General features: G+C 38.3%; 61 protein-coding genes, 1 rRNA gene and 2 pseudogenes (1 of these 64 running past the window's edge). 17 read left to right on the forward strand and 47 right to left on the reverse strand.

Features of this window, described 5'->3' with window-relative positions; genetic code table 11:
• A 16S ribosomal RNA gene (locus J7I90_RS22360) occupies positions 1 to 304 on the reverse strand; the annotation flags it as partial.
• A gap of 652 nt (positions 305 to 956) precedes the next feature.
• Between J7I90_RS22360 and J7I90_RS22365 the strand changes: the two are divergent.
• Positions 957 to 1,055, forward strand: a pseudogene (locus tag J7I90_RS22365) (transposase); the annotation flags it as partial.
• Between the two features lie 233 nt (positions 1,056 to 1,288).
• Here J7I90_RS22365 and J7I90_RS22370 read toward each other — a convergent pair.
• The 4 genes from J7I90_RS22370 to J7I90_RS22385 form a co-directional block, all read right to left on the reverse strand.
• The gene (locus J7I90_RS22370; protein WP_214773816.1) at positions 1,289 to 1,651 is read right to left on the reverse strand and encodes a hypothetical protein; all 363 of its coding nucleotides are present in this window, start codon (positions 1,649 to 1,651) and stop codon (positions 1,289 to 1,291) included.
• 150 nt (positions 1,652 to 1,801) lie between these two features.
• Positions 1,802 to 2,212, reverse strand: a complete 411-nt coding sequence (locus tag J7I90_RS22375; protein WP_214773817.1) for a hypothetical protein — start codon at positions 2,210 to 2,212, stop codon at positions 1,802 to 1,804.
• 136 nt (positions 2,213 to 2,348) lie between these two features.
• The gene (locus J7I90_RS22380; protein WP_214773818.1) at positions 2,349 to 3,224 is read right to left on the reverse strand and encodes a zf-HC2 domain-containing protein; all 876 of its coding nucleotides are present in this window, start codon (positions 3,222 to 3,224) and stop codon (positions 2,349 to 2,351) included.
• On the reverse strand, positions 3,214 to 3,702 hold the full coding sequence (locus tag J7I90_RS22385) for an RNA polymerase sigma factor (protein WP_214773819.1): 489 nt from the start codon (positions 3,700 to 3,702) through the stop codon (positions 3,214 to 3,216). Before J7I90_RS22385 ends, J7I90_RS22380 begins: the two co-directional genes overlap by 11 nt.
• 395 nt (positions 3,703 to 4,097) lie before the next feature.
• On the opposite strand from J7I90_RS22385, the gene J7I90_RS22390 reads away from it, so the two are divergent.
• Positions 4,098 to 4,244, forward strand: coding sequence for a hypothetical protein (locus tag J7I90_RS22390; protein WP_214773820.1), 147 nt, complete (start codon positions 4,098 to 4,100; stop codon positions 4,242 to 4,244).
• Between the two features lie 248 nt (positions 4,245 to 4,492).
• Positions 4,493 to 4,900: an Hsp20/alpha crystallin family protein gene (locus tag J7I90_RS22395; RefSeq protein WP_034312897.1), complete on the forward strand. Its 408-nt coding sequence runs from the start codon at positions 4,493 to 4,495 to the stop codon at positions 4,898 to 4,900.
• A 67-nt stretch (positions 4,901 to 4,967) separates the two neighbouring features.
• On the opposite strand, the gene J7I90_RS22400 is transcribed toward J7I90_RS22395, so the two are convergent.
• The 8 genes from J7I90_RS22400 to J7I90_RS22435 form a co-directional block, all read right to left on the reverse strand.
• Positions 4,968 to 8,099 carry an SbcC/MukB-like Walker B domain-containing protein gene (locus J7I90_RS22400; protein WP_214773821.1) on the reverse strand — a complete coding sequence of 1,044 codons (3,132 nt, stop codon included), beginning with the start codon at positions 8,097 to 8,099 and terminating at the stop codon, positions 4,968 to 4,970.
• On the reverse strand, positions 8,096 to 9,241 hold the full coding sequence (locus J7I90_RS22405) for an exonuclease SbcCD subunit D (RefSeq protein ID WP_053534621.1): 1,146 nt from the start codon (positions 9,239 to 9,241) through the stop codon (positions 8,096 to 8,098). Before J7I90_RS22405 ends, J7I90_RS22400 begins: the two co-directional genes overlap by 4 nt.
• A 162-nt stretch (positions 9,242 to 9,403) precedes the next feature.
• Positions 9,404 to 9,832: a DUF2621 domain-containing protein gene (locus tag J7I90_RS22410; RefSeq protein WP_034312903.1), complete on the reverse strand. Its 429-nt coding sequence runs from the start codon at positions 9,830 to 9,832 to the stop codon at positions 9,404 to 9,406.
• An 80-nt stretch (positions 9,833 to 9,912) separates the two neighbouring features.
• Positions 9,913 to 10,218, reverse strand: coding sequence for a DUF3219 family protein (locus tag J7I90_RS22415; RefSeq protein ID WP_214773822.1), 306 nt, complete (start codon positions 10,216 to 10,218; stop codon positions 9,913 to 9,915).
• 128 nt (positions 10,219 to 10,346) lie between these two features.
• The gene (locus J7I90_RS22420) at positions 10,347 to 10,574 is read right to left on the reverse strand and encodes a sulfurtransferase TusA family protein (protein ID WP_034312908.1); all 228 of its coding nucleotides are present in this window, start codon (positions 10,572 to 10,574) and stop codon (positions 10,347 to 10,349) included.
• A gap of 41 nt (positions 10,575 to 10,615) precedes the next feature.
• Positions 10,616 to 11,671 carry a YeeE/YedE family protein gene (locus tag J7I90_RS22425; RefSeq protein ID WP_214773823.1) on the reverse strand — a complete coding sequence of 352 codons (1,056 nt, stop codon included), beginning with the start codon at positions 11,669 to 11,671 and terminating at the stop codon, positions 10,616 to 10,618.
• A 167-nt stretch (positions 11,672 to 11,838) separates the two neighbouring features.
• Positions 11,839 to 12,315 (reverse strand): CcdC family protein, encoded by a 477-nt coding sequence (locus J7I90_RS22430; RefSeq protein WP_214773824.1) that lies wholly within the window; start codon positions 12,313 to 12,315, stop codon positions 11,839 to 11,841.
• Between the two features lie 344 nt (positions 12,316 to 12,659).
• Positions 12,660 to 13,367, reverse strand: coding sequence for a cytochrome c biogenesis protein CcdA (locus J7I90_RS22435; protein ID WP_214773825.1), 708 nt, complete (start codon positions 13,365 to 13,367; stop codon positions 12,660 to 12,662).
• Positions 13,368 to 13,613: 246 nt separating this feature from the next.
• On the opposite strand from J7I90_RS22435, the gene J7I90_RS22440 reads away from it, so the two are divergent.
• The 4 genes from J7I90_RS22440 to J7I90_RS27545 all read left to right on the forward strand — a co-directional run bounded on the left by J7I90_RS22440 (position 13,614) and on the right by J7I90_RS27545 (position 17,023).
• Positions 13,614 to 13,787 (forward strand): aspartyl-phosphate phosphatase Spo0E family protein, encoded by a 174-nt coding sequence (locus tag J7I90_RS22440; RefSeq protein WP_084737866.1) that lies wholly within the window; start codon positions 13,614 to 13,616, stop codon positions 13,785 to 13,787.
• Between the two features lie 1,278 nt (positions 13,788 to 15,065).
• Positions 15,066 to 15,464 (forward strand): DoxX family protein, encoded by a 399-nt coding sequence (locus J7I90_RS22445; RefSeq protein WP_214773826.1) that lies wholly within the window; start codon positions 15,066 to 15,068, stop codon positions 15,462 to 15,464.
• A gap of 740 nt (positions 15,465 to 16,204) precedes the next feature.
• Complete coding sequence (locus J7I90_RS27540) at positions 16,205 to 16,654, forward strand: hypothetical protein (RefSeq protein WP_251025425.1); 450 nt, start codon at positions 16,205 to 16,207, stop codon at positions 16,652 to 16,654.
• A 135-nt stretch (positions 16,655 to 16,789) separates the two neighbouring features.
• A complete protein-coding gene (locus J7I90_RS27545) occupies positions 16,790 to 17,023 on the forward strand; it encodes a hypothetical protein (protein WP_251025426.1) in 234 nt (77 codons plus the stop codon).
• 548 nt (positions 17,024 to 17,571) lie between these two features.
• Here the strand turns inward: J7I90_RS27545 and J7I90_RS22455 are convergent.
• The 10 genes from J7I90_RS22455 to yneA form a co-directional block, all read right to left on the reverse strand.
• Positions 17,572 to 18,693: an NADH-dependent flavin oxidoreductase gene (locus J7I90_RS22455; RefSeq protein ID WP_214773827.1), complete on the reverse strand. Its 1,122-nt coding sequence runs from the start codon at positions 18,691 to 18,693 to the stop codon at positions 17,572 to 17,574.
• Positions 18,694 to 18,777: 84 nt separating this feature from the next.
• Complete coding sequence (gene trxA / locus J7I90_RS22460) at positions 18,778 to 19,092, reverse strand: thioredoxin (protein WP_214773828.1); 315 nt, start codon at positions 19,090 to 19,092, stop codon at positions 18,778 to 18,780.
• 44 nt (positions 19,093 to 19,136) lie between these two features.
• A complete protein-coding gene (locus tag J7I90_RS22465) occupies positions 19,137 to 19,526 on the reverse strand; it encodes an IDEAL domain-containing protein (RefSeq protein ID WP_214773829.1) in 390 nt (129 codons plus the stop codon).
• Positions 19,527 to 19,625: 99 nt separating this feature from the next.
• Positions 19,626 to 20,045, reverse strand: coding sequence for an RrF2 family transcriptional regulator (locus tag J7I90_RS22470; RefSeq protein WP_214773830.1), 420 nt, complete (start codon positions 20,043 to 20,045; stop codon positions 19,626 to 19,628).
• Positions 20,046 to 20,838: 793 nt separating this feature from the next.
• A complete protein-coding gene (locus tag J7I90_RS22475; RefSeq protein ID WP_034312934.1) occupies positions 20,839 to 21,054 on the reverse strand; it encodes a YneF family protein in 216 nt (71 codons plus the stop codon).
• 84 nt (positions 21,055 to 21,138) lie between these two features.
• Positions 21,139 to 21,579, reverse strand: a complete 441-nt coding sequence (gene sirA, locus J7I90_RS22480) for a sporulation inhibitor of replication protein SirA (RefSeq protein ID WP_214773831.1) — start codon at positions 21,577 to 21,579, stop codon at positions 21,139 to 21,141.
• 281 nt (positions 21,580 to 21,860) lie between these two features.
• Positions 21,861 to 23,864, reverse strand: a complete 2,004-nt coding sequence (gene tkt, locus J7I90_RS22485; RefSeq protein WP_214773832.1) for a transketolase — start codon at positions 23,862 to 23,864, stop codon at positions 21,861 to 21,863.
• Positions 23,865 to 24,092: 228 nt separating this feature from the next.
• Positions 24,093 to 24,326, reverse strand: a complete 234-nt coding sequence (locus J7I90_RS22490) for a DUF896 domain-containing protein (RefSeq protein ID WP_214773833.1) — start codon at positions 24,324 to 24,326, stop codon at positions 24,093 to 24,095.
• 65 nt (positions 24,327 to 24,391) lie between these two features.
• Positions 24,392 to 25,048 carry a YneB family resolvase-like protein gene (locus J7I90_RS22495; protein ID WP_214773834.1) on the reverse strand — a complete coding sequence of 219 codons (657 nt, stop codon included), beginning with the start codon at positions 25,046 to 25,048 and terminating at the stop codon, positions 24,392 to 24,394.
• A 19-nt stretch (positions 25,049 to 25,067) separates the two neighbouring features.
• Positions 25,068 to 25,379 (reverse strand): cell division suppressor protein YneA, encoded by a 312-nt coding sequence (gene yneA, locus J7I90_RS22500; protein WP_214773835.1) that lies wholly within the window; start codon positions 25,377 to 25,379, stop codon positions 25,068 to 25,070.
• A gap of 155 nt (positions 25,380 to 25,534) precedes the next feature.
• On the opposite strand from yneA, the gene lexA reads away from it, so the two are divergent.
• The gene (gene lexA / locus J7I90_RS22505; RefSeq protein ID WP_214773836.1) at positions 25,535 to 26,158 is read left to right on the forward strand and encodes a transcriptional repressor LexA; all 624 of its coding nucleotides are present in this window, start codon (positions 25,535 to 25,537) and stop codon (positions 26,156 to 26,158) included.
• Positions 26,159 to 26,712: 554 nt separating this feature from the next.
• Here lexA and J7I90_RS22510 read toward each other — a convergent pair.
• Together J7I90_RS22510 and J7I90_RS22515 are read right to left on the reverse strand one after the other, a co-directional pair.
• Positions 26,713 to 28,245 carry an esterase/lipase family protein gene (locus J7I90_RS22510; RefSeq protein ID WP_396020128.1) on the reverse strand — a complete coding sequence of 511 codons (1,533 nt, stop codon included), beginning with the start codon at positions 28,243 to 28,245 and terminating at the stop codon, positions 26,713 to 26,715.
• Between the two features lie 734 nt (positions 28,246 to 28,979).
• Complete coding sequence (locus J7I90_RS22515) at positions 28,980 to 29,204, reverse strand: helix-turn-helix transcriptional regulator (RefSeq protein WP_214773838.1); 225 nt, start codon at positions 29,202 to 29,204, stop codon at positions 28,980 to 28,982.
• Between the two features lie 134 nt (positions 29,205 to 29,338).
• Between J7I90_RS22515 and J7I90_RS22520 the strand changes: the two genes are divergently transcribed.
• Positions 29,339 to 29,977 carry a LexA family protein gene (locus J7I90_RS22520; protein ID WP_214773839.1) on the forward strand — a complete coding sequence of 213 codons (639 nt, stop codon included), beginning with the start codon at positions 29,339 to 29,341 and terminating at the stop codon, positions 29,975 to 29,977.
• Between the two features lie 1,077 nt (positions 29,978 to 31,054).
• On the opposite strand, the gene J7I90_RS22525 is transcribed toward J7I90_RS22520, so the two are convergent.
• Together J7I90_RS22525 and J7I90_RS22530 are read right to left on the reverse strand one after the other, a co-directional pair.
• Complete coding sequence (locus J7I90_RS22525; protein ID WP_214773840.1) at positions 31,055 to 31,744, reverse strand: N-acetylmuramoyl-L-alanine amidase family protein; 690 nt, start codon at positions 31,742 to 31,744, stop codon at positions 31,055 to 31,057.
• A 307-nt stretch (positions 31,745 to 32,051) separates the two neighbouring features.
• Complete coding sequence (locus J7I90_RS22530; protein WP_214773841.1) at positions 32,052 to 32,816, reverse strand: alpha/beta fold hydrolase; 765 nt, start codon at positions 32,814 to 32,816, stop codon at positions 32,052 to 32,054.
• A 164-nt stretch (positions 32,817 to 32,980) separates the two neighbouring features.
• Between J7I90_RS22530 and J7I90_RS22535 the strand changes: the two genes are divergently transcribed.
• The gene (locus J7I90_RS22535) at positions 32,981 to 33,898 is read left to right on the forward strand and encodes an aminoglycoside phosphotransferase family protein (protein WP_251025427.1); all 918 of its coding nucleotides are present in this window, start codon (positions 32,981 to 32,983) and stop codon (positions 33,896 to 33,898) included.
• Positions 33,899 to 34,110: 212 nt separating this feature from the next.
• On the forward strand, positions 34,111 to 34,344 hold the full coding sequence (locus tag J7I90_RS22540) for a CotD family spore coat protein (RefSeq protein ID WP_251025436.1): 234 nt from the start codon (positions 34,111 to 34,113) through the stop codon (positions 34,342 to 34,344).
• 65 nt (positions 34,345 to 34,409) lie between these two features.
• On the opposite strand, the gene J7I90_RS22545 is transcribed toward J7I90_RS22540, so the two are convergent.
• Positions 34,410 to 34,871 carry a GNAT family N-acetyltransferase gene (locus J7I90_RS22545; protein WP_214773843.1) on the reverse strand — a complete coding sequence of 154 codons (462 nt, stop codon included), beginning with the start codon at positions 34,869 to 34,871 and terminating at the stop codon, positions 34,410 to 34,412.
• A 335-nt stretch (positions 34,872 to 35,206) separates the two neighbouring features.
• Here J7I90_RS22545 and J7I90_RS27860 point away from each other — a divergent pair, with 335 nt between their 5' ends.
• Positions 35,207 to 35,335, forward strand: a complete 129-nt coding sequence (locus J7I90_RS27860) for a hypothetical protein (protein WP_285289458.1) — start codon at positions 35,207 to 35,209, stop codon at positions 35,333 to 35,335.
• A gap of 238 nt (positions 35,336 to 35,573) precedes the next feature.
• Here J7I90_RS27860 and J7I90_RS22550 read toward each other — a convergent pair whose 3' ends face one another.
• Positions 35,574 to 35,717 (reverse strand): DUF3956 family protein, encoded by a 144-nt coding sequence (locus J7I90_RS22550; protein ID WP_214773844.1) that lies wholly within the window; start codon positions 35,715 to 35,717, stop codon positions 35,574 to 35,576.
• A gap of 781 nt (positions 35,718 to 36,498) precedes the next feature.
• Positions 36,499 to 37,627, reverse strand: a pseudogene (dnaN, locus tag J7I90_RS22555) (DNA polymerase III subunit beta).
• Between the two features lie 266 nt (positions 37,628 to 37,893).
• Between dnaN and J7I90_RS22560 the strand changes: the two are divergent.
• Positions 37,894 to 38,223, forward strand: coding sequence for a DMT family transporter (locus tag J7I90_RS22560; RefSeq protein WP_057276132.1), 330 nt, complete (start codon positions 37,894 to 37,896; stop codon positions 38,221 to 38,223).
• Between the two features lie 25 nt (positions 38,224 to 38,248).
• Entirely contained in the window at positions 38,249 to 38,596 is a 348-nt protein-coding gene (locus tag J7I90_RS22565) for a DMT family transporter (protein ID WP_057276133.1), read from the forward strand.
• A 46-nt stretch (positions 38,597 to 38,642) separates the two neighbouring features.
• Here J7I90_RS22565 and treR read toward each other — a convergent pair whose 3' ends face one another.
• From treR to treP, 3 genes are all read right to left on the reverse strand, one after another.
• Positions 38,643 to 39,356, reverse strand: coding sequence for a trehalose operon repressor (gene treR / locus J7I90_RS22570; protein ID WP_214773845.1), 714 nt, complete (start codon positions 39,354 to 39,356; stop codon positions 38,643 to 38,645).
• A gap of 31 nt (positions 39,357 to 39,387) precedes the next feature.
• Positions 39,388 to 41,058 carry an alpha,alpha-phosphotrehalase gene (gene treC / locus J7I90_RS22575; protein WP_251025428.1) on the reverse strand — a complete coding sequence of 557 codons (1,671 nt, stop codon included), beginning with the start codon at positions 41,056 to 41,058 and terminating at the stop codon, positions 39,388 to 39,390.
• Between the two features lie 81 nt (positions 41,059 to 41,139).
• Entirely contained in the window at positions 41,140 to 42,591 is a 1,452-nt protein-coding gene (gene treP / locus J7I90_RS22580; protein ID WP_214773846.1) for a PTS system trehalose-specific EIIBC component, read from the reverse strand.
• A gap of 316 nt (positions 42,592 to 42,907) precedes the next feature.
• On the opposite strand from treP, the gene J7I90_RS22585 reads away from it, so the two are divergent.
• Both J7I90_RS22585 and J7I90_RS22590 read left to right on the forward strand, forming a co-directional pair.
• On the forward strand, positions 42,908 to 43,492 hold the full coding sequence (locus J7I90_RS22585) for a CGNR zinc finger domain-containing protein (RefSeq protein WP_214773847.1): 585 nt from the start codon (positions 42,908 to 42,910) through the stop codon (positions 43,490 to 43,492).
• 377 nt (positions 43,493 to 43,869) lie between these two features.
• Positions 43,870 to 44,424, forward strand: a complete 555-nt coding sequence (locus tag J7I90_RS22590) for an HPP family protein (protein WP_214773848.1) — start codon at positions 43,870 to 43,872, stop codon at positions 44,422 to 44,424.
• A 124-nt stretch (positions 44,425 to 44,548) separates the two neighbouring features.
• Here the strand turns inward: J7I90_RS22590 and J7I90_RS22595 are convergent, their stop codons facing one another.
• The 12 genes from J7I90_RS22595 to J7I90_RS22650 all read right to left on the reverse strand — a co-directional run bounded on the left by J7I90_RS22595 (position 44,549) and on the right by J7I90_RS22650 (position 56,185).
• Positions 44,549 to 45,658, reverse strand: a complete 1,110-nt coding sequence (locus J7I90_RS22595; protein WP_214773849.1) for a DNA alkylation repair protein — start codon at positions 45,656 to 45,658, stop codon at positions 44,549 to 44,551.
• A gap of 518 nt (positions 45,659 to 46,176) precedes the next feature.
• Positions 46,177 to 46,971: an XdhC family protein gene (locus tag J7I90_RS22600; protein ID WP_214773850.1), complete on the reverse strand. Its 795-nt coding sequence runs from the start codon at positions 46,969 to 46,971 to the stop codon at positions 46,177 to 46,179.
• Between the two features lie 25 nt (positions 46,972 to 46,996).
• Positions 46,997 to 47,863 (reverse strand): FAD binding domain-containing protein, encoded by an 867-nt coding sequence (locus tag J7I90_RS22605; RefSeq protein WP_214773851.1) that lies wholly within the window; start codon positions 47,861 to 47,863, stop codon positions 46,997 to 46,999.
• Positions 47,857 to 48,324, reverse strand: a complete 468-nt coding sequence (locus J7I90_RS22610; protein WP_214773852.1) for a (2Fe-2S)-binding protein — start codon at positions 48,322 to 48,324, stop codon at positions 47,857 to 47,859. The genes J7I90_RS22605 and J7I90_RS22610 overlap by 7 nt, the downstream gene beginning before the upstream one ends.
• On the reverse strand, positions 48,284 to 50,479 hold the full coding sequence (locus tag J7I90_RS22615; RefSeq protein ID WP_214773853.1) for a xanthine dehydrogenase family protein molybdopterin-binding subunit: 2,196 nt from the start codon (positions 50,477 to 50,479) through the stop codon (positions 48,284 to 48,286). Before J7I90_RS22615 ends, J7I90_RS22610 begins: the two co-directional genes overlap by 41 nt.
• Positions 50,480 to 50,616: 137 nt before the next feature.
• A complete protein-coding gene (locus tag J7I90_RS22620) occupies positions 50,617 to 51,216 on the reverse strand; it encodes a nucleotidyltransferase family protein (protein WP_214773854.1) in 600 nt (199 codons plus the stop codon).
• Between the two features lie 410 nt (positions 51,217 to 51,626).
• Positions 51,627 to 52,529 carry an aldo/keto reductase gene (locus tag J7I90_RS22625; protein WP_214773855.1) on the reverse strand — a complete coding sequence of 301 codons (903 nt, stop codon included), beginning with the start codon at positions 52,527 to 52,529 and terminating at the stop codon, positions 51,627 to 51,629.
• A 272-nt stretch (positions 52,530 to 52,801) separates the two neighbouring features.
• A complete protein-coding gene (locus J7I90_RS22630) occupies positions 52,802 to 53,128 on the reverse strand; it encodes a PTS sugar transporter subunit IIA (RefSeq protein ID WP_214773856.1) in 327 nt (108 codons plus the stop codon).
• Positions 53,129 to 53,152: 24 nt separating this feature from the next.
• The gene (locus J7I90_RS22635) at positions 53,153 to 53,458 is read right to left on the reverse strand and encodes a PTS sugar transporter subunit IIB (RefSeq protein ID WP_214773857.1); all 306 of its coding nucleotides are present in this window, start codon (positions 53,456 to 53,458) and stop codon (positions 53,153 to 53,155) included.
• 30 nt (positions 53,459 to 53,488) lie between these two features.
• Positions 53,489 to 54,571: a DUF871 domain-containing protein gene (locus J7I90_RS22640; protein WP_214773858.1), complete on the reverse strand. Its 1,083-nt coding sequence runs from the start codon at positions 54,569 to 54,571 to the stop codon at positions 53,489 to 53,491.
• A complete protein-coding gene (locus J7I90_RS22645) occupies positions 54,568 to 54,864 on the reverse strand; it encodes a hypothetical protein (RefSeq protein ID WP_214773859.1) in 297 nt (98 codons plus the stop codon). Before J7I90_RS22645 ends, J7I90_RS22640 begins: the two co-directional genes overlap by 4 nt.
• Entirely contained in the window at positions 54,857 to 56,185 is a 1,329-nt protein-coding gene (locus J7I90_RS22650; protein ID WP_214773860.1) for a PTS sugar transporter subunit IIC, read from the reverse strand. The genes J7I90_RS22645 and J7I90_RS22650 overlap by 8 nt, the downstream gene beginning before the upstream one ends.
• 360 nt (positions 56,186 to 56,545) lie before the next feature.
• Here J7I90_RS22650 and J7I90_RS22655 point away from each other — a divergent pair, with 360 nt between their 5' ends.
• Entirely contained in the window at positions 56,546 to 56,818 is a 273-nt protein-coding gene (locus J7I90_RS22655; RefSeq protein WP_214923774.1) for a ribbon-helix-helix domain-containing protein, read from the forward strand.
• 71 nt (positions 56,819 to 56,889) lie between these two features.
• Here J7I90_RS22655 and J7I90_RS22660 read toward each other — a convergent pair whose 3' ends face one another.
• Positions 56,890 to 57,312: a VOC family protein gene (locus tag J7I90_RS22660; protein ID WP_214773862.1), complete on the reverse strand. Its 423-nt coding sequence runs from the start codon at positions 57,310 to 57,312 to the stop codon at positions 56,890 to 56,892.
• Between the two features lie 240 nt (positions 57,313 to 57,552).
• Positions 57,553 to 57,671, reverse strand: partial view of a ribosomal protection-like ABC-F family protein gene (abc-f, locus tag J7I90_RS22665; RefSeq protein ID WP_214773863.1) — the final stretch only. Its footprint extends 1,510 nt past the window's final position; only the last 119 of its 1,629 coding nucleotides appear in the window; its start codon lies off the right edge, out of view — the gene reads right to left on this strand; the stop codon is at positions 57,553 to 57,555.

Genomic DNA, 57,671 nt, shown 5'->3' on the forward strand with positions numbered 1-57,671 from the left:
TCAGGTCGGCTACGCATCGTCGCCTTGGTGAGCCATTACCTCACCAACTAGCTAATGCGCCGCGGGCCCATCTATAAGTGACAGCGTAAACCGTCTTTCCATCTTCTCTCATGCGAGAAAAGAACGTATCCGGTATTAGCTCCGGTTTCCCGAAGTTATCCCAGTCTTATAGGCAGGTTGCCCACGTGTTACTCACCCGTCCGCCGCTAATCTCAGGGAGCAAGCTCCCATCGATTCGCTCGACTTGCATGTATTAGGCACGCCGCCAGCGTTCGTCCTGAGCCAGGATCAAACTCTCCGAAGAAATGTTTGACTTGCTCATTTTGCTTTTTTGATAGTGTGTGCTCACTTAAAATTTAACGTTGACGCTTTGTTTTGTTCAGTTTTCAAAGAGCAATTTGTTGTAGGTTTCTTTCAACTAATTCATCTTAACATAACGTTGAATAGTTGTCAACTTCTACGAAGTGTTTCTTTTTTAAAATCGCTCATTAATTAGGCGACTTCATTATCATACTGCTATTTTTCTTTAGTGTCAACATTTAATCCGTAAAATAAGAAGCTCTAATAACACTTACCTCTTGAAACCATCTTGTTAGTGAATACAAAAAAAACACCCTACGTGTTTCATCATTAAATTAATCAACTGGGACGCACTAAACTGAAGATTTTATCTAAACATGACCTTATACTATTTAATTGGATTATTCTTTTATAAAAAAGATTGATCATTTTAATGTTCCTTAATCAACTAAACCAGCTAATAGGATGTCAATATCTTTCTCTAAAATTTTCATTTCCCTTATGAGTATACTATTTTTGTTCATGACAAATAACCCTCCAAAACCCTTTTTGGAAGGATTTTTCTCTGTTTCATAAAACCGTTAATCAGGATAAATCTAGGAATGCTTCTTTTCTTATTAAATAAAACGTAATCCAATGAAGCAACTTATTCATACAAACTGGTTGCCTTCGCTGGAGTAGATTCAAGTGTTCACTCATCAGGTAAGTTTACGGCAACCATTAATCGTTTTACGAAAAGAGGTTCGAGCAGACTTATTCTCTTCCCTTTAATGTCATAACTCATTAACCCTAACCCGAACAATGCAATAAGTAATATCAATAATATCTAAAACATATTTAACATCCCTGTTTTCTCCAAAATAAAAAACACTCTATATGAGTGTTTTTTTGATATTTATTTCTTCATCTTATTGCCTGCAACTGCTGCCACTGTAATAGTAAGAGCTGCTACACCTATTTTAAATACTTTATTATTTTGAATTTTATATTATGTATCCTTTATAAGCATAGTCCTTCTTATTTCTCTAATTTCACTCAGCACAAAAGCCTTATCACTATCTGACAAATCTCCTTTTTGTATCATCGAATAAAGATTCTTTTTTTCCTCTATTAGATCATTCATTAATTTATCATATGAATGATTTAAATTATCGAGATACATCTTAGATAGCTCCGTAAAGTTTGGAATTTTACTATCCAAACTTTCTAAAGCTTCCACAGGTAGCTTAGGTAAATTCTCTATAAATCCTTCAAACATTTCTATATCAACTATTTCTTTAGCATCTTCTACACCAAGTTTATCAAAGACCTTTTTAACCTTCATTAAATTTTTTTCATTATCATTTGCCAATTAGAATATTCTCCTAGGATTGACAATATTCCTGCTTCAAATTTAAAAACTGCCTCTCACAAATGAAGGACTCCTCAAAAATTAATCTGTATTAAATCCTATTCTCTGGTATCTTCAACACTGGCTACCCGTTACTTGAAGAAGAAAACTTCATTTTTCAAATCTAACTAACGTTTTTTCGGATATTTCAATCTGGTCAATATCAAAGTTATTGATTTGGAAAGTTATCTCACCCTCTCGCTTTTCAGCTTCTTCTCCTACCCAACAACTATACAGTTCAAAAAAACCGCCTTTTTCAAGGTAACTGTCCATAAATTCACATAGTTCTATTAGCTTCTTTTTTGATTCGACACACGATTTTGGGTTCGTATATTCTGTAATCTCAATTCCCCAATGACTTGATACTTCATAAACATAAGGAGTAGTAAACTGATATTTCTTTACATTTAGCAGGTCATACTCACCCGCAAAACAACTGCCAATATAAAAAGAATCATCTGAATATTCATCATCATTAATCGGTATTTCTATATTACAGCCAATGTAGGAAGCCAAACTCATTTCCACTCACTCCTTATTATTTCTTCTTAAACTGTTCTGCCCCTATAGTTGCATAAGAAAGAGCTGCCTTAAAGACAGCTCTGACCACCCGTTAGTTGAAGAACTAGCTCTTAGTAAAATAAGAACTGTAAATATATTATCCCATTACATCTTTAAGACGTTTATTTTGTCTTTTTAAGAATAGCCAAAATATCAAAAGAACACTAAATAAAGTAAATAATAATATCGGTGGCTGAAAAATACTCCAAGTGCTTGGTCCGTAATAGGTTAATTGGTGATGTCTCTCAATAGTCTGTTCGTACGAACTTTTATATTCATATTGAATGATCCATCGATTATTCGCCATCACAACAGTTCCTAAATCGTAACCACTAGGGGTAATAGGCACATTCTTCCTAAGTATCCCCTCGTTCCCAATGACGATGGCAGCTTTATTGTACTCAATAGGATAGATTGTTGTAGGTTTCTGTTTTACAGAAGCATTTTCTTGTAACCAATCTTCTATATCTGCTGCTGGAAAAACAGCTAACAAATTAAGTTTTTTATTATACTTATTAAAAATGGTAAGAAGTTGTTTTTCTTCTTTTTCAGTCACTTCTGTTGAGGCTCCAAGAATATGTAATACATCATCCATAATGGCTTCTTTTTCTTGTTCTACTACTTCTAACTTAGTTATTTCTGCTTTAATTTCACTAAACTTTATTATCGAATGAATTAGAAAAATGAATCCAAACAGCAAGGAGAAAAGTGTTGCTAGAAGTAAATAATTCGTCAGTTTCTTTTGAACGTTGAAGAAGCTGGATACTTTTTGGAATGGTCTCTTTACTTCAACTTTATACACTTCATCTATCTCATCGGAAAAATCAACATCATTTTTCATACTCTCTAATAATTCTCTACATTTTTCACACGAGTTCATATGTTCCTCAATAAAATGATTACTATCTTGGCTGCACAAATGATCGATATAAGATGGGAGTAAATCTCTCACTATATTGCATTTATTGTCCATTGTTATCCTTACCCCTTTCCCTTAATTTCATCTTAGCCCTATAAAAAGTAACTCTTGCCCAGTTTTCATTTTTCATCTGAATTTCTCCTATTTCTTTGAAACTAAGACCACCTAAGATTCTCAAAAGTAAAACCTCTTTATATGGTTCTTCAAGTAAGTGTATTATTCGGTATAGGGCAATTTTGTCTTCCGAATAAATAAGTTCAACTTCAGGAGAAGTATGTATTGCGGCATCTTGAAGCATATGTCTTTGTTGTTTCTTATTACGTTCAAGATGCTTATAATAGGAGTGCTTCGCTATTTGACAAAGCCAAACTGACATTTTACATTCACCAATATATCTATCAATGGATTTTACAGCTTGATAGAAGGTTTCTTGTGTTAGTTCTTCTGATAAATCTGGGTTGTGACAAAGACACATTAGATATTTAAAAACTTCTTTAGCATAATTGCTATAAATTTCATCTAGTTCTCCCAAGCCTTTTCCTCCTTTCGTCTATATATCCGATTCAAGTCAATTTTGTTACAAAAAATATTTATTTTTATTGGCAACAGAAAACCGCCAAACAAAATGGCGGCTTAAGCATTTAATTCAACATAACTAACCTGCCCCGTTACTTTAAGTGAAATGTTTCATAATATGTTCTCTTATACAAACAAAAATCTTTTGTTTCCTTTAGCCTCTATTTGCACGTGTGAAATGAACAAAGCAGCATAAGATATATATTAGAGTGAACTATGTAAGCTGATTTTCATAATACATTCCATTTTCCTTCTTTTATTTTGAATATTTCAACTGATTACATTCCTTGCAAAAACAAGAATAAGAAGAGGGGCAGGACACAAACTATGCTAAAAAGGAGAGTGTATATCATGGATGAAAAGGGTTTAAAACAGAACGCTAATAATACTTTACGTACGAATAAAAAGAAAACTTTAGAAATAATAGCAAGTGTTGATGAGTTGAAAAAAGAGCATGAACCAGAGTATGTCTTTTTATATTGGGATGAGTTGAGATAACCTTTAGTTTAAGAAGTTACATGCTTTATAAGCCTTATTTGTACTTATAAAGTTACAATCCTTCTAAAAAATCCACTCTTTTAGAAGGACTTATGACCCTTTCTTTTATAACTTGTTCTGCTTTTTAATACCCGCATACACATCGTCCCTTTGCTTTGGTTGCTTTTTACATTTTTTAACCACTTTTTCAATCACCATTCTTCATGCTCCTTCATATAATACCTCAAAGGAAAACCGGGGGTATCAACATGCAAGACAATCAACATGGATCGCAAATGACTGAGGTTGAAAAGTTTGATGAATGGGTAAAAAGTTTTTTTCTGGATCCGGAAACTTGTGCGTTGGATCATCAACTTTTTTCAATTGATATATACGAAAGTGACGATGAGTATATGGTGGAAGCGGTTTTGGAAGATCATGATGTGAAAGATATTAAAGTATGCCTAAGTGATAATGAGCTATCGATCATCGTTGACGATACTCATAAGCCATTTCTTGAAAAAAAAGAAGATAAGCTACCCACACAGAGAAAAATCCCTTTCCCCTTTTCGATTTGCTCACGCAGAATTACCGCTGAATTCTCGAATCCGATTTTGGTGATTCGCATCCATAAGTTTTCCCCCGGAAAAACAGCTGAAGATATTAACATTGAGTAGTTCGTTCATAAAAATAAAAAGAATGGCCTAGGGGACCACTTCCCCCTTAGCCATTCTTTTTTCTTGATTATCCAGCAAAATAAAAGGACGTCCGACTTCCATTTTGTGTCGAAAAAACTTGAAGCTGTGCATCGATTCTTTCTTTCAATTCCGGCACATGGGAAATTATCCCTACCAATCTTCCAGTGCTTTGTATATCCATTAATGCTTCAATCGCATGATCAAGGGATTCAGGGTCGAGCGTACCGAAACCTTCATCGATGAACATCGTTTCGAGTGAAATTCCGCCAGCATTCTGCTGGACAACATCCGCAAGACCCAAGGCAAGTGAAAGGGAAGCCTTAAAGCTCTCTCCTCCCGAAAGGGTTTTGACATGCCTCTCTTGCCCTGTATATTGATCATACACCGATAACTCCAGACCGCTCTGGATATTCCTTCGTGTAGGATCAAGCTTTCGCAATAACTGATATCTTCCGCTTGTCATTTTCAGCAGCCTTGAATTGGCTTCTTTTAAGATATCATCTAAAAAGGCTGCCAGTACATAACGTTCAAAAGTTATTTTAAAGGAGTTTTGACCCTTGGAAATCTCAGACAGATGACCGACGATACTGTACCTTTCATCCAAACTTTTCTGTTCTTCCCTAATTTGCGCCAATTTCCTTTGGACTTCTTCGTTAGTCCGTTTTTCAGCCTGCAATTCATTCTGTTTTTGGCGTAACGACTCCAATTCTTCATCGATGAAATCGAAAGTCTTTTTCAATCCTTCAAGATCCGGTTTGGTCACATCTTTTAATTTCATTTCCAAATCATGAAACAGACTTAAAACACTTTGCCAATTTTGATTATACTTCTGAACTTGGTCCTCCAAATTTCCAAGAGCAGCTTCCGATATTTTTGCTGCCGTATATTCTTTATAATTGGAAAAACCTTGATTGGTCATATCCGCAATTAACTTTTCCCGCTCCTCTTTCAATTCTGTATTTAAAGCCTCGATATTTCCACTTAGGGATTCTTTTTTTGCACTGATGGCGGATTCTCTTTCCTTCACCAGTTGAAGGTTTTTTTGTGCATCTTCCAAAGCCGACTGTAAGCGTTTCTGTGTATTTACAGCCATTCGATAAGCTGCAGTATATTCTTCCTCTGTCCGTATTCCGTCAGGCAGGGAATCGGTTAATCCTGTTAGTTTTGTAGAGTTTTCAATATACCTGGTTTTCCCTTGGTCCTCTTTTCTCTCTAAAGAGATCAGATTTTCCTTTAGCTCGGATGCTTTCTCTTTTAAATCCAGCAACCTTTTTTCCAGATCATTTAATACTGACTTTTTCCGCATCAATTCTTTTAGCTGTTCTTGCAGCACTTTTCCTTTTTGTACAAACTGCAGCAAATGCTCATCAATATCTTCATCCCTAAACTCCGGCATGTCATTTTGTAAGTCACTTAGCTTCTCTTGTGAAGACTCTAACAGTGCGTCATATTTGGATTTCGCTTGATAATATTCACTTTCAGCTTGGCTTTTTTGTTGTTCCGCCGTTTTCAGCTTGTTTTCTTGCTCTTTCAGCTCCAAATCCGTCGGCATATGCTCATGCATCTGTGCTGGTTTTGGATGACTTTGAGAACCGCACACAGGACAATTTTCTCCAGAGTGCAGCATGGAAGCAAGCATACCCGCTTGGCCTGATCGCCAGTTTCGGTTCAGGGTTTCCAGTTTTTCCTTCTCCTGAATTTGTATTCTTTGTAACTCCTGGAACCGATTATTCTTTTCATCCAGCACTCGTTTCGTATTCTGGATTTCATAAAGAACTTCTTGTAGCTTTTTAATTTTCGATAAAGATGAATGATTTCTTTCTGCTTCAATTTCCTGATCACGATAAAGAACAGCCGCTTTTTCCGCTTCTGTTTTTTCTTGAGCGACTTTCTCAGCTTCCGCTTCGACCGACAGATGTTCCGAAACAGTTTTTTCACGAAGTCGTTTACAAGTTTGCCACTCTTTTTCATCTAAGGTAACCTGTGCTTTTAAGCTTGCAAAAGTCATGACAGCCTCTTTTACCTGCTCAAGCTGATGAACAGCTCGGACTGCCTGCTCTCTTTCATTTTCCTTCAACATTTCCTTATCATAGGAATCCTGCTTCTCAATGCGCTCAGTTCGTAACTTCTCGGACTGCTCACTTAACTTTTGAAGTTCGGTTTTCGCATCTTGCACTTGTTTGCCAATTCGCAAATAGTATTGTTCCTGCTTTTCAAGTGAAGCCGCTTTGTGTGCCATTTTAATTTGGACTTTCACTAGTTCCATTTCTGGCAGCTTTGCTTCAAGGGCCTCTTTTTCTTTTCGAAGTTTTTCTTTTTCCGAAAATCGATTTAATAAATCGACAGCTTTTGAAAGCTCTTGATTTACTTGATCACGAGCTTTTTGCTTTTCCTGTATTTGGTTATTTATATATTCATTTTTTTCTGTTGCTTGTACAATGACTTCCTGTAACAACGGTAAAACCTGCTGTTCATTAGGCTCTTCCCCTTGCAATTGCGCCTGCAGCTCTTCATGATTTCCAGGATGGATGCCTTTCATCAATTCAATTCGCCGCTGAGCACTTTTTTCGCTTTGCTTTCTTAGGATGGAAGCCTCTTCTTTTAATTTTTCTTCTATTCGTTTATAAAGTTCTGTATGAAATAATTTCTGGAGAATCTGTTCTTTATCCTTGCTGTCGGAAGTTAACAGTTTTCGGAATTCATTTTGTGGAATCATCAGGATTTGCCGGAATTGGTTCGCATCAAGTCCAATGAGTACCTTTATTTTTTCATCAACTTCCCGGATATTTGCACCCAGCAATTTTTTCCCTTCAGGCAATAACTTATATAATTCAGCCTTTGCTCCAACAGTAGTTGTTCCTTCACCTGCTTTTTTCTTCCGTTCCTGTTGTGGCGACCGGATCACCAAATACGTTTTTCCACGCAAGGTAAATTGTAACGAGACTTCAGTCAACATGTCATCTTCGGCAAACTGACTTCGTAAATCTTGCCCGCTCCGATCTTCACCGCTGGCTTTTCCATATATTGCAAAACTAATCCCATCAAATATCGTTGTTTTCCCTGCGCCTGTCTTTCCAGAGATGACAAACATGGTCCGTTCCCCAAGGGAATTAAAGTCAATGGTTTCCCTTCCTGCATATGGTCCGAATGCCTGCATCGTTAAAATATCCGGTCTCATTTCAAAGCCTCCTCTTTCTTAACAGCTTCAATTACCGAAACCATCAAATCCTGCTTTTGTGAATCAAAGTCCCTATCAGTCATTTCTTGATAAAACGTTTCAAACAGGTCCAATTCTGATTTCCGTTCATCTTTAACGGAAGTGAAGGAATTTTTCCTCCTAAGGTCGGTCAAATCCCATTTTCGCTCCAGATGAAGTACGTTCGGATAAATCTGACGCAAGCGGTTAATGGGATCGATGAGTGCACCCTCATCATTTAGTGTTATTTTCAAATAGTCATCCCTTTTTTGCGATTGATAGAAAGCGGGATCAAGCAACTCTTCCATAACCCCGGATATTTCCCTCATATCGAATTTGGGTGTCAAAGAACGATAGCGTATATTGAAACTTCCATCTTCTTGCATATCGACGATGGAAAGCGATTTATTCTGCTTGGCCTCGGAAAAAGAGTATTTTAATAGTGATCCAGAGTAAAACACCTTAGGATGACGTATCGCGTCTGGGCTATGTAAATGCCCAAGTGCCGTATAATCGAACGCATCGAATAAGTCGGATGAGACACAGCCAGAACCACCTACCGACAAGACCCTTTCCGAATCGCTCGTTTTTCCGCCTAATACAAAAGCATGTCCTACAAAGACATTTGGCTCATCACTATTGAAATTCTCGGCTATCGTTCCGGTTATCCGCTTCATCGCTTCTTGATGGGAATGAATGCTATCATCTTCAAAAAGATGGCGGACCGTCCCAGGTTCTGCATAAGGAACACAATAAAAGTTCACGCCCTTGATGCGAACCGGCTCACATGTTTTTGTCAATTTCCCATGAATGTATAACTGACTATGACGATACCACGATGAACCGAATGCGAGTCTTTCCGCAGAATCATGGTTTCCCGATATCGCAACGATCGGTGTATTCATTTTCACATTAATCGTATAAAGGATTTCATCAAGAAGCTCCACTGCTTCAGTCGGAGGCACGGAACGATCATATAAATCACCGGCAATCACCACGGCATCCGGTTTTTCCTCTTCGACAATTTCTATGAATTGCAAGAGTGCATGCCTTTGGTCATCTGTCATATGCACCCCGTGAACGATTTTACCTAAATGCCAATCAGCCGTATGGATAAATTTCATAGTTTCACTCCGTCCTAAATTTTACTTACTATTATTATATCAAAAATTTAACGAATAGCATGGTTTGGGTACAAACGTTCTAATTTTTACCACACTGCCCCATTCTTTTGCATGATGTAAAATAAAAAAAGCATCCTCTAAAAGAGTCTGCTTTTTTCATCATTAGCTGAATAAATGTTCATATGGACCCATATTCACCTTTCTTTCAGCTAATTTTTTTTGCAAAAATTTATGGTCCCGCTTTGGTGTGGCAATGATATAGCCGCGTATCACTAAATCTTCCGTAATATCGCCCGCTTTTTCCTTTAGCGCCAACTCCCCGATTTTTCCCGCAATCTTATGACGGGCAACATCACGAAAAAGTTCTGGCACAGGACTCACTAAATCTTCCAGTAATTCCTTTTGCTGCTTTGACCATAAGTGCTTTGTTTGATCCAAATAGTATTCTTCCCAATCCATATCGGATTTCCCATCTTCTTTTGGAAATCTTTTCAGAAACTTTCGAAACATGAAAAAGCCACCTATGCTCATCAATATAATTAAAAGGGCTACCCAAAATAGAATGAACCATAAAAACCATCCGCTAAGCAAAGTACCACCTCATATGTATAGATTGATCGTCACTATTATTATAGACAGTAACCCATATCTTTACAAGACTGGAAATGCAATCATTCCTGACCGCTCACTTCCAGCAAGACGAGTGAAAAATCCCCTACCGCATTTTCTTCATATAGATTCGTGACCGAAGTTGCATAATTAAAAATCTCTGCACGAAACTCCTCGTTTGACTGTGGAATCTTCAAATCAAAAACCATCTGATAAAGAAGTGTAGTAATATCATGATATTCACTATGTGTGACCTTGAAATTGAAACTGACTTTTCTGATTTCCTTACCTTCAGAGTCCTTTACAGTTTCAGAAAGAAAATCCGTAACTTGAAGCGGAACATCGTTTAAAAAGACCTCGTCAAACATTATCAACATCTCCTTAATAAAGTGGTTAAAGACATGTTATCACTAGAAACTTTCAGCGCCAATTATTCAACCTTGAAAAAACGAAAAAACGTGCAAAGGAAACCTGAGCACGTTTTCTTCAGATAAATTTACTTTCCCTTTTTAACGATTATACGCCATTTAGCGTCATCGATTTGCTCGAACTCGGTGATTTCATGACCTTCTGTAGCAGCCCAACGCGGAATGCTTTCCGTTGCTTGTGTGCAATCGAAATTAATGATCAATTCCTCACCTTTTGCCATGTCCGCGATCGCTTCTTTTGCTTCCACTAAAGGAAATGGACATACCATTCCAGTCGTCTCCAGTACCTTTGCCATTTATATTCCACTCCTTGATTAAAAAGTTTTTGACTCGTATCTTAAGCCGCTTTGGACGCGGCGGCTGCCTGCTTTTGCTTACGGATGATCGTGAAATATGTTGCTACCCATGTACCCAGCAGGAAAAAGACAATCGCAATCCAACCTTGCCAAGCAAATAACGCCGAGTTCACCAGGCCATTTCCGATTGTGCATCCCCCGGCAACACTTGCACCGAATCCCATGGTTACACCGCCAATTGCATTATTACGTAACGTTTTCATATCAGGCAAACGCCAACGAAATTCACCGCTCCCTTTGGCAGCAATGAAAGAACCTAAGAAAATGCCTACCACTAAAAACGTTCCCCAATCGATTAACGCATCATCTCCAGTGATAAGGAAAGTTAAAATGTTCGCGGAAGGCGCTGTAATTCCAAGTCCGAACATCCTCCCTGTCATTGCACTCAGCGGCCAAGCCATGATTGCAATAAGGCCGACCAATAATGCTGTCACAAAAGGATGCCAGCGTTTCTCGAATAAGATGTGGGCCAATCCCGTTTTTTTCGGTTTCATTTTAAAAATTGGTAGTTTCGGTTTTCTCAATTCACGAATCACCAATATGCCAACCAAGAGTATCACAATAATAACAAGCACCCAAGGCGAAACATTTAACGTTTCCTGAATATACGTATCTTTTGTACGATAAGATAACAGATTATCCCCTGCCACTTTCCATACACCATATTTCGTCATTGCTGCCCCTAGCATATATCCAAATAGGGCAACCCAACTTCCGATCATGCCTTCTCCGGCACGATACCATGTTCCAGTGGCGCAGCCTCCTGCCAGAACCATACCAATACCAAAAATAAAGCCACCCACAATGGTTCCCAGCCATGGAAACCCATCATTTCCAAACTGAATGACCCCTGTATCATTCAATGCATAAACTCCAATACTTTGTATCGCTATAACAATAAATGTAGCCAAAAACATCCGTCCATCTTTAGCTAAAATCAAATCACGATATGCACCCACAACACAGAAACGGCCTCTTTGAAGCACAAATCCCAGCAGTAAACCACAAATAATCCCTAACACAATCATTTGTAACATGTACCGTTTCCTCCTTAAGTAAAATAATAATAATACTAATATAATATAATCCGGATGAAATTACTAGGTTTTTGGATTGATTTTTTTCTAATGAAGTTCCCATGCAAATGAAAAACCCGAGTCATCATGAATAACGACTCAGGTTTGCTAGATTATTCCTTTAATTATTAAACCATACTGCCTCCGCCCAAACTGGCTGCTTTAACTTTCTTATATTGATAAAGCATGGCAATTCTCCACGGAACGATCATTGCAAAAGCAAGTAAGAAAAACATTCCGCTCAATACACCGATTTCAATCGTGCTTCCCAGCATCAGCTTTGCCACCAGTCGAATCACCATGAGACCAATCAAAATGAATATGAACGCTTTAGAGCGCAGAATATAAATTTTTTCATCTCTAACTTCAAATTTAGATGTTTTGATCAATAAGATGGAAAATAGCATTCCTGCAACAAGTGCCTCCAACAATTCGTATCGAGTGACCCTGAACATCGGGAAAATAAACATCAAGGCACCGGTACTCATAAACAGTGGCGGTAAAATGATTTTCTTTTCATTCACTGGTTTTTCCGTTTCCTTCATCCGTAATATGAAAACACCTATAGCCATCACAATCGCTATACCTGTTGATATATATATCATCTCTTAACCATCCCTTTAAACTAATAATAGGTAAGTGCCATTAAAAATTATATATGACTTCAATTTATAAACAAAGTATATAGTACCTATTTAAGATAAACAAGGAGGTGTTTATTAATTAAGCCCGCTTTTGATGATGCTTCCAATTCCCGCCCTCGACTGTAGGCTTGACGATAAAAACTTGCGCCCTGAAATACCCTTCATAATTTCTTAAATCAGGATTGAATTTCTAATGCTTACCGCCCAATTCCGCCCCTAAGACCCAAAAATCTACGAAATTGGCACAATAAGACCTGATAGCAGGCCTCAACTAGAATAATATTGAAAAAATAACTTATTATGGACTAAAAACCTGTAAAGCCACCGAATAGTCTAGACAGGACTTCAATTATTTTGGTCATCCAATCAAAAAACAAAACCACACCCATCACAATCATTAAATATCCGCCAATCTTCATGATGTATTGGCTGTACTTTTTGATCCATTTCAATTTTCCGACAAAGAAGGATAATATGAAGAACGGTATGGCAAACCCTAAAATATAGGCAGTCATATAGCTCATGGCAGCACTAGGATTAGTTGCCCCCAGGGAAATGACAGCACCTAACAGCGGACCTGCACAAGGCGTCCATCCAGCCGCGAAGGCCAGTCCGATAAGAATGGAACCTATATATCCGCTAGGTCGATTCTTGAATTCAAAACGACTGTCCTTCATCAAAGATTTCGGCTGAAAGATTCCTACAATGAATAAACCAAAAATTATTATCAGGATGGCACCAATCTGACGAATTAATTCTTTGTAATCCGAGAAAAAAGAGCCTAAGTATGAAGTGCTAAAACCTATTGCAATAAATACCAGCGAAAACCCAAGTAGGAAGAATAAAGTATGCAGCATGCTTCTTCTTTGGAGCATGGCGTTCTCGGATTTGATTTCGCCAACACTCATTCCAGTGATATAAGATAAAAAGGCCGGATATAGCGGTAAGCAGCATGGAGAAATAAAACTCAGGAATCCCGCCCCAAAAGCTAAAAACATATTAATATCATTCAAATAAGCTCACTCCTATGTATGTCAACCTATAAACATTGTAACAAATAAGATAAAAAAATACATTTATGGAACTGTGAATATTTCATGACGACCAATAGCTTATAACTGGATGGGCGACAGGCTAAGTTAACTTATTTGAATTCATTAGTCCAAGTCGATATAATTGTTATATTCATACAGATTTTACAACGAACACATAAATTAAGGGTACCTTGAAATAAATGTTGGGGCCAGAAAGGAAATATAATGGCTAAAAAGAATGAATTTCTCGAACAGATTGAATTAAAGAGAAATGAACTTATCAAAATTGTCGCTAAAGATGGTTTAAACTCGCATGTTGCCGTTGAATATAGCCAGCAACTTGATCAGTTACTAAATAAATATAATGAACTTTTTTATAAAACCGGTACAAATTTTTAATCCAGTACATCTCCCATTGATAACCACATAAGTTATTATATGATTTATTTTGCTGTCAATCTCCCCTTTTTACCTTCTTTCTCAATTAGGATACTTAGGCATGACCTTTGCAATATAAGAAAACGGGCAACCGCCATGGGCACTGCCTGTTTTTCCATTTAATATAATGCATATGAATCATTTTGCAATATCAACATCGGGATGTCGGAGCATAGTTTGTCAAAACTAGAACAGCAGAAGATCCAGCTAAGACGGAAGAACCGTCCGGACCACTTCCTACACCAGTGTGACACCCGGTTGTGTACGTTACTTAATCCTCGTTGCAGCACCCTACACACCACATATGAAGTATTTTCGGTTATCTAAAAATGGCAGCCGGAACTTAAATTCTTTAACTGTACTTCCAAGTCGGCGGCCTCAATTGATTTCCATATATATTGATCACGAGTAAACCGTGTGAATTCACGAGTAAATGCGTGGAATTCACGAGTAAATGCGTGGAATTCACGAGTAAATGCAGAATTCACGAGTAAATGCAGAATTCACGAGTAAATGCAGAATTCACGAGTAAATGCGTGGAATTCACGAGTAAATCGTGTGAATTCACGAGTAAATAGCGCGAATTCACGAGGAAACGCAGAATTCACGAGTAAATGCGTGGAATTCACGAGTAAATCGTGTGAATTCACGGGTAAATGTGCAGAATTCACGAGTAAATGCGTGGAATCCAGAGTTAATAGCGCGAATTCACGGGTAAATGTGCAGAATTCACGAGTAAATGCGTGGAATCCAGAGTTAATGGCGCGAATTCACGAGGAAACCCTGTAAACTCACGAGTAATAGTGTGAATTCACGAGTTAATTAGCAAAATCCAAGAGTTAAACGACCGTATTCATTCACGAGTAATCAGCTAAATCCACGAGTAACAGTGTGAAATTTATGTTCAGAAGTAAATAGCAGGATAGCATTCATTTAAAGACCCTAATTGCGACAATCAATGGACTATAGAGCTATTCGTTTAAGAGATACTTACAAATAAAAGAAACGGTTTTACTCCCTAATGTATTTATTTTTAAATTCATCCAGGAAACCTCACCTTTTCTTGTTCCTTTTTCTAAACGAACATACAAATTAAAATGATTAAAAATGTGTTTGACAAATCGCTCAAAAGATATTATCTTTAATTAAAGATAATTCAATTCAAGATAATGTTTTTTTGTCACTAAATCTCGAATTGAATATATCTAAATTGAAAGTAAATTCCAGGAGGAATCATAAATGATTGGTATTGGTTTATTAGTTATACGCATAGTGATCGGGTTATCGTTTGTTGGACATGGAGCTCAAAAATTATTTGGGTGGTTTGGCGGTCATGGATTGAAAGGCACAGGAGGCTGGTTTGATTCGATTGGCATGAAGCCAGGAGTTACCATGGCCCTATTTGCCGGTCTATCTGAGCTTATTGGCGGAGCTTTATTTGCTTTAGGTCTCCTTACACCCTTTGCCGGTATATTAATTGCACTTACAATGCTCGTTGCGATCGTTAAAGTCCATGGAGCAAATGGCTACTGGGCAACTCAAAACGGTTATGAATATAATCTTGCCATTCTTGCAGTGGCGATTGGCGTTGCGCTAACCGGAGCTGGCCCATACTCAATTGATTCCTTTCTATTTTAAGGAAGCTTGAGTTTTATAATCCCTATATTATGAAAAACACGGAGTTGGATATAACCACTCCGTGTTTTTCTTTTTCCCCATTGCTCAGAATTTTTTATTTTGGTTATCAAAGCTTAAAACTCGAGTAAAGGATACTTCGATTATAGTATTGAGGAAAAGGAACATAGGTTGTCCCATATTTAAATAAGATGGTTTCAATATTGAAATGCAAACTACCTGTGAAATCACTGCTGTACAGTAATATTCACAAATGAGTTGGAATAATGCCATTAAATTATAGAGTACCATTGAATCCTATCTCTATGCCCCCCAAAAGGTAAATTTTGGATTTTGAAGACTAGTTCCTAATTTGAAATATCATGTCTAAAAACTAAGACTCATAATCAGGAAAAGTAGAGTACAGTAATAATGACAATGATCATACCCTCATGTTTTTTTATCTCCGGTGTGTCCTCAATGAATCAACAGAAACGTTATTTTTTATAGAACTAAGTTATTTATATTCCCTCAGAGACAGTTAAAGTGCTCCTATCCCATCCTGAAGATAATAGAAATAAATGGTAATCCAATTCGTTTCTATGGCTTTCAGTATACAAACGATAGATATTTAGACTCTAGTACCCCGATTGATGACATAATCATTTACTCTCTCATAAACCTTACTTCGATGAATATTCCTTAATACTTGAAAACAGAAAAATACAGTAATAAAAAGATCAATGAAAAAGGGGGCAAAATAAATGAGGTTTTTATCTTTTGTGACAGTATTTTTATTTTCTTTTAGTCTTGCCGCAACAGGATTTGCCGAGGAAAATGGTACAAACGTTAGCGAAGAAAGACTGACACCAGAAGAGTTGAATTATCTTGTAAATGAAGTCGGCAATACTCAAGAAGAATCCGAGGATTTACCTGTTGAAGTTTCAAGACGTTTAATTGAAGAGGAGGCTAAAGTTATAGATTCTGGATCGAAATTTATGGTTATATTTGATTCAGAAGTTACTAAACCAGGGCAAATCAGCACTTTTGCATCAATTGCTGCAACAACTTTAAAAATGGGGGGAACTGTATATAAAGTAAAAAGTGATCGTTCAAAAGAAGATAAATTTTATATATACGGTAACTTTCAATGGCTAAAAACACCTTCATTTACTTTAGTGGATAAAATGACGATTGGTTTCCCTTCAGGTTAAGGACTGTACCTGCCAACTAGTGGAGGGAAAGTAAAACAACACCAGCACAGATATTCTCAAGATCAACAAGGAAATGGACGTTGGATTGATTATGTAATCAAGTATTCTCCAAGTAATTGGGAACCAAGTGCTGGAGTGGCTGGTTCATTTGATATAAGGGCTTCTACTAGTAAAACCAAGCATAAAGGGTACATCGGACAATATGTATATGTTCCCACATCCAAAAATGGTAAAATAAACATTAAAATAACGTATGGTCATAGAAGAATTGCTGGTGCACCTTCTGTGTCAGTTTATCCGGCCGGTTTATCTATTACACCAACAACAGCTACAGATACAAGGTCATATGCATTGACGCTGTCTTATTGATCTGTTGTTAGAATGGGGGTTCCATGAGGCAAGTCATTATTAATTTCATTTTCATTCTAATCATATCAGTGATTTTATTTTTTATCTTTAGCTATGATGCATCTTTAGATGAACATTTTATATTGTCTCTTTTACTTATCATTTCTCTGCAAATATCTTTGATATTAGCTATTCTGTTAAAAAGAAGGTAACACCAGAAGAGCAACCATTAATTAATGGTTGCTCTTTTGGCGTTACTTAGCGTCCTTCCTAACCTTTTCCACGCTCACCATATAGAAAGCCCCTTTCCTCACCAAAATTCCCAAGTGTATCTGCGGTTTAGGCTTAAGTGCTAATCAATAAAAATTCTAAACTTTCCCCTGTTTTATTTCCGAATCAGCTTAGAAATAGAATGTTCAGGTATTCATTCGGACTCAATTTAAAACCACATATTAGATTCTCACTCATATAAATCCCCCTTGCATAATCATAAAAAAACCCGGATAAGAACACTTTTATATGTGTTTCTTAACCGGGTTATATAACCAAATCAGTATTTTTACGAACTTTTATTCAATCCCCGGAAACCATCCTGGAGAGTGGATGATCGCTTGCCATAATGGGTCTGGAATATCAAGTTGCTGCTGATTTTCTTTGTTTATTTTGGTCACGATTTCAGCTTCCCTGCCTTGTTCCACTTTTTGTACCCATTCAGGATCAATTATGATTTCACGCCCTAATGCGATTAACGGAACCCCCGATTGCAGTGCTTTGATCGCATCATCTGATGTATAGATGGAACCAACACCAATTAATGGAACTTGATCTCCGATACGTTCTTTAATGATCTCTATCCGAGGTCGGTCAATGTCGGTTCCCCGTCTTGCTTTCGACCAGAAATCCATTAATGAAACATGAAGATAATCCAGATCCTTTGTTACAAGCCCATCAATTAATGCAAGTGTATCATCCATTGTGATTCCTGGTGTTTCCGGTTCTTCCGGTGAAAAACGGTAACCTACGATGAACGGATCCTTGGCATGGTTGGCAACCGCCTTTTTCACTTCATCCACAACCGCTAATGGAAAAGTTAGGCGCTTTTCAAGAGAACCGCCCCACTTGTCTTCACGACGGTTCGAATGCGGCGAAAAGAATTGCTGTAGCAAGTAACCATTTGCACCGTGAATCTCGACACCGTCAAATCCCGCTTCAATGGCACGTCTGGTGGTTTGACCAAAGTCGAGAATGATCGATTCTATTTCCTTTTCAGATAGTGGACGTGGAACGGCTTTCCCTTCACCTTCCGATGGGATGTTGCTTGCACTGACAACATCACCATTTACCAATTCAGGTGGAACCTCTCGGCCGCCATGAAAAATCTGGAGAATCGCCTTTGCCCCCTTCGCTTTAATCGCTGATGCCAAACGACTTAGACTAGGTATCAATTCATCCTGATCTCCGCCAAATTCCCCGTGAAAGCCTTTGCCATTAGCCGTCACGTAAGTACATGCCGTTATAACCATGCCGACCCCGCTTGACCGACGTTCATAATAGTTAACTTCGGCGTCGGTTACAGACCCGTCAGGATTAGAAGAGAAATTTGTCATAGGTGCCATCACCAATCGATTTTTCACTTCTAATTTCTTTCCTAAATTAAACGATTCGAATAATGGTGTATATTTAGAATTCATTTAGTAATCCTCCATCTAGTTACCCACTGTGTTGGTTGGTATAAGTCATTAATTCACAATATCATCCACGTATTATGATTATAATCATGTATATTTTGCGATTAATGCCGAAATGGCTTCTTTTGGCTGGAAGCCAATAGCTTGATCTACCTTTTCTCCATCTTTGAATAGAATAAGGGCTGGAATCCCCATCACTCCATATTCGCTCGTCGTATCTGAATTTTCATCCACATTAAGTTTAACGATCTTAACCTGATTACCCATTTCCTCATCGATTTCATTAAGAACTGGGGCAATCATTTTACACGGACCGCACCATGGGGCCCAAAAATCAACCAATACTAAGCCTTCCTTGATTTCACTAGCAAAATTATCATCTGTAACATGTTCTATTGTCATGATCATTTCCTCCTTGTATTATCCGAAATATTTATGATCTTTACTCACATCTTTTTAAAATCAAGTTTTGCGATTCTATTTCCCGGAATTTGTACCTCTGATTGCCGGGCAGTTATTTTCGGGTGGATTTTGATGGATTCCAATTTACCGGATAACTCCATAAACCATGTTTCATCTTTAGAAAGTAAAGCCAAATCAATTAAGGCCAAAAGATGAGCTTCGTTACTGATTTCTAGATCCGGCAGTTTTTCAGTCCATTTACTCGGAATCCAAATCGATTTCCCAACCGCTTTTTCATTGTCACTTTCAACTACATTCACTTTAACGATTTCTCGATTATCGCTTACGGTTTCAACGAAACCATGGATAAGTTCCCCATCTCTTGATTTTCCCTGTACCCAGTCCCCATTTTTGAACAGATTATTTTCAACCATTTCCTTAGCACCCCTTTATGTTCATTTAATATTAAAACTATAGTTATTAACTGTATTAATAAAATATACATTTTGTGCAAAGAAAAAACTAAATCAATATCACGGACATTGTTTAATTTTTTCCAAAAATGTGCTGAGAGTTATATCTTCTAAATATTTTTCAAAATATAATTCAGCTTCATTAAATATTTGATCCATGACTACCTGGGTATTTGAAGATATGACACATTTTTTCTCCGGATCGCCTGTACACCACTTTGGTTTCAGGGTTCCATGTGAGACCGCTATATAAATATCCGCCAAACTTACCTCTTCAGGGTTACAGTCTAGAATATAGCCTCCGCCCACACCTTCTTTAGTCTTAACAAATCCCTTTTTTCTTAAGCTGCTCATCATTTTCCGAATCCTAGCCGAGTTTGTACAAACGTTTTCTGCGATGGACTCACTGCTTGCCATATGATCTGGTAGATAAGCTAAATAGACCAAACTATGCACAGCTATTGTAAAATCACTATTCACTTTACGTATCCTCCTCAAGGAGATTACTGTAATATTAATATTTACAGTTGATAAAGTCAACTCAAAAACCTCAACAGCTTCCTACATTATATTTGATCAATTTAGTATTGCAGTGAAATCCCCACTTTACGCTTTTAATATTGTCCAAGTTAATGAGCCTTAAAGTAAGACTTGGTGATACACTAAATTGACAACGAATCCATTCTTTCTTCATGAATGGTTTTTCTATTTACAAATATTCAAATAAAAAACACCCGATTACTCGGATGATTACTTTAATCAATTTTATATTCACTAACTCATTAATGGTTTAGTGCTTAAATAAAAAGATTAATAGAAAAATTTTTTATTTTTTACATTTAGATTTCAATTTGAATTTTGATTCCCATTTGTTGTCTTTAAATTTACATTTGTGTTCAAATTTAAGTTCGCACATAGGAAAACAAATCTTACATTTTTTCACAAAATCATTTATCATTCTAACCACCCTCCTTAATACTCCTATATGCATTTTTTGATAGAAAGTGTGGACAAGTATAATTTTTTGGCGCATTTACTTTCCAAATAAATAAGCCCTCACATAGATTGAGGACTTACCTTACCATTCCAAAACAAAAACCACCTTTTCTGAATCATTCATTCAGAAAAAGTGGCTTAAGAAACAAAAATGAAAGATAAACCAAAATTTTATATAAAATCGGTGGAAGGATTCAGACTAAATCCATTTCGATATTATATAAAATTTTGCATCCAATCTTCCAAGAACATTGATATATCAAGGTTTCATGCTATCTTATTTTGTTTGTTGTTTATTCATGGCGCTCATCATTTGATTAATTTTCTTTTGGGATGGTTTCATACCCATTTGCATCATCATCATTTTCAACATTTGTTCGTTAATTGGCGGATTTTTCTTTAAGTAATCCATCATGTATTTACGAGCGATGAAAAATCCCAGCACTACTCCAGCAATCAATGCCAGTACGCCAACTAGAATGTAAACCCACATACTATTTCCTCCTTCATGTTGTCTAACATCAGTGTACTAGACCAAAGGTTATTATACAATACCCGCTACCGAAAAGTCCCCCATTTAGACAAATTTTCTTTCTTTTATCGGTTTTAACCAACCGTATTTTTCATGTTCAAAATCAATGGCCAGAAAACTCGCTTCATATTTTCGAATACTTTCAAAGAAAGCCGTCTCCGCTTCATAATCTCCTTCAGCTTCAAGGGTAATGGAATTATTCTGAATGATTAAAACGGCTTTACTTGATCCGTTTGTTTTTTCTAAATAGTATTTTCCATTTTGAGTCCAATAATTCATCTTTTTTTGCAAACGTTGTTCAATAGCTAACTGCAACTGGATAATCGGGACTTTTTTGGTGACATATTCGATTTGTTTTTGCAAAATACTCTTCAGTCTGCCCCTTGCTTGAATATATTCCAAAAACAAATTGAAAAATAGCTTTTCTCTTCCATAGTAATGATGGGCAAATTCATCTTCGATTAAATAAATTTGATAGGTTCTCATCAGCCAATGCCTCCTAGCTTTCCTATTTTGGTCACGAAACATCTAACCGCCAGCACCCTGTCCACTATTTTCCACTATTGATGACTTTCCCCTTTAACTGACACATTTAAACGAAATTTATTTATTCTTATTATATATTGACAAACAAAAAAGATATGTTGTTTGCTGGAGAAATTTTCTTCTTTTTTTGTCGAATGGAAGATTTCCTTTAGTATAGAAGCACATTCAATATTGATAAAAAAACTGACACCAATCTAGTTGGTGTCAGTTCCGCATTACTATTATTTAAGCATTTCTTTAACACGAGCAACTACATTTTCTACAGTGAAACCGAATTCTTCCATGATTTTACCGCCTGGTGCAGAAGCTCCAAAATGATTGATGGCTAATATTTCACCCTCATCACCTGCATAACGATCCCAGCCAAACGGTGAAGCCACTTCGATAGCTAAACGTTTTTTCACTGCCGGATTGATTACGCTTTGTTTATATTCTTTTGATTGAGTTTCAAATCGGTCCCATGATGGCATGCTGATTACCGCAACATCAATTCCTTCATTCGCTAAAGCATTCTGTGCTTCCACAGCCAAGTTCACTTCGGAACCAGTCGCAAGAAGTAATGCATCAGCTACTTCTTTCTTAGAAGCAGAGATGATGTAAGCACCTTTTGATACACCTTCATACGCAGTTTCGGAAGTGCCTTTTATTGTTGGCAATCCTTGACGAGTCAGTACAAGAGCAGTTGGTTTATTTGTTGACTCCATAGCAACTTTCCAGGCTGCTGCCGTTTCATTGCCATCAGCTGGACGGATTACCCCTAGGTTAGGCATTGCACGCAATGATGCTAATTGTTCGATTGGCTCATGAGTCGGTCCGTCTTCGCCTACAGCAATGCTGTCATGGGTGAACACATAGTTAACAGGCAGTCCCATCAGTGCTGCCATTCTTATGGCAGGACGAAGGTAGTCAGAGAATACGAAGAATGTTCCTCCATATACTTTTAAGCCACCATGAAGTGCCATTCCATTTAAAGCCGCACCCATAGCGAATTCACGTACACCGAACCAAATATTACGGCCACTGTAATTACCTGGTAATAGATCTGTCTCACCTTTGATGGCAGTATTATTAGACCCAGCTAAATCAGCAGAACCCCCAATGAAGCTAGGGACCTTTTTGGCGATCGCATTCAGTACTTCCCCACTTGAAGCACGGGAAGCTAATGTCTTACCTTCTTCATAGACTGGAATTTCCTGATCCCATTCAGCAGGCAGTTCACCTTTGATGGCAAGCTCCAATTGCTGTGCTAACTCAGGATGTGCTTCTTTGTAATTTTTAAACAATTCATTCCAAGCTTCTTCTTTTTGAGCTCCTGCATCAACAACAGCTTCATTGAAGTGTGAATACACTTCTTCAGGTACATGGAAGTCCTCTTCGAATGTCCATTTGTATGCTTCTTTTGTCAATTTCAGCTCATCTGCACCAAGCGGAGCGCCGTGAACGGCAGATTTACCTGAACGATTTGGTGAACCGTAACCGATAACCGTCTTCACTTCGATTAATGTTGGGCGTGCTTCGTCGGTTTTCGCTTCTTCAATCGCTTTAGCAATTTCCTGAAGATCGTTCCCATCCTCAACGCGAATATATTGCCATCCATATGATTTGAACCGGTCAGCTACGCTTTCACTAAATGATTGACTTAAGTCGCCGTCAAGGGAAATGTCATTAGAATCATATAAAACAACAAGTCTTCCCAGTTGTAGATGTCCAGCTAATGAAGCGGCTTCCGCAGAAACACCTTCCATTAAATCTCCATCCCCACAAATGCTATATGTATAATGATCGACCACATTATAAGAATCACGGTTATAGCTTTCTGCCAAATGACGTTCTGCCATTGCCATTCCGACCGCCATTGCGATACCTTGTCCAAGCGGTCCGGTAGTTGCATCCACACCAGCTGTATGTCCGTATTCAGGATGGCCTGGAGTTTTACTGCCCCATTGGCGGAAGTTTTTCAAATCATCGATAGATAAGCCATAGCCCGATAAATGAAGAAGGCTGTATAACAGCATTGACCCATGACCAGCTGATAGTACAAAGCGATCTCTATTAAACCAATCTGGATTTTTCGGGTTATGGTTCATATATTCGGTCCAAAGTTTATACGCCATCGGCGCTGCACCCATTGGCATACCTGGATGGCCTGAATTAGCCTTTTCAATTGCATCAATCGATAATGTACGAATCGTATTGATAGAAAGTGCATCTAATTTATCTAACATATCGTAAAACATCCCTTCCTGTAATGTACCTCTTTATATTATAGTGACAAGCATAATATCACAACTAAAATCACTATTTAATGCCCCGATATTACAAATTTCTAGGAATAAGAAGTCCCCTATTTAGATTAAACTAAATAGGAGAATACATACATGAATGCACATTCTTTTTACTCCAAAATGCCAAAGAATCCTCAAATGGAATGTTCCATCAGAAGAATCCAGGCATTAATGTAAATTTCGTTTTTCTTTTATATTTTTTATCTTTTGAGGAGTGACGTCATTACCCTCTGGATCCACGACTTTCACATGCTCCAACGTGTCGGACATGGATTTTCTGAATGTTTCCAAATACTCACTTCTCAATTGTGTTTGCTCTTTCGCTTCAACTTCCGTCAAGCCTTCAGCCTTTGCCTTTTTAGAAAGTACATTTATACGGGCTATTTTTTCTTTTGATAACATAATTTCGCTCCTTCATAATCTGCGGATATTGTCATGGTATTAAAAAAAAGGCGAAATTACAAGTTCTATGATTTACTTTCCTTTGCATTCATTTGATGTTCGAGAAAACGCCTGTTCACAGTAGCCTTGGATACATTGTATCCAAAGCCTCTTAATGTCGCTGCGATTTCTGAGAATGTTAATCCATTGGCACGCAGTTTAATAATTTCTTCAATAGGAATCTCCATACGGTCCCTTCCAGTGGAATTCCTTTGATTCTGAAGATTTTTTTGAGGACGGTACCCTTTTTCAACGGCTCTCATCATTCCGCGCTTGATTTTAAGATTATGTAGTTTCCTTTGATATTCTTCTACAATGCCCACTATCTGAATGACCATGGCATCCGAATCCGATAACTCCAGCTCCCCATCGTGTGAGAGCGTATAAATTTTCACTTCTTCTTTAAGGATGACATGGAAAAGGGCTATTTTGGCATTCCCTCTTCCCAGCCTTGTTTCGTCCTGGATTAATAGGACTTCAGCTTCTTTGGTTTTAAATAGTTCGAGCATGTCAAAAATGCCATCCCGATTCAACTCATAACCACTTGCCTGTTCTTTTATAATGGAGACAACTTCCACATCCAACTTTTCAGCCAATTTGACTAATTCATCTTCCTGCCTTGCCAATGATGTTTCCTGTGACTCTTTTTCGGTGCTGACCCTACAATAGATTACCGCCTTCATAATACCCTACCTTTACTACTTACTTCTCACTGGCCAAATTCTGGACAAGTTCTTCCCCTTTAACAGGTATGACAATGACTTGTCCAGGTTTTATCGAATCCGCACTGACTCCATTATTCTCTTCTATCCAACCAATGAATTCTTTTTTTGTCAAATTTGATTCTTCATATTCTTCGGCAATTCCCCATAGGGTGTCACCTTCACTTACTTCTATAGAAAGGAAATCCTTTTTTTGATCATTGTTCAATGTACAAGAGAATAAAATTGAAAAGATGAATACTGATCCCGCTAATAGAATCGTATAAATATAATTTTTGTATAATTTTTTCATAATAATCCCTCCAAAGCGAATGTTCGTTCGTATACTATGATCAAATTATAATACGAACGTTTGTTTCAGTCAACAACAAAATTCGAACTTATGTTTGTATAGAGATGGGGGCCATGCTATAATGTAGCAAAGAACATTGGGGAAGAGGTGCACAAATGACAAAACTATCAAAACGGCAGCAAGATATTCTTGATTTCATTAAAGAAGAGGTCCGCCAAAAAGGGTATCCGCCTTCCGTACGGGAGATTGGCGAAGCAGTGGGGCTTGCATCAAGTTCAACAGTACACGGACATTTATCCCGCCTGGAAAGTAAAGGCCTTATTAGACGTGACCCAACCAAGCCAAGGGCCATTGAAATAATGAATTTGGAGGAAGCGAACAATTTTCCCAAAGTCAATGTCGTGAACGTGCCGTTACTTGGAAAAGTAACAGCGGGCATGCCGATAACAGCTATTGAGAACATTGAAGAATACTTTCCGCTTCCCGAAAGCATGGTTCCACATGATGACCATGTATTCATGCTGGAAATCATGGGTGAAAGTATGATTGAAGCAGGAATTCATGATGGGGATTATGTCATCGTGAAACAACAAAGCAGTGCCAATAATGGAGATATCGTCGTGGCGATGACGGAAGATGATGAAGCCACTGTAAAACGATTCTTTAAGGAACCGGATTACATAAGGCTTCAGCCTGAGAACTCAAATATGGAACCAATTATTTTACGAGATGTTTCGATACTTGGAAAAGTAATAGGCTTATATAGACAAATACACTAAAAGCGCTTCCCGCGCTTTTTTTGTTTGTTTAATTTATGTCCCGAATTCTCTCAATATGCATATGGAAGAGTAGATAATGATATATTTTTAATAGACTCAAGTTTTCATGGGAAATTAAACATCCTTTATACGGATGAAAGTATCTCCTTTCTGGTAATATGAACTTTGGAAGAAAGCTCATTGAAATAAAAAAAGAGGGTTTAAAATCCCCCCCCTTTACAATTAATTTCACTCTTAACCTTTGGTTCACTTAAATAATGTTAGATCGACCAAGTCATCCCACCAATATGTCCTGTTTAATTTTCTGGGCATAAGGACAATTTGCTTAATGAATGTTACCTTGCTCATTAAATCTCTCATTATCAAGCATAAATCTTTATTTCCAGGGAACTCACTCCTAAATATATCCACCTAACACCCGTTGAATTAATACTTTTATATGGGATTACGACTGTTTACATTGGCTGTTACCATCTCCCCAGTTACCCGTACCATTTCGCACCTACCTCATATTTCATCAAAAAAATGCCTCCTCAACTAAGAGAAGGCATTCGCTATTTCTCGATATAGACCGAACGAATCAATGTCCGGGTTCTTTCGGTACCATCCACATTTTTTTCCTTAACATCTATTGTTACATTATAAACACCTGACTTAGGTACTTCTGGAAGGGTGCCAGTAAAATTTTCAGTATCCATTGCCTTAATTGAGTTTTTTTCACTAATTTCTTTACCGGTTTCATCTAGCAGATGAACCAAAAATGTTGTGCTGATTGGTCTTTTTTTATCATTCATTGGATTCTTTATTAAAAATTTTGCATCTTTTTGCTTAACTTTACCGGCCATACTTAATGTAATGGGGTTCTTTTCGTTAAATTGTGCTGTGAACAGGTAGGCGTCTTTTGGCGATTTAGTCTTCATACGTACTTTCCAGTCACCAATTTCAAGGTTATTTCTATAGAATGATTGGATGGTTGCACCATTAAAAAAGGAAGTTTCATTTTTGGCGGAATGGGCCTTCAAGGAAGGTGAATACTTTTTATTGGATGGAGAAATCAATTCAACCTCGACATCATTTGAGGCTGTATATATGCTTATATTACCTGGGGCCGCTTCATTTACATGGAAGCTTTGTTCGACCCAGACATTTTGTTTCAGGGCATCACCCAGAACGGTTTGAGCGAGTGCGGTTGTAATGACATCATCTTCAACTCGTTCTTTATAATTGACATGATATGCAGGAATCCCAGCGGTGGATGTACTTCTTAAATAGGGTTCAATTCTTGAAAATACAGCTGAGCCAACTCGAATATTGTCGTGATCAAAGTTGGGATCCGTAAATAAATGTGTTGCATAGGGTATTTTTGTACTCCATACATTCACCAGTCCATCATTTTCCCCATATGATGATAAATATTGTCCCCCCATTGATAAGGCTGATAGTACCGGGCCTCTGTTCATACCTGCCACAGTGAAATACAAGTTTTTACGAGAGTTAACATGGTTATCCGTGACAGAACGAAATTCAGCCATTTTACCAACTTGTAAAGAATAAGTTCCCTCATCTTTTTGACCTAATAAGGAACCAAGCCAGCCCGCATACCAGCTATAAGCCAAATCAGCTAGGTGAGAACCATGATGTGGAGAAGCTAAAGTGATCACCCTTCCAACATATTGGTGTGCTCCATAGTGGACTAGAGCCGCTTGGGTGTCTGGGCCCCCTTTGCTGTGAGCTATAATATTTACTTTTTCGCCCCCGAAATGGTTACTGATTTCTGAAAGCATTTGAGCTAAAAGCCTTCCATTGGCATATTGGCTCACTGATCCATTTCCAGCTGAATCATGAAGCTGGACAAAAACCGTTTGGTAGCCTGCTTCATACGCTTTGGTGTACATATCATTGACACCATGATATTCCGTTTCACCATACCAGCTGGTTGAACTGCCGTTTTTCCCTTGAACAAACACGATCGGTGGTTTGTTTGTATCAAGATTGGGAGGAATACTTCCAAGAAACCAATCCCCTGGACTGAAAGTTTCGTAGGGCGGTTTCAATTTTCCTGCTGAGGAAATGTCTGGCTTAGCCATAATTAATATGGTTAGAATGAGGACAAGAAAAACGACATAATTGATTACATTCTTTTTCAAGGGTTATCTCCTCCAATATCATCTGGAATTTTTTTGAACTTATCCAATTATCAATGCCCTCCTTCCATAGCCTTCATTAATATATAATTGTACTTTTGCATACCATTACCTGCTATCTTCATAAAGATGGGAGAAAAAAACTAGAAGAAGTTTCATTGAAAATGGAGAAAAAGTATGAAGATATGCCTTCCATTCATTTTTGTATGTGGTCTTTTTCATTTTATGAAGACGTGATTTGGGAGGAAAACGGAATGCTGCCAATTCACGAAAATAGAGAACAAGCCCTTATCCTGCATAGGATAAGGGCTTGTTCATCCAGATTAACTTTTCCTTTGAATTTGCCATTGTCCATTTGCTCCTATTCATGGTGTTTGGAAGTCCGCCCTATACATTAAGTAAATAATTTTCTTTCACAGCAATTGGCTGCCATTATTGGAATCTCAGTAGCAATCGGATATTTGCACAAGAAGTTTGGATTGTACACTTTTTACTACATACACGTATTTTACAAATGTTCTAATGTCAGCAGCTCCTATGCAACTTCAAAAGAATTATTTTCCCTTTCCTCTTTGTTCCCCTTCTTTCCATGTTACTTGAATCTTGTCCTATGGAAGCCAGGATTTTATGGATTCAAATGGCCACTCTGTAGAGGAAGCGCTGGTACAATTGAACTCTCAACTACATTTAAAGTGTAGTTCGGGGTCAAAAAAAATGATATCGTCAATCGAGAATCCTACACATTCAGCAAATAAATAAGCCTTATCAATTCGCAAAGGAACCTTATATTGCTCATAGTCAATGTAAGTCCTCTTGGCCATCTTCAGCACTTTAGCCATTTCATCTTGAGTTAATCCTTTATACTTCCTGGCTTGTTTAAGTGTGAACTTAACGCTTGTCATATCTTGTCACCACCTATCTAAAAAAATAATATCACACTTGAAGTATAGTTACCAACAATTTTTTGCAAAATTCACGCACTTTACATTTACTCACTTTCACTCATAGTGTATATTCAAGTAAGAGGTGAAGAAACATGCACATTGGTGAACGGATTAAGATGTTAAGAAAAGAAAGAAAAATGACACAAGAAGATTTGGCAAATGTATTAAAAGTAGCTCCTACGGCAGTATCAGCTTGGGAATCCGGACGGAATAAACCTTTAATGGATAAATTGAGCATGATGTCCACTTGTTTTGAAATACCGCTATCCCACCTCATTGAAGGAGCTCCTATCGTTAGAAATAATCCTGGAATGGAATTCCTAAATGAAAAGAATGTAAGATTAATTGGTGTCTACGGAAATATCCCTGCTGGTGAGCCTAATTTCACCAACGAATATATAGAAGCGTATATGCCCACATTAAATTCGATGCTTAAATCGGATAAAGAATATTTTTTCCTTAGAGTGAATGGCAATAGCATGAATAAAGAATTCAGAGACGGATCATTGATTCTCGTTGAAAAAACACCCTACCTTGATAACGGGAAAATTGGAGTGATCTTGGTAAATGGACACGATGCTACGGTCAAAAAAGTGAGAATCAATGAAGAAAACATCATACTCACTCCCTGCAGTACGGATCCTTTTTATGAAGAAAAAACCTATAACATAAAAAATGATAGAGTCCGTATTTTAGGAAAAGTGGTTCAAGCCATTAAAATATACGATTAAAATCCAACTCGAGGGTTTCTTACGGAAAGCAAGTAAAATAAATGAATAATGAGCAACCATACATATTCAATTCTTTCAGTTTATCAACATAATTGCTATTGCCATTTTAGGTACAAGCCATCATTGGTTTGTGCTTTTTAGTATTGTTCTTTTATTTGTCTTTACATAAAATACATTAAAATTTGTGTCAGCCCATAAAATAGGAAATTATTCATATGGAAACCAAGATACAGTATTATCGCCAGGTCATTATGTCTATACCGAACAACTTACCCGCAAACGATGAAAACTTTATCACCGACTTATACAATTCCCACAGAACCAGTTTTCTTTGAGCATCTAAGATGAATTTAGGTAAAACGATCACTATCATAACAATGAAGTAATCATTAAAGGGAAAACTTACTGGAGTCGCTATTGATCACCTGTAATTATCAATCGGCGATTTAATCCACAGATTACTTATTTCATTAAGTGAATGTATTTGAAAACTTTGTTAGGGGCCATTTTAGTATATTTCCTTTCATACAAAAGAATAAAATGGTTTATATCGGGCATAAAATCATCATATTTTTATAATTCGGTTCACAACCCCTATAAGAATCTTATAATTGATAATAAGCATTTGCCTCTGTAGCTCTAGAAGGAAAGAACGCCGTAAAACATTGTTGCCACCGGGTCGCAAGGTAAGGGTTTCAGAAGCACAGAAAAGCAATTACGCTGAGGCAGGCGGAATTCCTGCCGGTGAAAATCCGTAGGGAAGCGTGTTCTCCCCTAGCCAATGCTTACAAAGGAGCGGGTTCGAATCCGTCAGAGCCTTATTTCCTGAAAACTGCGATTATTATATACTCACAGAAAGTGACTCCCATTTGCACAAGTCGTCTTTTGCCTTCTAAGTAAATTAATTTTCCTCTTATACTCCTATCCTATTATCTAAGTAATAGACCGAATCAGGAAGGCAGAATATATATAGTTATTTCATTACATGCCTATTCCTGAAACAAAAAAGCCCCCTCTATTTTTAAGAAGGGCCTACTGCGTGGTGTGCTTCTGGAAGTTAAAATGATTATTAATTATTCATTTCACCCGCAATTTCTGGTTTACTGTAATGGTGTACTGACTGTCAAGACCGTTCCAATCTTTAATTTGCTGCACCGTACTGCCATAAGCAATGCTTAAGGAATATACTGTATCCCCACTAACGACATTGTGGTATACAGCTGTACTTTTCTTAGTTAGATTGAAGCATTTAACTAAACCGTTTACATGTCCGCGAGCCAGTGATTCGATAAAGGATGACGTTTTCAACTTTGCTGCGTCATTTACATTATCGATAAATCCATTTTCAGTCAGGAGTGCAGGCATGTCCGTTTCACGGAGCACATGTAAATCTCCAGTTTTTTGTCCTCTGTCTTGGATGTTGATAAGCTTCATGACCTCTGAGTGAATATGATCTTGATACATTTTCGTAATCTGATTAGTGTACGTATAAATGTAATCCTCGTACCCGGTGCCGCCGCCGGCATTAATGTGGATGGAAAGATAAAAGTCAGCTCCCCACGCGTTCGCTGCATTCGTACGATCGTTTAAGGAGGGGAATGTATCTTGGGTCCTGCTCATTTTCACATAAACGTTATTATATTCTATCAATAAGATATCTTTAATTCGAGTTGCAATGGATAAAGTTAAATCCTTTTCTTTCAATCCATTACCCACCGAGCCTGGATCCGAACCGCCGTGGCCGGGATCAATAAATATTTTTACCATTTCTATCACCTCTATTAATCTTATGTTACGTATCAACAAGTGCTTGTACACATAACCATCGGATTAAAGAAATTTCAAGATAAAGTATCCTTCTTCTCGGCAACTGTTCCAAAAAAAAAACACCCCTAAAGGTGTACATTATATGATGACATTCTCCCAATGGACGAGAAATTTTTTAGTAGCCTACATCCTTTTTTCACTTTGTATCAGGAATTATTGGGCCTCTATAAATAAAACGATAGAAGGAGATAGAGAGATTAAAATAGTCAACATTAACCTAAATACTCTAACAAAATGCTTGCATGTATTAGTTATGGTTTGCTTCATTTAATTGCTCTGCACAATCTTTGATTGTGTCAATCACTATGGCTGGTTCTGTTAATTGCGGAAAATGCCCACTTTTTTCAGCGACAATATGTTTACTGCTTTTTGACAATGAAAGTAATTCCATTTGATTCTCAAGTCGTTTTTTTCGGATTTCCTCTGGCATCATTCGATTTTCTTGTCCACCAGTAATGACCAAGACAGGTATTTCTGGAAATGTATCGATTTGCTGGATTTGATCCACAGTATTCTTCACAAAATATACTTCATTGTATTGTTTATGTGATGATAAGGAATCAAACAGCTTGAACATTTTATTAATCGTTTTTACGGCCTTGCCTTGGTATTCATTAAGGCTGATATCTTTCGTTGTACTGGATTCTAAAAAAACAATTCCCGCTACTTCATTTGGGTAAAGTCGGGCAAATAAATTAGCATATAGGCCGCCTAGTGAATGCCCGACCACTAAGTATGGAGGTTCAAAACCGACGATCGTTAATGCTTCACGTAAAGTGGTAACAATACTAATCCCATCCTGGTTTTCCTTCGGTTTATCGCTGCCAGCAACACCCAATCGATTATAGGAAAATACAGATGCTGATTCCGAAATAACCGGTAGTATTTTCATCCAACCCTCCATCGGTCCGGAACCACCGTTAATCAAAACGATATTCGGTTTGCCTTTTCCACTAATATTATATTGTAACGTCCCTTTTGGCGTTTCCACTTTATATTTTTCTATTTTCATGTGTCTGCCACACCCCACTTTGTTTAGATTACTCTACGTGTGTAACAAGTCATTAGTTTCATTTATTGAAGCTATAATATAATGCATTACTTTTTACGTAAGTATCTGAAAATGTGGAATCTTATCCTATATAAGGTGAGGTTTAATTTAAAAGGAGAGTTCATATGATGATGAATGAATACGGTAAGTTGGAACAATTGGTTCAAAAGTTTATTCAAGGAAGCAAACTAATTCGAGCATGGGAATTAAAAGGAGGAATATCTGCCCAGGTTACAGGACTGGAAATATTACAATCGTCAGGGCGGGTCGTAAAAATGATCGTTCGTCAGCATGGCGATAATGACTTGAAACGGAATCCAAATATTGCTTCATATGAACACAAGCTCTTAGGGATATTGAAAGCTGCCGGTTTGCCTGTACCAATGCCATATTACTTTGAGCAATCCTGCGAGACATTTTCCAAGCCATGCATACTTATCGAGTTTATTGAGGGTAAGTCAGAATTCACTCCTTCAAATCTTAATGATCATATCTTGCAATTGGCAATCAATCTAGCAAAAATCCATCGTGTTAATTGTGCAGATCTATCTTTATCATTCATGCCTAAACTGGAAAATACATATGTCGAGATGTTAAATAATAAAGATAGGGTAATCCTGGACGAAACATTAAATTTGGACTTGATTAGAGATTTGCTGAAATCCTCCTTGCCGCTAACCTCCATGAATAAGGAAGTGATCCTTCATGGTGATTATTGGCCAGGAAATATATTATGGAAAGAGGATAAACTAGTTTCCATAATTGATTGGGAAGACTCAGGTTTAGGGGACCCTTTGACTGACCTTGCCAATAGTCAACTCGAAATTTTATATCATTTTGGAATGCAAGCGATGAATGACTTCACCAATCAATATAAATCCATGATGCCAGAGGTGAATTTTACAAACTTACCCTTCTGGCAATTATTTGCCGCATTACGGTTATCAACATTTCCCGAATGGGGCTTGGAAAAAAGCAAGGAAAATAACTGGCGGAAAAAACACAAGTCATTTGTTCGTCAAGCGATTATCCGAATTCCGTAAATTAATGTTTATTCAAGTTTTTTGAAAATGATTGAAGGGTCTGATATGCACGTAATTTTCGATAAAGGCATTTATACCAGTCCCTTTATCATTTATTTTCATAAACTAATAATGACTTCCAAAAAATTCCAGGAGGTGTTTACATGTATAATAAGCCCTGGGGACATCCGAAAGGCGGTCAATGTCCACCACAATATTGCCCACCTAATAGAATGCCCACTCAATATAATCTATCTCAAACCTCCCCGACCAAGCAATATGTTAAAACCAATGTAATTAACACTGTTATTCCGGTTTTTCACCCGACACATACAACAACCGTGAATAAACACTTCAACACCTATATACCGCATACCCGAAGTATCGTAAAAGAGTGTTATTCCCAAAGCTTTGTTTGTGGAGTTCCTCAATCCCCCAGTTATTCGAGGAGAATGTTAAGATATTAATTGAAAAAACCCCGAATCGGGGTTTTTTATAATTCCTTCAACCTCTTGAATTGAGTTACAAAGTTTTACAACTGTCTGAATGCAAACTCCCTATACTTTTTAAAATTTTGTTTCTTATAAAACTCTTTTGCTGCCATGTTTTCATACCAATAATCCAGTTCAATTAAATCTATATCATTCTTTTTAGCAATATCATAGACCTCATTCATTAGTTTTTTACCGTAACCTTTATGGGTTTGACCTTCAACGATACTAAGCTGATGCACATATACTGATTTATACTCATTTTTAAAAATACTTTCTGGATAGTTTTTAATTTCAATCCATGCGTAACCGATTGGCACTTCATGATCTTTTAAAACTAAAAAAACTAAATTATTATTTTCAACCAAATTTTTAAACGCTTCTTTCATTGCATTATAATTATATTCCTTAAAATACTTAGGATATAATTTTGCGTGCAGATTGTGAACATTTTGATTTAATTTTGCAATTACTTCATGATCCCTGGATTGACTTACATACATAATTATCCCCCCCTGCCTATACTATATTACAATCAAGCAACGTCCACATTCCAAAAGTACAATCATAGCCACTATCTGATAGTAGACAAACTCTATGAAAATCGAGTTTGTCTATTTTTATGGCTTGTACAATTTGGACGTTGATTGGAACGTAGGGCACTCGCTTTCCGCGGGCGGTCGGGGAGCCTCCTCGGCTTTCGCCTGCGGGGTCTCCCCTAGACGCGCTTTTCCCGCAGGAGTCTCGAACACCCGCTCCAATCAACCTTGTCTTACCTTTTAGATAGAACACTTTTGCCTAGATTCATTTTTGTATTTAAATAGAAGTATTAATGAGGATGCTTTCTAAACATGATTCTATTCAGCAAGATCAACTTGAAATGATTGCTTTAGATCAACTGGTGCCACCGAACCATTTGGTTCGTAAAATGGAGGCTACCATTAATTTAAAGAAGATGGCCAATTAGACATGGCGGGGTCAAAAAATGGCCTAACATATTGGGCTAGAGCCCCAATCTCTTAACTTTAGGCGAAATTCTGAGGAAAATTCAAAAGGGGTTCAGAATTTTTTATTTCCGAACCCCTTTTGTCTACAAACTGATGGGTCTTCATAAAGAAGATCCCTTTTCGCTTGCCGATAACATCTGATTATATTAATAGAGAGTATGCACTATAGTGGGATACCTGAAATATTGGGAAAGTGATCTATTTACCGCAGACTGGGAATCCTAAACCAATTAAAGTTGTTGCTAATATAGATGAAATACGGATTCTAAGTGTAGCTACGTCATCAATTTCAATGACTAAAAAGAATTGACCATTAACTTCCAAGATACAAGGTGATTGCATTCTTTCTTCCCCCTTACTATAAAAAGATATGATAGTATATGAAAGTTATATAAAAGTGTAATAGTTTAATAGTTGATTTTAATAGGGGGATATTCATTTGATTTCAATGTTAATTGCCTTAGGGGATTGCTTTTGCAGGTTAAAAGTGCACTTATTTCATTCGGGGACACTGAAAAAAACACATGAAGCGCAACTGCTTCCGGGATACCTTCACCTTAATCCCTACTTGCGTTTAGCAGTTGACCTTCTTTATCTCAAGATCTAAAAGGAAAAGAATTATAGCCATCGTATATGAAATTTTCGGATGCACAATTCCACTTCTTGCGCCAATAAGTGAAACCGCCCAATTCTTAGGAAATACAATTGGCGGTCAAGGTATCCTTCTTGGACTTTCCTAACATAGGAGAAAACATCCTACTAATAAACGAATAGTGAGTATTTTCTATTGTTGGATCAGATGAATATTATATATTCTATCGAGGTATATCTTAAAATAAACCATGTCTTTGCAGAGGTTCTTCAGACTGTCGAAAGGTTTTTCCATTCAATTGATGGACGGATGTATCTGGCTAGATGAAAGGTTCAACTTTTACCTTCGAAATCAAGTTGCCGGCCTTACACCAAGAATGAAGACCTTTTTCTATCACTATGAATATAATGCGTCCAGACTTTACTGGATCTCTTTTTCTTGGTGATTGACCGTTACCATATCTTCCCCCTAAAGTAATAGGCTGTTGCGGTTCCCCCCCCCCCCCGTTATTCTTCTCTTAGGCTTTGTTCCTCAGTATGTTCTCACTGGTGATATAAGATGACGATAGGAGGAATTATCGCTTGGCTCGATTAAGACAGGTCTCATTGGACCCGCCAAAACTTAGCTTTACCTCGTTTTCTTTTATCGCTTTTAAGGCATCCAATAAAAAACTTCCATCCAGTGATACACTTAACCCCGCCTCACCTCTGATTGACTTGATGCTTTGCGTTTCTTCTATTTTCCCTAATTCCGATGAATTAGAAGATATCCTTAACTTACTATTATCTAGGATTTCTATAAGTACATTGTTATTTCTCCATTCACTTGCAAAAAGGCAGGCCCTATCAATACCCTTTAATAGTGTTTTCGTATCCACGGTGATGATCGTTTTCAAATCTTTTGGCAGCAATTCTGATACATTCGGATAATTACCTTCAATCAGCCTTGAAAAAAGTGAGATATGATTTGTTTGAAAGACGATATAGCTTTCTGTGATGAAAATATGCATGGTATCGGCTTCATTATTAAATAACTTGGTTAACTCATTAAGGCTTTTACTTGGAATGATGAAAGAGCCAGTCACCTTCGACTCCAACGGAAGTTCTCTTAACGCTAAACGATGGGAATTCGTTGCAACACAAGTAAGCTTGTTTTCCTTGATAGACAAATTGACTCCTGTAAGTAGAGGTCTGGTCTCGTTTTTAGACACAGCAAACGCAGTCTGTTTTATGATTTCCAATAATTCAACACTTGGGATATTAAAATAACCAGCTCCATCTATTTGAGGAAGATTTGGGTATTCCCCGGAATGTAGTCCATTTAGGTTCATGACTATTTCATTTTTAATAGTAACTGATTGATTTCCGTTCAGCTTTACATGGATGACATCAGGTAATTTTTTAACGATTTCACTTAAATATTTGGCTGATAAAACAACCGTACCCTTTTCAAAAACCTCCAATTCCTTTACACCATCAATCGTTAAAGGAATGGTTTTTTCAATGACAATATCGGAATTACTACCAAGAAGGGTTAAGCAATCTTCATTAGCCACTATCTTTATTCCTGATAAAATGGGTATTGCCGTTTTTATGGAAACGGCATGGCTGACATCTGAAATCGCCTTATTGAAACATTCTTTGTTTATTATAAATTCCATGAAATACGTCACTCCTATATAATCGTTAAAGGAATCTTTCGACAAAATCCCTGTTCAACCCTCTTTTTATGTTGCTATCAGGTTGGAGGAAGCGGCTTATTGTATCACTTTCATTCTATTATTGAGCGCAACTGGATATTTTCTGCCATGACAGAAAATATGTAACTGAATATAGGTGTTATGTGTTTAATATGAGTACTTTAGATGTTAAGATTCTTGGTGGAAGAGATTGAAAAATGGTAATCAATATTTAGGAGGAGTTCATCTTGAATCCTTATGCATTTTTGGCAATAGCCATCCTAAGTGAAGTGTTTGGCAGTTCGATGTTAAAAGTATCGAACGGGTTTAAAAGGTTATTCCCTTCGATTGGTGTGGTTATTGGGATGGGTTTGGCTTTTTATTGCCTATCGTTATCTCTAATAACAATCCCACTTGGGACGGCTTATGCCATTTGGTCGGGAATAGGCACAGCTTTAACTGCTTTAGTGGGAGTTATCGTTTATAAAGAAGGCTTTAACCTAAAAAAATTTTTAGGTTTAGTCCTGATCATTGGCGGAGTGGTTGTATTGAAACTCTCTAGTGAAGGCACTTCTTAACAATTTAATAATCGGAGGTAACAATATGAAAGGATACATAGCTTTAGGAATTTCTATCATAAGCGAAGTATTTGGTACGACCATGCTTAAGCTGTCTGAAGGCTTCACTCATTTATCCGCTACATTTGGGGTTATGATAGGATTTGGTATAGCATTCTATAGTTTATCTGTATGTCTTAAAACAATTCCGTTAAGCTTAGCATACGCCATTTGGTCAGGAATAGGCACAGCTTTAACAGCATTGATAGGCGTGCTTTTATGGAATGAGCCATTTAGTATCACTACATTAGGCGGCTTAGTATTAATAATTGGCGGAGTGGTTTTACTAAATGCTTCCCATACCTCCAAACAAGCGGAAGGAGAATCAAACTAAGTTTGACTCTCCTTCTCTCCCCGCTCATTCAAAATATTAGTAGACTTCACCAAGTTCTCCGTGCAAAGTCCGTGAACTTGAATTTGTCGGGTCTATGCCTGGATTCGCTATACTGAAACAAGCTTCCATCGATTAAATGAACTGTACTTTTCACAACTGCCACCATATCGAAGTCTTCAATGTCCAATAATTGTTTATCTTCTTCACTGCATGGCTCCACAGTAATTTCCTTATTTGAAAAACCAATCTGGAGCCCGAGTTCCTTTTCGATATATCCATAAATCGAATCCTCACAAATTTCCTTTGTCAGGTTGCTTACGAACTCGCTTTTGAAATAGTCTTTGTCCAGGATGATTTTCTTCCCATTGATTTGCCGAACCCGGAAAACTTTCCATACTTCACCATCATCAGTTAAGTCTAGAAGCTTGGCCATATTAGGGTCGGGGGTCTCAAGCTCCAACTTATGGATGATCGTTTTGGAATGCAAATTCAACTTTTCCACCATTTCTTTATAGGAAATCAACCCTGCTACAGGAAAATTAAATTTGCTGAAATCCAAGACAAAGGAACCCTTGCCTTTGATTTTATGGATATATCCATTTTGTTCAAGCAACTGTAAGGACTTTCTCACAGTATCCCTGGATATGTCATACTCTTCCATGAAGCTGCTTTCGGAAGGAAGCTTTGAATTTGTCGGAAAGATTCCTTCTTCAATTTTTGAAACGATATCACCATATAGCGATAGATATTTGCTGTTCATTTCATCACCACAATATATTTTTCTTAGTCTGCTAGTTGTCCTTTTTCAACAAATAGACAACCGATTCATAGGGACGGAGGATAAAATCACCTGCAAGTTCTTTCGAATCGATATAGTTTGAGAGCAGGAGCTCCGGGATGTACCCGGATAGGTCAATATCCTTTGGTATTTCGAAGGAGGCTTCTTTTGCATAAAAGTTATTGATGACCAAAAGTTTCTCGTTTTCATAACTGCGTATATAAGCGAACAAAGCCTCATGGTCGCCAAGAATTTCCTGATAGTCCCCATATGCAATGATATCATGTTTCTTACGTAAGAATATAAGTTTTTGGTAATGATGAAAAATGGAATCCTGTTCCAAAAGTGCGTGTTCTGCGTTGATGTTTTTAGCATGATCAGGCACCGCAATCCATGGAGTCCCTTTTGTAAAGCCTGCATGCTCCGTATTTTCCCACTGCATGGGAGTTCGCGAGTTATCACGGGATTTAGCTTGAAGGATTTCAATTATTTCCTTTTCATCCTTGCCTGCCTCTTTTAAGATATTATAATAATTAATCGATTCCACATCCCGGTATTGTCCAATATCATTGAACTTCGGATTGGTCATCCCTATTTCCTCCCCTTGATAAATATAAGGGGTTCCCCTAAGCATATGAATGGCTGTTGCCAGCATCTTGGCAGATTCGTTATGATACTCTTGATCATTCCCGAACCTGGATACAATCCTCGGCTGGTCATGATTGCACCAGAACAGGGCATTCCACCCATTTCCTTCTTGCATCCCATATTGCCAGCTGCTTAAGATTTCCTTTAACTGCTTGAAGTCAAAATCTGCAAGTGACCACTTTTCCCCATTCTTATAATCCACCTTTAAATGATGGAAACTGAATACCATGGACAGCTCCTTTTCAACAGGAGCTGAATATTTGATGCAATGGTCAATGGTCGTCGATGACATTTCCCCTACTGTCAGCACCTCTTCATCCTTCCCGAAAGTTTCTTCATTCATTTCTTTGAGGAATTGATGAATCTTGGGACCGTCTGTATAAAAACATCGGCCATCTCCATCTTTGTCATTTTCATAGATGTCAGGTTTCGAAATAAGATTGATGACATCCAAACGGAATCCTTTGACACCTTTATCCATCCAGAAGTTTACTACATTGAAGATTTCCTGCCTTACTCTGGGATTTTCCCAGTTTAGATCAGCTTGTGTCCGATCGAACAAGTGGAGGAAGTATTCATCATGTTCCGCTACATATTCCCATGCAGGGCCCCCGAATTTCGAAATCCAATTGGTAGGAGGCTCTCCATCTTTCGATTTCTTGAAAATATAATAGTCCTTATATTCTTTATCTCCAGCCAATGCTTTTTGGAACCACTCATGCTCTGTTGATGTATGGTTGAATACCATATCAAGCATGATTTGGATATCCCGCGAATTCGCTTCTTTCACCAATCTTTCGAAATCATTCATCGTTCCAAAAACAGGATCAATGGATGTATAATCGGCTACATCATATCCATTATCATTTTGCGGTGAACGATAAAAAGGGGTGAGCCAAATATAATCCACTCCCAGTTTATTCAGATAATCAAGTTTTTCAATCACACCATTTATGTCCCCGATTCCGTCACCGTTCGAATCCTTAAATGATTTCGGATAAATTTGATAGATGGTACTTTTTTTAAAATCCTTCATTGTGATTCCTCCTCTTCGATCCCCGATGCATCTTTCATTAGTATCGTAAAAAAGAGGGAGAATGCTTCTCCCTCCGCGTTATCAAGCATTTAATTTCGTTGTTTTCGTTCTAGTTTTCAAGTTCATTTTAGGACGTTTGGAGAATGCTATAGTCAAAATGAATGGCACAACGAAAGCAACCAGCATCGCGAGTGCAAACATCCCCATATGCTGCGGCTGGATGGATAGGATACCTGGGATCCCTCCAACACCGATTGAGTTCGCCATTACTCCAGACCCGACTGAAACGATGCCTGCAAAAAGTGAACCGATCATACCGGCTAAGAACGGAAAGCCGTATTTCAAGTTAATGCCGAACATGGCTGGCTCGGTTACACCGAGATAACAAGAAATCGTGGCAGGTATGGAAACCTGCCTTTCCTCCTGGTCCTTTCTGTTGATGTAAATCATTGCCAGCACTGCCGTACCTTGTGCAATATTGGATAATGCGATCATTGGCCATAGGTTTGTACCGCCAAGTTCACTCATAAGCTGAAGATCGATTGCGTTTGTCATGTGATGCAGGCCTGTGATGACAAGCGGTGCATAGGCAAAGCCGAAAACGGCAGCAAATAGCCAGCCAACTGATGAAGTCAATCCGGAATATACAACCGTAGAAATGACAGAACCGATTTTCCAGCCTATAGGCCCCAGAATGGTATGGGCAATGATTACAGTTGGAAGTAACGCGAAAAATGGAACGACGATCATGGAAATGGAATTGTGCACTTTATCTCTCAAGAACCGTTCTAAATACGCCAAGACGAACCCTGCAAGTATCGCTGGTATGACTTGAGCCTGGTAGCCGATCATATCGACCTGAGCAAAACCGAAATCCCAAAAAGGTATATCACTTGCCTTTGTGTTTGCCACTGCATATGCATTAAGAAGCTGTGGGGAAACCAGGGTCAAACCAAGGACGATGCCGAGGATTTGGGTTGTGCCCATTTTCTTCGAGATCGACCATGTAATCCCAACAGGAAGAAAATGAAAAATAGCTTCACCTATCAGCCAAAGGAAGGCGTGTACCCCTGCCCAAAATTGTGAAATATCCACAAGGGTCTTTGTACTGTCATCGAACATTTTAATATCCCCGATAATATTGCGGAATCCAAGAATGAGTCCGCCAACGACTATGGCAGGAATCAGCGGGGTGAAAATATCCGCAAGATGAGCAATCATGCGCTGAAGCCAGCTCATATTCTGTTTTGCTGCATTTTTCACATCTTCTTTTGACGCTTCCTGAAGTCCAGCTATGGAAACGAATTCATTATAAAACGATGATACTTCGTTCCCGATTATGACCTGGAACTGGCCAGCTTGTGTAAAAGTTCCTTTCACAAGCTTAATCGATTCGATATTCGCTACATCCGCCTTGGCGGGATCTTTCAACGCAAAACGCATTCTTGTTGCACAATGCGTAACCGTCGCAATATTTTCTTTCCCTCCGACATGTTGGAGCAAATCCGTTGCTGGTTCTGTGTATTTACCCATTTCACTACTTCCTTTCCCTAGAAAGCAAAATATAGTTGTTTTTATAACCTGTACGTATAGGTTCTGTATACGCTTTCATATTATCCTGTACGTACAGGTTGTGTCAAGAACTTTTTCCCCCACTTTAAAGGAATTGATTATCATGGACTTTCATTTACGATTCTGTTCTTGCTAATTTGGATTTTGATAGTTTTCATATTATCCCGTATTTTAAGACGAGTAGCTGAAAAATTCAGAAATAAGGTATAATGAAGATATAACCTCTCAATTAATATTTTAATGGTTAGAATTAGCAAGGAAAACGGGAGATGAACTTATGTCTGAAACTACTGAATTTCCACTTATATCAGGTAATATTTCTCTGGATTTAGTGAATACGGAACTGGTCAGTCGTGGCAAACGGCAAGATTTATTACTATCAGAACGGGATGTGCTGGACTGGGTTACTGTAATAAAGGGGAATAACTCCTATTTGGATTATCAGTTATCATCAAAAATTAAAGAGAGAATTCAACGAGTATTTGCAAGCATTCTAGAAATGCGTACTATTTTAAGAAAACAATTTGAATTAATAGCAGCTGGGAATCCGATTCCTGATGAGTTTATCGCCTATTTGGAAAAAAAAATCGAAAAATCGCCTTTCACATATAAATTAAGTAATCAAAAACTGGTTCCCATACCTGTTGGAGAAGCGGAAGATATCCTGCAAGCTTATATTGCCTTTGACACATTATCTTTAATTGAAAAAAATAAGCTGTCATCATTAAAGCGATGCTCGAATGATGATTGCGTCCTGTTATTTATCGATGAAAGCGGAAGACGCAAATGGTGTTCAATGAAAATATGCGGGAATAGGAAAAAGGTAGCCAGATTTCAACACCGGAAATCTGATGATGAATGAAGATCTACCTTATTAAGTTTGTCAGAATGTAAACAAATTTGAAGTAAGCTCGTTGCCTGCAGTTTATTCATTATAAAATGGTTCCAGTCAATTTTAGGAATCCGGTCCCTTTCCCCCGACTGTCTGCCAAGCCTCCTCAAAGCGAGCGACTGTGGGGTCTTGGCTAACCAGTCATTCGGCAGGAGTGTCGTGAGTTTCTTCACATCCATTTAGGATTTCATAAAACAGGGATTCGGGTTGAAACTATATTGAACCTCCTCTTGTCAACACACTGAGTTGGCTTTTTTTATGGATTTTTGAACTAACCACTAAAAATTGTTTTGACGGGTTAGTTCATTTCGTGTAAAGTCTAATTATATAAAAAAGGAGGGTTCACTTTGGACCGTATTTCAGCAGCGGGGCATAAAGAAAAACGCTTATTTCATATTCATTATTTATCGAAGATGAAGGGAAAAGGAAGAAGCCCTTTACAGATAAATGTAAAGGACGCAATAACGGGGTTGATTGGGGGATTTCTCACTATATTCGCCTTGATTCTCTTAACAAAAATAACATCAGCAGTGTGGTTAATGGCTCCATTTGGTGCCAGCTGTGTGCTGGCGTTCGGTCTGTGGAACGCACCATTATCACAACCGCGGAATATTATAGGCGGCCATTTTGTTTCAACATTCGTAGGATTAGCTTCCTATCATTTTATTGGCGATGAACCTTGGGCAATCGGCTTGGCTGTCGGATTAGCAATTGCGGTGATGATGCTGACAAAAACGACCCACCCGCCAGCTGGCGCAGACCCGCTAGTAGTCATGCTTGGCCAGTATGGCTGGAGCTATTTATTTACTCCTGTTTTAACTGGTGCTGTGATAATCGTTTTACTGGCATTGTTAATTAATAATTTGCGCAGCAATCGGAGCTATCCAACTTTTTGGATTTGATTGCTTTTTAATGTGTTATTTGCAATGTTTCACTATCATGAAATAATAAACGAGGAACGCTCAGGCTCCTCGTTTTTTTCAGCCATAATTGCTCGTATTCCTGTTAACTTTTCAATAACCTTTATCATCCATCATTTAGTTTGACTTGCGTTTCTGCAACTTCCACACCGTTCACAAGGAGTGATATTCGATGGATCCCCTTGTAATGTCGACGTGTCGTCAGGTCTTTCCAATTGTGAATCCTCACTCTTTCAACTCCTTCACCATCTGAGAAATCCCTATCTGCCAAAAGGAAATTTTTACGGGAAGTTTTCTGATTTGCTTTTACAAAATCGATGGCATACTCGATCCGAAGTTTCACAGAGTTCTTTTCTTGAACTTGAAAACCGAAATGAAGTTCACTTGTTTCCCCAATACAAATCGAATCTGGTTCATTTCTAATAAATGCTTTTGTAATGAAATTCGGATTATTCAATATATCCGTGTATCCAAATAAAGAAAGGACTTCTGGATCTGCTTGACGAACTAAGGTCCTGCATCCCCGTCGAATAATCCAAACCGTGTTGGGTTCCCCGCTTTCATACCAGCGCTTGGCTGTTTCTATTACGGTTTTCGGATGATCTTTGGCAATATCATTCAAGTTATTGGCCACACTTTTGCGAACATATAGGGACGGATCGTTTTTCAGGTTCTCAAGTAATTCCAAGACGGGTGCCGGATCGGATTTGAACATCGGTAAAGATTGGCCCCAAGGTAACCTGGGCCTGCATCCCTCACTAGCCAGTCTGCGGACATGCTCATTATCATGATTGGTCCATTTCTTCATCTTATCGATCATTAAAATGGGATCAAGCAAGATAAAAGCACGAATTGCAAACTCGGAGGATGACCTTGCTGTAAAACGCTCCAACGCATCTAGCGATAAAGGCCAATCTTTCTTATTCAATCCATGTACCTCTACAAAATCCGGGAAAAATAAATATCTAAAACCCTCACAATCCTTATCAAGCCGATACAAAATATCCAAAGCCTCTTGATAATCACTTGGAAGATGCTTTCCAAGAGTAATGGAAATGTGCCTTATTCGTTCTTTTAACTTCCTCTCGTCCCAATGCTCATCAATTACTTCCCCTACAAACGATTCAGTAGAGAAGGACGGATTAACACCCTTTACTTTTTCACCGAATTCACGAATGAACGTTTCATTATATAAATCCTTTAAAGGCTCTGCCATTTCATTCACTTCTTTTCTTCAGGTTAAATTTGCTAATGGATACTCGCACTACCTATCAGCTATCATTTCAAACTATGTTATGCCCGATACAATCATTAAAAAAGGACAGCTTACTTTACAGAACAAGTCTGTCCAAAATCAAGTGAAGTTCATTCAACACTATTTGGAATGGCTGCATATTAGCTGATTCTATAGGAATCTATATACTCTTTCCAATGGATGTAATCTTTGCACCAGAACCCGTTTCCCATAAGTCCATCTTATATCCCCATACAAAATCCCTACAGGAGTTTTCCTTTGTGTATAGTATGATAGTAGTAGCATATAAAGTAAAATATTCCTACCATATTAATGAATTAATCAAACCGACAAAAAGCCCACTCTGAAGAGCAAGGGCCTTCTTCGAGCTTTTATCAAAGAAAAAGGGACAGTCCCACTGAGTTAATACTTTAACACAGTGGGGACTGTCCTAATTGTCTATTAGACATTTTGGTTTTAGCTTTATCTGACCTTTCTACTTATCTATTTAATTGTTTCACTTTTACAGGCTTTTTTTCCTTGCTTAATTTGATGATTTGACCAATAATGCTGATGGCAATTTCTTCAGATGTTTCCGAGTCAATTTCCAATCCGATTGGAGAATGGACCTGCTCCAACTGTTCTTGCGTGACCCCTTCACTTTTTAACTTTTCAAATATGCTTATGACCTTGCGTTTACTGGCTACCATCCCAACATATGCAATCGGAAATTGCAGTGCCGTTTTTAATACGATATCATCACAATCTTTTGTAACAATTACCACATATGATTTTTCATTTAGGTTGGCTGCGAGCAGAGCCTTTCCAATATCCTCGTTCACAAAAAGGTTTGTCGCATTAGGAAAGCGTTCCTTTGTACAATAACCAACGCGATCATCGACAATGCAATAAGGATATTCGAGGAAATCAGCGAGCTTTGCCAACGCATGGCCTAAATGACCGGCCCCAGCCAGAATGAGTTCAGGCCTGCTTGTATAGACTTCAATAAAGACCCTTAACGTGCCGCCACAATTCATCTGAATTCCGTCTTTTGCATGTTTATTCAATTTATATTCTACGATTTTCGATTGGCCATCTTGGATCGCCTTTACACTATCTTCGATCAGATAGTGTTCAGCCAAACCCCCTCCGACAGTCCCTTCAATGGTTCCATCCCGGTAGACAATCATTTTCCCAACATGCCTGGGAGTCGAGCCCTTTGATTCAATAATCATGGCTAAAGCAAAGGTTTCGTTTTGACGTGTCAGCATGGCCACTTTTTCCATCAGCTGCATAAAAGCTCTCCCCTATCTTTAAGCATTAATTCGGTTGATATTGCTTCATGCTAAGAAAATAACGTAAAAGATGTAACGCGACGGTTTTTCTGTATGCCGCAGTGGAGCGTTGATCGTCGATTGGACTAATTATCTTATCGAAGGCTGCCACAATTTCAGCGATGTCTGCATCGGCTAATGGTATCGTTTTTCCAACCAGCTTCTTCTCAATATCAATGGAACGAACCATCGTAGGTCCGACCGCCCCGAAGGCAAACCGAATGTCATCGATTCGATCTTTGCTCATCCGGGCGAAACCCGCAAACGATACTTTAGCAATGGCATCTGCGTTGCGGTTGCCGACTTTCTCGAAAACGACATGTGAATCTCCTAATACGAACGGAAGGATAATCTCCGTTACTATTTCATTGTGAATGCGTTGAACCTGTCGTGGACCTTGAATGAAATCGCTAATCGCAACCATCCGATCACCATTTACGGAGCGCAACAGAAGCTTTGCATTGTATACATATAATAAAGGAAGCATGTCACCGGCTGGAGAGGCGTTGCATATATTACCGCCTAATGTTCCCCTGTTTCTAATTGCCGGGGCAGCAATTGTTTTAATTGCATTCTTTAAAGCAAAAGGAATCAACGGATTTTCAAGTAATTCACTATAGGTACAGCAGGCCCCGATGTGGAGATCCTTGTGATGTTGATACACCTTCTTTAATTCGGAAAGATGATTAATAAAAACAATCGGTTTAGGGATTTTTGGAGGTACTCCCCTTCTACTTTTGTGAAGAACCATAACATCGGTGCCTCCGGCTATGATTGCACAATCTTCTCTATTCAATTGGCTCAAAGTTTCGTCTAAACGCTCGAAGCGATACGCTGTTATTTTCTCTACCATAAGCCATCACCTTTTTTAGCTGCTAGGTTAATCGCGTCAACAATCATATTGTAGCCCGTACATCGGCACAAATTTCCGGAGATGCCCTCACGAATTTCAGCCTCTGAAGGATGAGGGTTTTCAGATAACAAAGCTGCACTTGCCATAATCATTCCCGGTATGCAATAGCCGCATTGCACTCCCCCGGCTATGGAATAGCTTTCATCTAAAATTTTAAATTGTTTCGTTTCAATGATGCCTTCGATCGTTTGAATATCGGCACCAGCAATCGAGCCAATTGGAATAAGGCAGCTGTTTTGCAGGAGGTTATTCACAAAAACACTGCAGGCTCCGCACTCCCCTTCACCACAGCCTTCCTTTGTTCCGATTAACTCAAACTCATCTCTTAATAAATCTAGTAATCTTGCTGTAGCAGGGGCGTCAGTTTCTACCGTTCTTCCATTTAGTGTGAATGTAATCAACCCTCTTACCTTCTTTCATCCAAAGACTTTCAATAATGACTTCCGGTGTAATCGGAATTTTCTGAAAAGAAGTGTGCAGGGCATCCTCAATCGCAGCTTGGACTGCTGGAGCGCCTCCGATTAAAGTCAATTCACCTGCGCCCTTCGCCCCATATGGACCATCAGCATAGGGGTTATCAAAGACCTTGCTTTCAATTGAAACAATATCCAATGAAGTCGGCGGTCCATAATCCGATATGCTTTTTTGTTGAATTCTACCTTGTTTTGACGTCATCTTTTCCAGATAACCGTATGCTAGCCCTTGAGCCAAACCACCGTCAATTTGGCCTTTCATGATCCGTTCATCGATGACCTTCCCAACTTCATAATTGCCGTATACTTTTTCTAACTTTAAATTACCTGTTAACGTATCAACTTCTACTTCAACGATATTAACGCCCCATGAATAAGCCGGGTACGCATCTCCAGTAAAGGTTTTCTCATCCCAAGGAATCATTTCACGGTGAACATAGTGCTCAACCACTTCCTGTTCCACCCCTGTTTGCCACTGATTCTTAAGCTTTTTTGCGGCCATTTCCAGCAATTTTCCGACAATCATCGTCGTCCTGGAAGCTACGGTCGGACCCGAGTCGGGAACCTCTTTTGTGTCGGGATAAGGGTACAAAATATCTTCGAACGGGAGGTTAAGTTCTTTGGCGACAATTTTACACAATGTCGTCAAAATACCTTGTCCCATATCAGAGTTTGAGATTTTTAGTGATACCTGGTCGTCCTTTGATTTAACCAATTTCACCTTGGCTTTAATATGATCTCTTTCGCCACTGCCAGTAAATCCACAGCCGTGGAGGAACAGCGAAGTTCCTATGCCTTTTTTATAGCGCTGATTTTGTTGATTTAAGCGCTGAAAGTCTTCTTTTTTCTTGTTGTATTCTGACACGTTGAGTGCGTCCTCAATCATATCTTCCACTAATATCGGGTCGCGGAATTTACCTTTGGTGATGGTGGGATCTCCTTGTTTGACGAGGTATTTTCGTTTATAATCAAGCGGGTCGATTTTTGCCAGTTTACTAAGATGTCCAATATGACTTTCGATTCCGGCAAAGCTTTGAGGAGCACCAAAGCCTCTGAAGGCGCCGTTCGGAACGGTATTGGTTTTTAAGACATAGCCTTTTGCATGAAAATGCGGAATTTTATAAACACCGGCACTGTTTAATAATGCGCGCTGCAGCACGACAGAGCTCAATCCAACATTTGCCCCTCCGTCGAGAAAGATGTCAACACACATGCTTAAAATATTTCCTTCCTTATCAAGGGCCGTCCGATATTTGAGTTTGGCCGGATGCCTTTTCGTCGTTACCAGCATATCCTCAGAACGGTCGAACACGAGCATTACCGATTTTTTGACTGCTCTTGCGGCAACTGCCACGTGACAAGCCATCATAGAAGGATAATCTTCTTTGCCGCCAAAACCTCCGCCGGTAGGACTTTGAACAACCCTGACTTCATCGTCACCACAGGCTAATGCGCTTAGCAATGCATTTTTTATATAATAAAGACATTGCATCGATCCCTGGACGACAATTTCATCATCCTTATAAACGGCGAGCATCCCCTGCGGCTCAAGATACACATGCTCCTGATAACCCGTATCATATTCTTCTTCGATGATTTGATGGGCTCCCTGCTCGATAGCTGAAATGTTTTCTAAGCTTTCCCCAAATTCATAGCTTGCCATAACTAAGGATACTGATTTTTGCTTGATCGCTTCGTCCAATGTATAGATAGCCTGATGTTCTTCAAATTCAACCTTCACTTCATTTAACAAACTGTACAGGATATCCAGGTCTTTGCCCGTAAGCATGAGAATTGGCTCACCAATATAATTGACCCACTCATTGGCAAAAATGGGCTGATCTTCTTTGATGATTTTGACATAATTCGGTCCGGGGATATGCTCTGCTCCAACAGCTTCATACCCTTCCGGAAGGTTAGGTAATTGAATCGATATTATTTTTCCATAAGCAATTGGCGATCGATACAAAACACCATAAACCATATTTTCCACTTTTACGTCACTAATATAGGGCAACTGGCCAGATACTTTACCTTTATGATCCTTTTTGGGCACTGAGGTGCTTATGTCTTTGAGATTCATTGCAACAACACCCTTCGACTCATTTTTTAATGGGACATATTCTGAATAGAAACCCTTCCAATGATTTTATCAATGAGAATGATCTTTTATGATTCATTTCTAATCAAGATTTTGGTAGTTTTATTTCTTTTTTCTTTTTACTTCGAGAAATTTAAAGTATTATCATAATCAATGGCTTTTTGGTAATCCTCCGGTGTATCAACATCCATTAATACCCCCGCATCATCTACATTCATGTACTCCTTTTCGTAACCGCCCAGGACCACACGCAAATTACTTTCTGGATTGGTTTCGAGAATTTTCTGTTTCACTTCGCTTGATAATTTAATGGGATGGCCGCCTTTATAGTCAAAGCTGGGAATAACCACGTTTCCTTTGTGTTTTGCAAGTAGCTGAACAGTCTCTTTTTTTACAAGCGGACAATCGCCGGGTGTTATAAAGAAGGTTGGGGAATTTACTTCATTACAGCCCTTTTGAATGGAATGAAACATTCCCTGGTTAAAGTTTTCATTATAAACAAACTTAATCTGAAATGAATAGGCATTTTCACTGATGATTTTGGCAATTTCCTCTTGGATGATTTCTGCTTGAAATCCAGCTACGACGATGACCCTGCTGCATAATCCTTCAAATTTAGAGATCGTCTGCTCCAATACGCTCATTTGCCCCATCGGCAAAGTCATTTTAAATGCATTCGCTCGGCTGGAATATCCAGCAGCTAGTACGATCGCTTCCATATTCGTCACCCTCTACCTATCATTTTTCTTAAATCTCACAATAAAATCACAAGCGAGGAAGGATTTGCTGTATGGACTATTAAGAGAACATTGTGTTTTTTCTTTATATGCGTAAAAGCCTCATTATATTACTCATTAACCGACTTGATACTATTTTTAAATTAACAATAGATATAAAGAGACTATACATAGTCCTTATTTTAAGAGAATGAGTGTCAGTATTAACCCAGGTTTAATCGAAGAAGCTAAAATTATCGAATTATCAGAGAACGATAATTTTTTTTTAGAATATAAAGAAGCCTTTGCTCTAATGAGCAAAGGCTTCAGTATGTAGACAAACTGGAGTGGGGACCTCTTTACGGAGGTCCCCATTAATGAAGGCAAGTTTTTTTGTTCAAAGGTACAATTCATTACGGTATATCATATCCCATCGAGCTTGTTAATATGTTAAACCATTGCTCTTTTTCCATGCTTAAGTTTAGTGAATCAATGGCGCTGTCCAACCGTTCTTTCTTACCGGATCCAATGATTGGAATGATTTTTGCGGGATGCCTCAACAGCCAGGCATACATCACTTCATCTATTCCGTTAGCCCCGATTTCTTCTTTTACGGTTTCTAATGTTTTTCTTAAGCGGACAGCCTTTTCGTTCGATTCCTCAAAGATGCTGCCTCCTGCTAGCGGTGACCATGCCATAGGAGCAACGCCCTTTTCCTGACATAAGTTCAAGGTTCCGTCTTCGAAGTTTTCAAGATTATATGCCGAAAGCTCCAGCTGATTCGTCACAAGCGGATAGTCTAGATAAGATTGAAGCATATCCCATTGCGGTTTTTTGAAGTTCGATACCCCAAAGTTTCGGACCTTTCCTGATTCCTTTAATTGATTAAACGCCTCAGCCATATCCGCCGGGTCCATCAGGGGATCCGGACGATGAATAAGTAATAAATCAATATAATCCGTTTTAAGATTCATAAGGGATTGTTCAACAGACTTTATGATATGGGTTTTACTAGTATCGTAATGGTGACTTTTATGGGAAGGACGGTTTTCTGATTGAAGAACGATGCCACATTTCGTAACGATCTCCATTTTATCGCGTAATGAAGGCTTTAATGAAAGTGCGTTCCCAAAAATCTCCTCACACGTATAGCTTCCATATATATCGGCGTGATCATATGTAGTGACGCCCCGATCCATTCCGTGTTCAATAAGTGATAGGATATCCTCGGCAGAAAATCTCCAATCTGCCAATCTCCACATACCGTGTACAATGCGTGAAAGACTAAGATCTTCAGTTAGATTGACTCTTTGCATGTTTTTCTCCCCTTTTATAAAATGATTGCGCTTGCTAATTTGTTGTTTGTTTTTCTATCATGATACCCTTCGTTAATCAGTGACAGTATCTATTGCTACCGCCATGAACCTTAGTATAATTTAAATTTTCGGAGAATCCTAATATTGAGTGACCCTTATCTGCCATATTCATTTAACGTAGGTTCATGCAGGAGGATTTCTCCGCCTTCTCGTTGAAGTTCACACGTTATGTACATAAGAAAAAGGCTGCCGCAGCAACCTCCTGAATATTGTTAGTTCTTTTGTGTTTTCTTGTGTAATTCCACGATTTCTATCGCTAAATCTTTTGTTGTCATGGAAGTCATCAAGTGATCTTGAGCATGGATCAAGAGCATTGGAATATCGAATTTCTCACCATTCACTTCTTGTTGAATCAATGCGGTTTGGATTTTATGTGCAGCAACAAACTCATGTTCCGCTTCCTTTAATTTATCCTGGGCATCGCTTGATTTACCTTGTTTTTGCAAGGCGATGGCCTCCATTGCAGAACTGCGGGCATTCCCGCTATGGAGAATTAATTGAAATGATAATTCTGATAGATCCTCTTTTGTTTTCGTCATTTTACCACTCCTTTTGATAGTATGTTATTTTGAAATTAATTGGAGGGCCGTACGCAATACTTCCTTGCCATTACATGTTCCATAATGCATTGGATTTATCGTATCTACAGGTATTCCTTTTTCATTCCCTATTTTCTTTATATCATTAAGCTGATACCGAACTTGAGGGCCTAAAAGAATAACATCCACCTCATTTATATGGTTTCTTACTTCCATAGTGGGAACAGCCTGGATTTTCACGCTCAATCCTTCTTCCACCGCCGCTTTCTCCATCTTATTAACCAAAAGACTAGTGGACATACCTGCAGAACAGCATAATAAAATATTCATCATTATTCCTCCTTATAAATTAGGGTCATGTTATTTAATCAATCTAAATGTGCCCCATGGTTTAATATAATCCAGTAAAAAAAGTTCCTCTTTTACAACATGGGCGACTGCATTTTTACGTTCATCCAATGGCATGTCCCTTAAGATGACTTGAAGTTCGCCTTTGTATTTTCCAAAAGAATCATTGCCGATGAAAACGGCCCCTTTGCGCTGTGGGATACTTTCACGGACTGCAAAATCTTCATTTGCATATTTTTTTCGGACCTCCACTGAACGGACCATATACTCGCTGATATCACCACGGCGAAGGTGTAATTCATCCAGCACAACTTTTTGCTCAATTGGTGACGCATCCGAATGAAGTTCCACTTTCAACTCGATCAAGTCACGCTGTAAGGCCCCCAGCATTCTTAGTTCCTCTTCACTCGCGTAAGCATTCCCAATGATGACATCATCAATTAAACCCGTTGCCCATAGATGCTTGGCTTGTACATCAATTGAAAGTTCACGGTGCTGTTCTAATGTGCATAATCCATCATTTATACTCCATGGACCTATATCACCGGTTTGTGAAGTAACGAATGCAGCTGTACGAATGCCATGTTCTTTAAACCTTTTACTGCAGGAGATGAAGAAGTCATAAGGAAGACCTGTGAATTTTTGGGGATAGAAATTATGACAGCCAATGATTTGATTTTTATTCCCCTGATGCGTCAGAATGTTCGATAAATAATCGACATCATTACTCATATTCAATTCGATTTTCAATCCAAAAGGATTATATGTCATTTTAGCTTCTTTCAAGCCATCGAATCCAAGATCAAGACGAACGCCGTCAGCTCCCATTTCTGCGAAAAAACTTAAATCATCATAGCTAATATTAAACTTATCGAAAACAGCTGGAGCAACATCAAGTATGACTTCCATATGCAGCGCTTTCGCATAGGAAATAATATTTTTATATTCATCCATGACAATTTCATAAGGTTTTGAAACCGATAATAAACAGGTGAAAATTCGTTCAAAACCATAACTATGGGCAAGTTTAATATATTGCTTGTCTTTATCCGGTGTAGATTGTTCCGGATAAATTGAAATACCTAATCTTCTCATAAGCTATCATTCACTCCTTTTCTACTATCTTTCCATTGAGCCCGCTTAGTTTGTAATCCCATTAAATAGTCACGATAGCGGGAGGATACCATTACAGAACAAATAATCGTTGGTACAATGACTATCAAATAATAAGTCGATCCCATTGCGGTAAACAGAAAGATAGAAAAGCTAATGATTAAAATAGACAGGCCAACCGATTTCCAGGGTGTTAAACTTTCACCTAGCCGAGTACGGGAAAAAATGATTTGCGACCCGACAAATGATAGAATGGCGAATATTATTTCAAGCATATTTAATGCCCGCTTTCTTTTCTTCCGGTCCAGCTTCTATTTTATTTTCATCACGTAGATGCTGCTTCTCGAACATCTTGAAAAATGGAAAATAGATCATTAATGAGATGACAAAATTCAATAAAACGAGAACCCCGGCCATGATTGTCCAATTTGTACTGATGACAGCTGCAATTGGACTAAAGACCGTAAACGGCAGTTTAGCCATTATCATCGGTATTAACCCTAATTGAAAGAAGGTATAAGAAACGATGACATTTACCAAAGGGGCAACGATGAATGGAACCATTAAAATGGGGTTCATGACAATCGGCGCTCCAAAAATGATAGGTTCGTTAATATTAAAAATCCCTGGAACAAAGGACAGTTTACCCAGCTCTTTCAAATACTTAGATTTTGAAAATAAGAATAGTACAACAAGTGATAAAGTCGATCCCGCCCCGCCAATCCACACAAACCATTGAATGAATTGTTCGGTAAATAAATTGGGCAAATTCGCTGCATTACCCGTTCTTGCAAATGCATCCATATTTTCGAGAATCGCCGAATCCCACATTGGCCGTATGATCGGACCCAATATTGCCGGTCCATGAATACCCAGCGACCAAAAGAAAACGATGAGAAAGACTGTTAGCAAACCACCTATTAAACTATTACCAACCAATAAATTTTTGAGAGGTGACACCAAAGTAGTGATGATCGAGTTAATGTCAAAGCCCAAACCATAACGAATGCCCCAGAAAAGAAGGACCACGACCAATGTTGGAATCAGGGCTGCAAAGGAATTCGACACCATTGGCGGAACACTATCAGGTAATTTGATTTTTATATCGCGCTTAATGAGAAAATGATAAATTTCTACGGAGATCAAGGATGTTACGATTGCTCCGAATAATGAAGCTGCGCTTAAAGAGCTGATAGGTAACCAGCGACCCGCTTCTATTACTCCTGGAACGGACTCCATGACTTGGGTAGGCACAACACATGTAATCAGAAAAGCTAAGACTGATAGAAGGCCTGCACTGAGCTGATCTAATTTATAATGTCCTGCAAGCGCTGACCCCACCCCAAAAGCCGCATATAAAGCCATTGCTCCGACCGTAAACCGAAACGGAACATCCAAAGCGGCACGATAAGGCGCAATCCATTCGTCATACCCACTGATTGGAAAATTCAACAAAATAACAAAGAATGATCCAATGATCGTCAGTGGAAGTGTTGCCAGAACACCGTGCCTGATTGCCAGCAGATGTCTTTGTGAACCAATTTTGTTTGCGACTGGAAGCACTTTCATTTCGAGTATCCCCATAAAATTATTCAATAACTTTTCCCCCTTTTGATTAAAATTCTGAAAAAACAAACAATTGCAATAAATAAACATTATAACGTTATATTCATTATGTCAATATGTTTATTAAAAATATGGTTTGTGTTATAAACTTTGAAATCCAAGAATACATAGTGCAGTTATCTATCTTCATTTAGTAAAAGAGGTATAAACCCCCAAGAGCACAAAAAAAGAAAGCAGGAAATTGATCACTGTCAATTTCCTGCTTTCTTTATTGATATCACTTTTCAATTCCAAATTGAGGAGCCAAAATGAACCACAGGCAAACACTTTTCCTAACACTATATTTGTTTAACCTCAATGAAAGGTATATGATAGATTAAAAGACTGAAGGTGGAACGGCCTATCAATTCTGAAACGAGAAAACCAATAAACATTACCCTCAATCCATATTTGACTAATAGACTCACTAATTTGGCTGAAGAAAGAGGCATCCCCATCGAAAGACTGATGGATAAAGCGGTGGACTTGCTGCTTGAATACATGGAAGATAATGATACCGTTAATCAGGTGAAATACAGTAATAACGAAGCGATTGAAAAGAATAATGAATTGATTGCAAAAAGCAGAGAGTTCATCAATAAAAAACAAGCACATAACCCCTAGGTAAAATACTTGTTTCAAATTATTACCCATTCGCTTTCTTCTCCTTGATGACCTGCCAACGCAGGCATACATTATTCGTTCAAGTCCCACTGCGGATTCCAAACGACTTCCCAAAGGTGTCCATCAGGGTCTTGAAAGTGTGCAGAGTATCCTCCCCAGAAAGTGTCATGTGCCGGGTCGGCTATGATCGCCCCAGCATTTTTGGCTTTTTCCAGCACAATATTCACTTCTTCTTTACTTCCTACATTGTGACCAAGGGTAAATTCAGAAGGACTTGCCGGAGACAAAGGAACCTTGGCCTCATGAGCTATATCCTTTCGATTCCATATGGCAAGCTTCAGGCCTTCTTGCATGTCGAAAAAGGCAACGGCTCCTTGCTCAAATTCTTTGCCCACTATTCCTTCTGTTTGAAATCCCAGGCCCTCCCGATAAAATTGCAGCGATTTTTCCAAATCATCCACACCTAATGTAATGACAGTAATACGCGGTTTCATGATTGTCCCCCTCTTACTTACTTTCTCCTTCTAAATTTCATTTATTTTATCTAATTGAATGCCAACAAGAAAAGTCCCTCCCCATCAAGTTGGTTAATTTTAACATCACCCATCTTTTTTTTCATTATTTTTCACTAATCAACTTATTGGTATTTTAAAGTGTAAAATATCTCTCCACTTTAACCGCTCTTAATCCAAGAAAAGGCCCCTCTCGAGAGAAGGGCCTTTAATGGATTGCAATTATCCTTCAAGCTCTTTTTTCTGGTTCAAGAGTTGGAGATATACCCTATCCAATTCCGCTTTTTCCTCTTCCTTCACAACACTGGACAGTTTCCCAAGTGTCTCGACCATTTGCACTT

This window comes from Bacillus sp. ISL-57, assembly GCF_018613135.1.
In the GTDB taxonomy this organism is placed as follows: domain Bacteria; phylum Bacillota; class Bacilli; order Bacillales; family DSM-1321; genus Peribacillus; species Peribacillus frigoritolerans.

Coding starts and splice junctions, on each gene's coding strand:
- J7I90_RS22615 (WP_214773853.1), bottom strand. CDS start 50,479: ATGAATCTCAAAGACATAAGCACCTCAGTGCCCAAAAAGGATCATAAA.
- J7I90_RS22490 (WP_214773833.1), bottom strand. CDS start 24,326: ATGTTATCAAAAGAAAAAATAGCCCGTATAAATGTACTTTCTAAAAAG.
- J7I90_RS22640 (WP_214773858.1), bottom strand. CDS start 54,571: ATGAGAAGATTAGGTATTTCAATTTATCCGGAACAATCTACACCGGAT.
- J7I90_RS22600 (WP_214773850.1), bottom strand. CDS start 46,971: ATGCAGCTGATGGAAAAAGTGGCCATGCTGACACGTCAAAACGAAACC.
- J7I90_RS22380 (WP_214773818.1), bottom strand. CDS start 3,224: ATGGACAATAAATGCAATATAGTGAGAGATTTACTCCCATCTTATATC.
- J7I90_RS22535 (WP_251025427.1), top strand. CDS start 32,981: ATGATGATGAATGAATACGGTAAGTTGGAACAATTGGTTCAAAAGTTT.
- lexA (WP_214773836.1), top strand. CDS start 25,535: ATGACAAAACTATCAAAACGGCAGCAAGATATTCTTGATTTCATTAAA.
- J7I90_RS22390 (WP_214773820.1), top strand. CDS start 4,098: ATGGATGAAAAGGGTTTAAAACAGAACGCTAATAATACTTTACGTACG.
- J7I90_RS22645 (WP_214773859.1), bottom strand. CDS start 54,864: ATGCTTGAAATAATATTCGCCATTCTATCATTTGTCGGGTCGCAAATC.
- J7I90_RS22440 (WP_084737866.1), top strand. CDS start 13,614: ATGGCTAAAAAGAATGAATTTCTCGAACAGATTGAATTAAAGAGAAAT.
- J7I90_RS22660 (WP_214773862.1), bottom strand. CDS start 57,312: ATGAAACCGCGTATTACTGTCATTACATTAGGTGTGGATGATTTGGAA.
- J7I90_RS22375 (WP_214773817.1), bottom strand. CDS start 2,212: ATGAGTTTGGCTTCCTACATTGGCTGTAATATAGAAATACCGATTAAT.
- J7I90_RS22400 (WP_214773821.1), bottom strand. CDS start 8,099: ATGAGACCGGATATTTTAACGATGCAGGCATTCGGACCATATGCAGGA.
- J7I90_RS22585 (WP_214773847.1), top strand. CDS start 42,908: ATGTCTGAAACTACTGAATTTCCACTTATATCAGGTAATATTTCTCTG.
- J7I90_RS22420 (WP_034312908.1), bottom strand. CDS start 10,574: ATGGCAAAGGTACTGGAGACGACTGGAATGGTATGTCCATTTCCTTTA.
- treR (WP_214773845.1), bottom strand. CDS start 39,356: ATGAACAGCAAATATCTATCGCTATATGGTGATATCGTTTCAAAAATT.
- trxA (WP_214773828.1), bottom strand. CDS start 19,092: ATGACAATAGAACATGTTACAGATGATAATTTTGCTAGTGAAATCAAG.
- J7I90_RS22515 (WP_214773838.1), bottom strand. CDS start 29,204: ATGACAAGCGTTAAGTTCACACTTAAACAAGCCAGGAAGTATAAAGGA.
- J7I90_RS22620 (WP_214773854.1), bottom strand. CDS start 51,216: ATGGAAGCGATCGTACTAGCTGCTGGATATTCCAGCCGAGCGAATGCA.
- J7I90_RS22425 (WP_214773823.1), bottom strand. CDS start 11,671: ATGTTACAAATGATTGTGTTAGGGATTATTTGTGGTTTACTGCTGGGA.
- J7I90_RS22540 (WP_251025436.1), top strand. CDS start 34,111: ATGCCCACTCAATATAATCTATCTCAAACCTCCCCGACCAAGCAATAT.
- J7I90_RS22630 (WP_214773856.1), bottom strand. CDS start 53,128: ATGACGAAAACAAAAGAGGATCTATCAGAATTATCATTTCAATTAATT.
- J7I90_RS27540 (WP_251025425.1), top strand. CDS start 16,205: ATGAGGTTTTTATCTTTTGTGACAGTATTTTTATTTTCTTTTAGTCTT.
- J7I90_RS22635 (WP_214773857.1), bottom strand. CDS start 53,458: ATGAATATTTTATTATGCTGTTCTGCAGGTATGTCCACTAGTCTTTTG.
- J7I90_RS22495 (WP_214773834.1), bottom strand. CDS start 25,048: ATGAAGGCGGTAATCTATTGTAGGGTCAGCACCGAAAAAGAGTCACAG.
- J7I90_RS22430 (WP_214773824.1), bottom strand. CDS start 12,315: ATGATATATATATCAACAGGTATAGCGATTGTGATGGCTATAGGTGTT.
- J7I90_RS22595 (WP_214773849.1), bottom strand. CDS start 45,658: ATGGCAGAGCCTTTAAAGGATTTATATAATGAAACGTTCATTCGTGAA.
- J7I90_RS27860 (WP_285289458.1), top strand. CDS start 35,207: ATGCTTTCTAAACATGATTCTATTCAGCAAGATCAACTTGAAATGATT.
- treP (WP_214773846.1), bottom strand. CDS start 42,591: ATGGGTAAATACACAGAACCAGCAACGGATTTGCTCCAACATGTCGGA.
- J7I90_RS22475 (WP_034312934.1), bottom strand. CDS start 21,054: ATGTGGGTTTACATTCTAGTTGGCGTACTGGCATTGATTGCTGGAGTA.
- J7I90_RS22510 (WP_396020128.1), bottom strand. CDS start 28,245: ATGGCTAAGCCAGACATTTCCTCAGCAGGAAAATTGAAACCGCCCTAC.
- J7I90_RS22405 (WP_053534621.1), bottom strand. CDS start 9,241: ATGAAATTTATCCATACGGCTGATTGGCATTTAGGTAAAATCGTTCAC.
- J7I90_RS22415 (WP_214773822.1), bottom strand. CDS start 10,218: ATGTTTGACGAGGTCTTTTTAAACGATGTTCCGCTTCAAGTTACGGAT.
- J7I90_RS22520 (WP_214773839.1), top strand. CDS start 29,339: ATGCACATTGGTGAACGGATTAAGATGTTAAGAAAAGAAAGAAAAATG.
- J7I90_RS22525 (WP_214773840.1), bottom strand. CDS start 31,744: ATGGTAAAAATATTTATTGATCCCGGCCACGGCGGTTCGGATCCAGGC.
- tkt (WP_214773832.1), bottom strand. CDS start 23,864: ATGTTAGATAAATTAGATGCACTTTCTATCAATACGATTCGTACATTA.
- J7I90_RS22455 (WP_214773827.1), bottom strand. CDS start 18,693: ATGAATTCTAAATATACACCATTATTCGAATCGTTTAATTTAGGAAAG.
- J7I90_RS22395 (WP_034312897.1), top strand. CDS start 4,493: ATGCAAGACAATCAACATGGATCGCAAATGACTGAGGTTGAAAAGTTT.
- J7I90_RS22530 (WP_214773841.1), bottom strand. CDS start 32,816: ATGAAAATAGAAAAATATAAAGTGGAAACGCCAAAAGGGACGTTACAA.
- J7I90_RS22625 (WP_214773855.1), bottom strand. CDS start 52,529: ATGCAAAGAGTCAATCTAACTGAAGATCTTAGTCTTTCACGCATTGTA.
- J7I90_RS22545 (WP_214773843.1), bottom strand. CDS start 34,871: ATGTATGTAAGTCAATCCAGGGATCATGAAGTAATTGCAAAATTAAAT.
- yneA (WP_214773835.1), bottom strand. CDS start 25,379: ATGAAAAAATTATACAAAAATTATATTTATACGATTCTATTAGCGGGA.
- J7I90_RS22605 (WP_214773851.1), bottom strand. CDS start 47,863: ATGGTAGAGAAAATAACAGCGTATCGCTTCGAGCGTTTAGACGAAACT.
- treC (WP_251025428.1), bottom strand. CDS start 41,058: ATGAAGGATTTTAAAAAAAGTACCATCTATCAAATTTATCCGAAATCA.
- J7I90_RS22465 (WP_214773829.1), bottom strand. CDS start 19,526: ATGGTTGAAAATAATCTGTTCAAAAATGGGGACTGGGTACAGGGAAAA.
- J7I90_RS22565 (WP_057276133.1), top strand. CDS start 38,249: ATGAAAGGATACATAGCTTTAGGAATTTCTATCATAAGCGAAGTATTT.
- J7I90_RS22445 (WP_214773826.1), top strand. CDS start 15,066: ATGATTGGTATTGGTTTATTAGTTATACGCATAGTGATCGGGTTATCG.
- J7I90_RS22550 (WP_214773844.1), bottom strand. CDS start 35,717: ATGCAATCACCTTGTATCTTGGAAGTTAATGGTCAATTCTTTTTAGTC.
- sirA (WP_214773831.1), bottom strand. CDS start 21,579: ATGAGAACCTATCAAATTTATTTAATCGAAGATGAATTTGCCCATCAT.